General features: G+C 69.4%; 55 protein-coding genes (1 of these 55 running past the window's edge). 40 read left to right on the top strand and 15 right to left on the bottom strand.

What is annotated here, in order from left to right:
- The 8 genes from BLR91_RS00820 to BLR91_RS00785 form a co-directional block, all read left to right on the top strand.
- On the top strand, nucleotides 1-888 hold the 3' portion of the coding sequence (locus tag BLR91_RS00820; RefSeq protein WP_089878205.1) for an ABC transporter substrate-binding protein. The gene continues 789 nt to the left of window position 1, outside the view; the window shows 888 of its 1,677 coding nt (coding positions 790-1,677); the start codon falls outside the window, past its left edge; its stop codon occupies nucleotides 886-888.
- Between the two features lie 10 nt (nucleotides 889-898).
- Entirely contained in the window at nucleotides 899-1,891 is a 993-nt protein-coding gene (locus tag BLR91_RS00815) for an ABC transporter permease (RefSeq protein ID WP_018192371.1), read from the top strand.
- Nucleotides 1,888-2,796, top strand: coding sequence for an ABC transporter permease (locus BLR91_RS00810; RefSeq protein WP_089878210.1), 909 nt, complete (start codon nucleotides 1,888-1,890; stop codon nucleotides 2,794-2,796). Before BLR91_RS00815 ends, BLR91_RS00810 begins: the two co-directional genes overlap by 4 nt.
- 2 nt (nucleotides 2,797-2,798) lie before the next feature.
- Nucleotides 2,799-4,415 (top strand): ABC transporter ATP-binding protein, encoded by a 1,617-nt coding sequence (locus BLR91_RS00805; protein WP_231918774.1) that lies wholly within the window; start codon nucleotides 2,799-2,801, stop codon nucleotides 4,413-4,415.
- A gap of 225 nt (nucleotides 4,416-4,640) precedes the next feature.
- On the top strand, nucleotides 4,641-5,204 hold the full coding sequence (locus tag BLR91_RS00800) for an RNA polymerase sigma factor (RefSeq protein WP_231918773.1): 564 nt from the start codon (nucleotides 4,641-4,643) through the stop codon (nucleotides 5,202-5,204).
- Nucleotides 5,201-5,803 (top strand): hypothetical protein, encoded by a 603-nt coding sequence (locus BLR91_RS00795; RefSeq protein ID WP_089878219.1) that lies wholly within the window; start codon nucleotides 5,201-5,203, stop codon nucleotides 5,801-5,803. The genes BLR91_RS00800 and BLR91_RS00795 overlap by 4 nt, the downstream gene beginning before the upstream one ends.
- Before the next feature lie 124 nt (nucleotides 5,804-5,927).
- A complete protein-coding gene (gene purL / locus BLR91_RS00790; RefSeq protein WP_089878223.1) occupies nucleotides 5,928-8,246 on the top strand; it encodes a phosphoribosylformylglycinamidine synthase subunit PurL in 2,319 nt (772 codons plus the stop codon).
- Nucleotides 8,247-8,363: 117 nt separating this feature from the next.
- On the top strand, nucleotides 8,364-9,410 hold the full coding sequence (locus BLR91_RS00785) for an alpha/beta hydrolase (protein WP_089878227.1): 1,047 nt from the start codon (nucleotides 8,364-8,366) through the stop codon (nucleotides 9,408-9,410).
- Between the two features lie 12 nt (nucleotides 9,411-9,422).
- On the opposite strand, the gene BLR91_RS00780 is transcribed toward BLR91_RS00785, so the two are convergent.
- The 3 genes from BLR91_RS00780 to BLR91_RS00770 all read right to left on the bottom strand — a co-directional run bounded on the left by BLR91_RS00780 (nucleotide 9,423) and on the right by BLR91_RS00770 (nucleotide 13,543).
- On the bottom strand, nucleotides 9,423-11,186 hold the full coding sequence (locus BLR91_RS00780; RefSeq protein WP_172823178.1) for a DUF4434 domain-containing protein: 1,764 nt from the start codon (nucleotides 11,184-11,186) through the stop codon (nucleotides 9,423-9,425).
- Nucleotides 11,187-11,313: 127 nt separating this feature from the next.
- The gene (locus tag BLR91_RS00775) at nucleotides 11,314-12,816 is read right to left on the bottom strand and encodes a DUF4127 family protein (protein ID WP_157694695.1); all 1,503 of its coding nucleotides are present in this window, start codon (nucleotides 12,814-12,816) and stop codon (nucleotides 11,314-11,316) included.
- Between the two features lie 13 nt (nucleotides 12,817-12,829).
- Nucleotides 12,830-13,543 (bottom strand): GntR family transcriptional regulator, encoded by a 714-nt coding sequence (locus tag BLR91_RS00770; protein ID WP_172823177.1) that lies wholly within the window; start codon nucleotides 13,541-13,543, stop codon nucleotides 12,830-12,832.
- A 181-nt stretch (nucleotides 13,544-13,724) separates the two neighbouring features.
- Here BLR91_RS00770 and BLR91_RS00765 point away from each other — a divergent pair, with 181 nt between their 5' ends.
- From BLR91_RS00765 to BLR91_RS00745, 5 genes are read left to right on the top strand one after another with little or no spacing between them, the layout of a single operon-like run.
- Nucleotides 13,725-15,011 carry an ABC transporter substrate-binding protein gene (locus BLR91_RS00765; protein ID WP_089878239.1) on the top strand — a complete coding sequence of 429 codons (1,287 nt, stop codon included), beginning with the start codon at nucleotides 13,725-13,727 and terminating at the stop codon, nucleotides 15,009-15,011.
- Complete coding sequence (locus BLR91_RS00760; RefSeq protein ID WP_089878242.1) at nucleotides 15,011-15,934, top strand: carbohydrate ABC transporter permease; 924 nt, start codon at nucleotides 15,011-15,013, stop codon at nucleotides 15,932-15,934. Before BLR91_RS00765 ends, BLR91_RS00760 begins: the two co-directional genes overlap by 1 nt.
- Nucleotides 15,915-16,817: a carbohydrate ABC transporter permease gene (locus BLR91_RS00755; RefSeq protein ID WP_020076604.1), complete on the top strand. Its 903-nt coding sequence runs from the start codon at nucleotides 15,915-15,917 to the stop codon at nucleotides 16,815-16,817. Before BLR91_RS00760 ends, BLR91_RS00755 begins: the two co-directional genes overlap by 20 nt.
- Nucleotides 16,798-17,523 carry an N-acetylmannosamine-6-phosphate 2-epimerase gene (locus BLR91_RS00750; RefSeq protein ID WP_197674305.1) on the top strand — a complete coding sequence of 242 codons (726 nt, stop codon included), beginning with the start codon at nucleotides 16,798-16,800 and terminating at the stop codon, nucleotides 17,521-17,523. The genes BLR91_RS00755 and BLR91_RS00750 overlap by 20 nt, the downstream gene beginning before the upstream one ends.
- On the top strand, nucleotides 17,523-18,440 hold the full coding sequence (locus BLR91_RS00745; RefSeq protein WP_089878246.1) for an ROK family protein: 918 nt from the start codon (nucleotides 17,523-17,525) through the stop codon (nucleotides 18,438-18,440). The genes BLR91_RS00750 and BLR91_RS00745 overlap by 1 nt, the downstream gene beginning before the upstream one ends.
- Nucleotides 18,441-18,460: 20 nt before the next feature.
- Here the strand turns inward: BLR91_RS00745 and BLR91_RS00740 are convergent, their stop codons facing one another.
- Nucleotides 18,461-19,384 (bottom strand): DMT family transporter, encoded by a 924-nt coding sequence (locus BLR91_RS00740; protein WP_089878249.1) that lies wholly within the window; start codon nucleotides 19,382-19,384, stop codon nucleotides 18,461-18,463.
- A gap of 107 nt (nucleotides 19,385-19,491) precedes the next feature.
- Here BLR91_RS00740 and BLR91_RS00735 point away from each other — a divergent pair, with 107 nt between their 5' ends.
- From BLR91_RS00735 to BLR91_RS00725, 3 genes are all read left to right on the top strand, one after another.
- Nucleotides 19,492-20,373 (top strand): LysM peptidoglycan-binding domain-containing protein, encoded by an 882-nt coding sequence (locus BLR91_RS00735; protein ID WP_231918772.1) that lies wholly within the window; start codon nucleotides 19,492-19,494, stop codon nucleotides 20,371-20,373.
- Nucleotides 20,374-20,498: 125 nt separating this feature from the next.
- Nucleotides 20,499-21,686, top strand: coding sequence for an LLM class flavin-dependent oxidoreductase (locus BLR91_RS00730; protein WP_018192380.1), 1,188 nt, complete (start codon nucleotides 20,499-20,501; stop codon nucleotides 21,684-21,686).
- Between the two features lie 45 nt (nucleotides 21,687-21,731).
- Nucleotides 21,732-22,424, top strand: a complete 693-nt coding sequence (locus BLR91_RS00725) for a CE1759 family FMN reductase (RefSeq protein WP_089878255.1) — start codon at nucleotides 21,732-21,734, stop codon at nucleotides 22,422-22,424.
- A 66-nt stretch (nucleotides 22,425-22,490) separates the two neighbouring features.
- Here BLR91_RS00725 and BLR91_RS00720 read toward each other — a convergent pair whose 3' ends face one another.
- Entirely contained in the window at nucleotides 22,491-23,207 is a 717-nt protein-coding gene (locus BLR91_RS00720) for a hypothetical protein (RefSeq protein WP_089878258.1), read from the bottom strand.
- 240 nt (nucleotides 23,208-23,447) lie between these two features.
- Here BLR91_RS00720 and BLR91_RS00715 point away from each other — a divergent pair, with 240 nt between their 5' ends.
- From BLR91_RS00715 to BLR91_RS00695, 5 genes are all read left to right on the top strand, one after another.
- Entirely contained in the window at nucleotides 23,448-24,926 is a 1,479-nt protein-coding gene (locus tag BLR91_RS00715; RefSeq protein ID WP_089881647.1) for a glycosyltransferase family 2 protein, read from the top strand.
- Between the two features lie 98 nt (nucleotides 24,927-25,024).
- Nucleotides 25,025-25,735, top strand: coding sequence for an ABC transporter ATP-binding protein (locus BLR91_RS00710; RefSeq protein WP_089878262.1), 711 nt, complete (start codon nucleotides 25,025-25,027; stop codon nucleotides 25,733-25,735).
- Nucleotides 25,732-27,063: a permease gene (locus BLR91_RS00705; RefSeq protein ID WP_089878265.1), complete on the top strand. Its 1,332-nt coding sequence runs from the start codon at nucleotides 25,732-25,734 to the stop codon at nucleotides 27,061-27,063. Before BLR91_RS00710 ends, BLR91_RS00705 begins: the two co-directional genes overlap by 4 nt.
- A gap of 17 nt (nucleotides 27,064-27,080) precedes the next feature.
- Nucleotides 27,081-27,395 carry a chorismate mutase gene (locus BLR91_RS00700; RefSeq protein WP_018192386.1) on the top strand — a complete coding sequence of 105 codons (315 nt, stop codon included), beginning with the start codon at nucleotides 27,081-27,083 and terminating at the stop codon, nucleotides 27,393-27,395.
- Between the two features lie 3 nt (nucleotides 27,396-27,398).
- A complete protein-coding gene (locus BLR91_RS00695) occupies nucleotides 27,399-28,319 on the top strand; it encodes an SDR family NAD(P)-dependent oxidoreductase (protein WP_089878268.1) in 921 nt (306 codons plus the stop codon).
- A 101-nt stretch (nucleotides 28,320-28,420) separates the two neighbouring features.
- Here the strand turns inward: BLR91_RS00695 and BLR91_RS00690 are convergent, their stop codons facing one another.
- Nucleotides 28,421-28,714 (bottom strand): hypothetical protein, encoded by a 294-nt coding sequence (locus BLR91_RS00690; protein ID WP_018192388.1) that lies wholly within the window; start codon nucleotides 28,712-28,714, stop codon nucleotides 28,421-28,423.
- Nucleotides 28,715-28,775: 61 nt separating this feature from the next.
- Here BLR91_RS00690 and BLR91_RS00685 point away from each other — a divergent pair, with 61 nt between their 5' ends.
- Nucleotides 28,776-30,056 carry a GNAT family N-acetyltransferase gene (locus BLR91_RS00685; protein WP_089878271.1) on the top strand — a complete coding sequence of 427 codons (1,281 nt, stop codon included), beginning with the start codon at nucleotides 28,776-28,778 and terminating at the stop codon, nucleotides 30,054-30,056.
- A gap of 24 nt (nucleotides 30,057-30,080) precedes the next feature.
- Here BLR91_RS00685 and BLR91_RS00680 read toward each other — a convergent pair whose 3' ends face one another.
- Nucleotides 30,081-31,367, bottom strand: coding sequence for an adenylosuccinate synthase (locus BLR91_RS00680; protein WP_089878275.1), 1,287 nt, complete (start codon nucleotides 31,365-31,367; stop codon nucleotides 30,081-30,083).
- Nucleotides 31,368-31,486: 119 nt separating this feature from the next.
- Here BLR91_RS00680 and BLR91_RS00675 point away from each other — a divergent pair, with 119 nt between their 5' ends.
- The 6 genes from BLR91_RS00675 (at nucleotide 31,487) to BLR91_RS00655 (ending at nucleotide 36,254) form a co-directional block, all read left to right on the top strand.
- Nucleotides 31,487-32,146, top strand: coding sequence for a TetR/AcrR family transcriptional regulator (locus BLR91_RS00675; protein WP_018192392.1), 660 nt, complete (start codon nucleotides 31,487-31,489; stop codon nucleotides 32,144-32,146).
- Nucleotides 32,143-32,841 carry a hypothetical protein gene (locus tag BLR91_RS00670; RefSeq protein WP_089878278.1) on the top strand — a complete coding sequence of 233 codons (699 nt, stop codon included), beginning with the start codon at nucleotides 32,143-32,145 and terminating at the stop codon, nucleotides 32,839-32,841. The genes BLR91_RS00675 and BLR91_RS00670 overlap by 4 nt, the downstream gene beginning before the upstream one ends.
- A complete protein-coding gene (locus BLR91_RS00665) occupies nucleotides 32,838-34,691 on the top strand; it encodes a YhgE/Pip domain-containing protein (RefSeq protein WP_089878280.1) in 1,854 nt (617 codons plus the stop codon). The genes BLR91_RS00670 and BLR91_RS00665 overlap by 4 nt, the downstream gene beginning before the upstream one ends.
- A 91-nt stretch (nucleotides 34,692-34,782) precedes the next feature.
- Nucleotides 34,783-34,947 carry a hypothetical protein gene (locus BLR91_RS20090; RefSeq protein ID WP_018192395.1) on the top strand — a complete coding sequence of 55 codons (165 nt, stop codon included), beginning with the start codon at nucleotides 34,783-34,785 and terminating at the stop codon, nucleotides 34,945-34,947.
- 69 nt (nucleotides 34,948-35,016) lie between these two features.
- A complete protein-coding gene (locus BLR91_RS00660; protein WP_089878282.1) occupies nucleotides 35,017-35,856 on the top strand; it encodes a metallophosphoesterase family protein in 840 nt (279 codons plus the stop codon).
- Entirely contained in the window at nucleotides 35,844-36,254 is a 411-nt protein-coding gene (locus tag BLR91_RS00655; protein WP_089878285.1) for a DUF3052 family protein, read from the top strand. The genes BLR91_RS00660 and BLR91_RS00655 overlap by 13 nt, the downstream gene beginning before the upstream one ends.
- Here the strand turns inward: BLR91_RS00655 and BLR91_RS00650 are convergent.
- Nucleotides 36,251-36,886, bottom strand: a complete 636-nt coding sequence (locus BLR91_RS00650; RefSeq protein WP_089878288.1) for a TrmH family RNA methyltransferase — start codon at nucleotides 36,884-36,886, stop codon at nucleotides 36,251-36,253. The two genes, BLR91_RS00655 and BLR91_RS00650, sit on opposite strands and share 4 nt — an antisense overlap.
- Nucleotides 36,887-36,981: 95 nt before the next feature.
- On the opposite strand from BLR91_RS00650, the gene BLR91_RS00645 reads away from it, so the two are divergent.
- Together BLR91_RS00645 and BLR91_RS00640 are read left to right on the top strand one after the other, a co-directional pair.
- Nucleotides 36,982-37,779, top strand: coding sequence for an HAD-IIA family hydrolase (locus BLR91_RS00645; protein ID WP_018192399.1), 798 nt, complete (start codon nucleotides 36,982-36,984; stop codon nucleotides 37,777-37,779).
- Nucleotides 37,780-37,810: 31 nt separating this feature from the next.
- Complete coding sequence (locus tag BLR91_RS00640) at nucleotides 37,811-38,365, top strand: DUF4303 domain-containing protein (RefSeq protein WP_089878292.1); 555 nt, start codon at nucleotides 37,811-37,813, stop codon at nucleotides 38,363-38,365.
- A 10-nt stretch (nucleotides 38,366-38,375) separates the two neighbouring features.
- On the opposite strand, the gene BLR91_RS00635 is transcribed toward BLR91_RS00640, so the two are convergent.
- Together BLR91_RS00635 and pyrE are read right to left on the bottom strand one after the other, a co-directional pair.
- On the bottom strand, nucleotides 38,376-41,063 hold the full coding sequence (locus tag BLR91_RS00635; protein WP_089878294.1) for a hypothetical protein: 2,688 nt from the start codon (nucleotides 41,061-41,063) through the stop codon (nucleotides 38,376-38,378).
- Nucleotides 41,063-41,617, bottom strand: a complete 555-nt coding sequence (gene pyrE, locus BLR91_RS00630; protein ID WP_089878297.1) for an orotate phosphoribosyltransferase — start codon at nucleotides 41,615-41,617, stop codon at nucleotides 41,063-41,065. The genes BLR91_RS00635 and pyrE overlap by 1 nt, the downstream gene beginning before the upstream one ends.
- A 109-nt stretch (nucleotides 41,618-41,726) precedes the next feature.
- Between pyrE and BLR91_RS00625 the strand changes: the two genes are divergently transcribed.
- The 6 genes from BLR91_RS00625 to BLR91_RS00600 all read left to right on the top strand — a co-directional run bounded on the left by BLR91_RS00625 (nucleotide 41,727) and on the right by BLR91_RS00600 (nucleotide 46,488).
- A complete protein-coding gene (locus BLR91_RS00625; RefSeq protein ID WP_089878301.1) occupies nucleotides 41,727-42,575 on the top strand; it encodes an exodeoxyribonuclease III in 849 nt (282 codons plus the stop codon).
- Nucleotides 42,576-42,585: 10 nt separating this feature from the next.
- On the top strand, nucleotides 42,586-43,002 hold the full coding sequence (locus BLR91_RS00620; protein ID WP_231918771.1) for a hypothetical protein: 417 nt from the start codon (nucleotides 42,586-42,588) through the stop codon (nucleotides 43,000-43,002).
- A 103-nt stretch (nucleotides 43,003-43,105) separates the two neighbouring features.
- Nucleotides 43,106-43,987 (top strand): ABC transporter ATP-binding protein, encoded by an 882-nt coding sequence (locus BLR91_RS00615; protein ID WP_089878308.1) that lies wholly within the window; start codon nucleotides 43,106-43,108, stop codon nucleotides 43,985-43,987.
- Between the two features lie 73 nt (nucleotides 43,988-44,060).
- Nucleotides 44,061-45,098 (top strand): aliphatic sulfonate ABC transporter substrate-binding protein, encoded by a 1,038-nt coding sequence (locus tag BLR91_RS00610; RefSeq protein ID WP_089878311.1) that lies wholly within the window; start codon nucleotides 44,061-44,063, stop codon nucleotides 45,096-45,098.
- A gap of 8 nt (nucleotides 45,099-45,106) precedes the next feature.
- Nucleotides 45,107-45,919 carry an ABC transporter permease gene (locus tag BLR91_RS00605; protein WP_089878315.1) on the top strand — a complete coding sequence of 271 codons (813 nt, stop codon included), beginning with the start codon at nucleotides 45,107-45,109 and terminating at the stop codon, nucleotides 45,917-45,919.
- Nucleotides 45,920-46,020: 101 nt separating this feature from the next.
- Entirely contained in the window at nucleotides 46,021-46,488 is a 468-nt protein-coding gene (locus BLR91_RS00600) for an SRPBCC family protein (RefSeq protein WP_018192407.1), read from the top strand.
- 77 nt (nucleotides 46,489-46,565) lie between these two features.
- On the opposite strand, the gene BLR91_RS00595 is transcribed toward BLR91_RS00600, so the two are convergent.
- Nucleotides 46,566-47,405 (bottom strand): SDR family oxidoreductase, encoded by an 840-nt coding sequence (locus tag BLR91_RS00595; RefSeq protein ID WP_089878320.1) that lies wholly within the window; start codon nucleotides 47,403-47,405, stop codon nucleotides 46,566-46,568.
- Nucleotides 47,406-47,500: 95 nt separating this feature from the next.
- On the opposite strand from BLR91_RS00595, the gene BLR91_RS00590 reads away from it, so the two are divergent.
- Complete coding sequence (locus BLR91_RS00590; protein ID WP_089878323.1) at nucleotides 47,501-47,752, top strand: hypothetical protein; 252 nt, start codon at nucleotides 47,501-47,503, stop codon at nucleotides 47,750-47,752.
- A gap of 30 nt (nucleotides 47,753-47,782) precedes the next feature.
- On the opposite strand, the gene BLR91_RS00585 is transcribed toward BLR91_RS00590, so the two are convergent.
- The 4 genes from BLR91_RS00585 to BLR91_RS00570 form a co-directional block, all read right to left on the bottom strand.
- The gene (locus tag BLR91_RS00585) at nucleotides 47,783-49,210 is read right to left on the bottom strand and encodes an APC family permease (protein ID WP_089878326.1); all 1,428 of its coding nucleotides are present in this window, start codon (nucleotides 49,208-49,210) and stop codon (nucleotides 47,783-47,785) included.
- Between the two features lie 130 nt (nucleotides 49,211-49,340).
- Nucleotides 49,341-50,618: an MFS transporter gene (locus BLR91_RS00580; protein WP_157694696.1), complete on the bottom strand. Its 1,278-nt coding sequence runs from the start codon at nucleotides 50,616-50,618 to the stop codon at nucleotides 49,341-49,343.
- Nucleotides 50,619-50,831: 213 nt separating this feature from the next.
- Nucleotides 50,832-51,728, bottom strand: a complete 897-nt coding sequence (locus BLR91_RS00575) for an SDR family NAD(P)-dependent oxidoreductase (RefSeq protein WP_018192410.1) — start codon at nucleotides 51,726-51,728, stop codon at nucleotides 50,832-50,834.
- A gap of 156 nt (nucleotides 51,729-51,884) precedes the next feature.
- On the bottom strand, nucleotides 51,885-52,346 hold the full coding sequence (locus tag BLR91_RS00570) for a GNAT family N-acetyltransferase (RefSeq protein WP_172823176.1): 462 nt from the start codon (nucleotides 52,344-52,346) through the stop codon (nucleotides 51,885-51,887).
- Nucleotides 52,347-52,510: 164 nt separating this feature from the next.
- On the opposite strand from BLR91_RS00570, the gene BLR91_RS00565 reads away from it, so the two are divergent.
- Genes BLR91_RS00565 through BLR91_RS00555 form a run of 3 tightly spaced genes read left to right on the top strand, consistent with a single transcriptional unit; the run spans nucleotide 52,511 to nucleotide 55,751 of the window.
- The gene (locus BLR91_RS00565; protein WP_018192411.1) at nucleotides 52,511-53,956 is read left to right on the top strand and encodes a DUF6421 family protein; all 1,446 of its coding nucleotides are present in this window, start codon (nucleotides 52,511-52,513) and stop codon (nucleotides 53,954-53,956) included.
- Nucleotides 53,953-54,684, top strand: coding sequence for an SDR family oxidoreductase (locus tag BLR91_RS00560; RefSeq protein ID WP_089878334.1), 732 nt, complete (start codon nucleotides 53,953-53,955; stop codon nucleotides 54,682-54,684). Before BLR91_RS00565 ends, BLR91_RS00560 begins: the two co-directional genes overlap by 4 nt.
- Complete coding sequence (locus tag BLR91_RS00555; RefSeq protein ID WP_089878338.1) at nucleotides 54,681-55,751, top strand: threonine aldolase family protein; 1,071 nt, start codon at nucleotides 54,681-54,683, stop codon at nucleotides 55,749-55,751. Before BLR91_RS00560 ends, BLR91_RS00555 begins: the two co-directional genes overlap by 4 nt.
- The last annotated feature ends 34 nt before the right edge of the window (nucleotides 55,752-55,785 follow it).

The raw sequence follows: 55,785 nt of genomic DNA, 5'->3' as shown, positions 1-55,785 counted from the left end.
ATCCCCGACATCGACAAGTCGTACGTGGCCAAGGACCCGAAGCACAACAAGTACTGGTTCCCGGCCGGGTCGCCGATCAGCCTGTACATGAACCTCGACAAAAAGCCGTTCGACGACGAGGCGTTCCGCGACGCCGTCGCCCAGGCGATGGACAAGGACTCGATCGTCGAGGACGCCCAGCAGGGCTACGTGAAGGCGGCCAGCCAGACCAGCCTGGTGCTGCCCAACGCGAAGGACTGGCTGCCGGCCGGCATCCCGGACGACGGATACATCTCCTACGACGTGAAGGCGGCGAAGGCGACCCTCGACAAGGCCGGTTACACGCTCGACTCCGACGGCAAGCGCCTCGGCAAGGACGGCAAGCCGCTGAGCTTCTCCATCCAGATCCCCGGCGGGTGGAACGACTGGATCCAGGCGGCGAAGATCGTGCAGAAGGACTTCGCGGCGCTCGGCATCACGGTCGACATGCAGAACCCGACCCCCGAGGTGCACGGCCAGAACCGCCTCACCGGGCAGTACGACCTGACGTTCGGAGTGCGCGGCGGCAGCTGCGACATGTACCGCAACTTCCTCGAGCCGCTCGCCAGCAGCGAGACCGCGCCGATCGGCGAGGCCGCGAAGACCAACGAGGTGCGCTGGCGGGACGGCACCACCGACTCCCTGATCGACCAGCTGCGGCAGGAGTCCGACCCTGCGGCCCAGAAGAAGACCGTCGGCGAGCTCGCGACGATCATGTACGACAAGAAGCCGTACATCCCCCTCTGGTACGGCGCGAGCTGGTTCGAGTACTCGACCAAGCGCGCTGTCGGCTGGCCGAGCGCGAGCGACCCGTACGCGAAGCCGAGCAACATGCCGATCATCCTCACCCACCTGAAGCCGGCGAAGTAGGAGCCCGGCCATGCGGTACTTCCTCCGGAGAGCGGGGTTCTTCGTCGCCACCCTGTGGGCGGCGATCACCCTCAACTTCCTGATCCCCCGGCTCCAGCCGGGGGATCCGGCGGAGGCCATCGTGCGCAAGCTGGTCGGCCGGAACGCCTCCATCGACCCGGCGCAGCTGCAATCGGTGCGTCTCATGCTCGGCGTGAGCGACAAGAACCTGTTCCAGCAGTACCTCGACTACCTGGGGGCGATCGTCCGCGGCGACTTCGGCGTCTCGTTCACCTACTTCCCCTACAAGGTGACGGATGTGATCGCCCAGGCCATGCCCTGGACGATCGTGCTGGTCGGCGTGACGACCATCGTGTCCTTCGTCGTCGGAACACTGCTCGGGTCCTGGGCCGCCTATCGGCGCGGGTCGCGGGTCGACTCGGTCCTCACGCTCGGCTCGACGTTCCTCGGCACGCTGCCGTTCTTCTGGATCGCCCTGATGCTGATCTTCCTGTTCTGCTTCACCTGGCAGGTCTTCCCGGAGTCGGGCGGCTACGGCGACACCGTCCCGGGATGGAACTGGCCGTTCATCGGCGACGCGATCTCCCATGCGGCGCTGCCGATGATCGCGCTGCTCATCACCGGCCCGCTCGGCTGGATCCTCGCGATGCGCAACAACATGGTCCAGACGCTGGGCGAGGACTACTCGCGACTGGCCAAGGCGAAAGGCCTCGGCGAGCGCAAGATCGCGCTGAACTACGGAGCGCGGATCGCCATCCTGCCCTCGGTGACCGGCTTCGCACTGGCGCTGGGCGGACTGCTCGGCGGCACCATCCTGGTCGAGACGATCTTCAACTATCCGGGCCTCGGACGCCTGCTGTTCGAAGCGGTCGGCAACAGCGACTACCCGCTGCTGCAGGCGATCTTCCTCCTGACGACCGTCGGCGTGCTCGTCGCGAACCTCGCGGCGGACGTGCTGTACGGCGTCCTCGACCCCCGAGTCCGAAAGGCGGCAACCGCATGAGCGCGGCGACGAGCCTCCCGGCCGCAACGACGGCCACCCGACCCGCCGGGACGGAGCGCGGGCGAGGACCGCGCTGGTACGTCCTCCTCTGGCGCGACCCCAAGTGCCGGATCGGCCTCATCCTGCTCGCCGCGTTCCTCCTGACGGCGATCCTGGCCCCGTGGATCGCACCCTACGACCCGCGTGCGGCCGTCGGCGGCCCGAGCGAAGGACCGAGCGCGCAGCACTGGCTGGGCACGACGGACAGCGGAGAGGACGTGTTCAGCCAGCTGATCTGGGGCGCACGGACCTCGCTGCTCGTCGGACTCGTCGCCGGACTGATCTCCACGGTGATCGGGCTGATCATCGGACTGGTCTCGGGCTACAGCCAGGGCGTCGTCGACGAGATCCTCTCGTTCCTGACCAACCTGGCCCTGGTCGTGCCGGTGCTCCCGCTCATCGTGACGCTCGCGTCCTACTCGCCGGTCCGCGGCATCGGGATGATCATCTTCGTCATCAGCATCACCGGCTGGGCGTACGGGGCGAGGATCAAGCGCTCGCAGGTCATCTCCCTCCGCACCCGCGACTATGTGGCGGCCGCCAAACTGGCCGGCGACAGCACGCCCCGCGTCATCGTGCGGGAGATCATGCCCAACATGACCTCGCTCATCGTGGTCGGCTTCATGGGCGCCGCCCTCGGCGCGATCGGCGGGGAGGCGGGGCTCTCGTTCCTCGGCCTCGGCGACCCGCAGACCGTCAGCTGGGGCGGGATGCTCAACCAGGCCAACATCGGCGGCGCCCTGCTGACCGGACAGTTCGCCTGGCTCGTAGCGCCCGGTCTCGCCCTCGCTCTGCTCATCACGAGCTTCACCCTGATCAATTTCGGCATCGACACGCTCAGCAGTCCGCAGTTGAGGGAGGGATGACCATGGCGCTCCTCGAAGTCACCGACCTGTCCGTCGTCTACCGTCCGCGCGACCATGCAGCGCACCAGGCGGTCAAGAACGTCGGCTTCACCATCGACGACGGCGAGTTCGTCGGGCTGGTGGGCGAGTCCGGTTCGGGCAAGTCCACGCTCGGAAACGCCGTGCTTCAGCTGCTCAGCCGGCCGGCCCACCAGGAGGGCGGATCCATCGTCTTCGACGGCCGCCGCCTCGACGGCCTGAGCGACGACCAGCTGCGCGGGATCCGCTGGGTCTCGCTCTCGACCGTGTTCCAGTCGTCGATGAACTCCCTCAACCCCGTGCTGACCGTCGCCGCGCAGTTCAAGGACACGTTCACGGCACACCGGGTGCCGGCATCGCGGGAGCGGGCCGCCGAGCTGCTGCGCATGGTAGACCTCGACGCCGATGTGCTGGACGCCTACCCGCACGAGCTCTCCGGCGGCATGAAGCAGCGCGTGGCTCTCGCACTCGCTCTGGCGCTCGACCCGAAGCTGGTCGTGCTCGACGAGCCGACGACCGGGTTGGATGTGCTGGTGCAGCGCCGCATCCTGGACCGGTTGCGCGAACTGCAGTCGAGGCTCGGGTTCGCCGTCCTCTTCATCAGCCACGACATCGGGACCGTCCTGGAGCTGAGCGACCGCGTCATGGTGATGCTCGACGGCGAGCTGGTGGAGCAGGGAACCCCGCGCGATCTGCTCGCCGGAGCACGGCATCCCTATACCGAACTGCTGCTCGACGCGTACCGCGTCAGCTCGGGCAGCGTCGCCAAGGCGGAATCCGAGCGACTGGAGGAGCCCATCCTGACGATGGAGGGGGTGGGCAAGAGCTACCGCGTCGGACGCGGCAAGACCCGCCGCACGGTCACCGCCCTGCAGGACGTCTCGCTGACGCTGCGCCGCCGGAGCGTCTCGGCGCTCGTCGGGCAGTCAGGTTCGGGCAAGTCGACGATCGCGCGCCTCCTGCTCGGGATGGAGCGACCGGACACCGGTTCGGTCACCCTCACCGCACCGGGGGCCGCGCCGGTCTCGGTCGGAGAACTCCACGGCGCACGCCTCCGTGCGTACCGCGCGACGGCCCAGCTGGTCTTCCAGGACCCGTTCTCGTCCCTCAACCCCGCCAACACGGTCGCCTACACGCTGTCGCGGCCACTGCGGAACTACGGCGGCGTCGCCCGGTCGGAGGTGCGAGCGCGGACGCTGGAACTGCTCGAGCAGGTGGGTCTGACCCCGGCCGAGCGGTTCGTCGACAAGCTGCCGCACCAACTGTCCGGCGGTCAGCGCCAGCGCGTGGTCATCGCGCGCGCCCTCGCCGCCGACCCGGTCGTCCTCATCGCCGACGAGCCGGTCTCGATGCTCGATGTGTCGATCCGCGCCGAGATCCTCGAACTCCTCAAGCACCTGGTGGCCGAACGCGGCATCGCCATGCTCTACATCACGCACGACCTGCTCTCCGCACGCGCACTCGCCGACGACGTCACAGTGCTCGAAGGCGGGCGGGTGATGGAGCAGGGAACGGCCTCTCAGGTGATCGACCGGGCCACGCATCCCTACACGAAGGAGCTGCTGGCGGCGATCCCGGACCCGTTCACGCGCGTCGGCTGACGGGATTCGGGAGGGGTCGCTACTGCTTTCTAAGGCTTTCTAACCGAAACCCGTTAGAAAGCCTTAGACAGTCATATATTCCAAGGCGGGCTCTGGGCGACCCGATATCTCGCCGTGAGACGCAGCCGCATCGATGCCGCGCACATCTTCGTCCGGAACGCGGGTTGGACGCTTTCATCGTCCCGGGAATGGAACCGCGACCTCCGTCGTGGACACTTCATAGATGTGAGGGGTATCCGAATCGACGAGCCGGACGTGCTCGAACGTGTGAACGCCGGTGATCCGGATGCGTTCGGGGCACTGTTCGACCTGCATCACGACCGCGTGTTCCGTCAGGCCGTTCGGTTGACCGCGTCCATCCACGACGCGGAGGACGTGACCGCTGTCGTGTTCCTCGAGGCGTGGCGCCGGCGGGATTCGATGCGGGTCGTGAACGGCTCCGTCATCGGCTGGCTGCTGGTGATGACGAACTTCGTCTTCCGCAACTACGCTCGCGCCTCACGCCGCTACCGGGACGGCCTGCAACAGCTGCCACCCCCGGAGCACTCGCCCGATCACGCGGCCGCCGTCGACGACCGCATCGACCGGGATGCGCGCCGAGCCGCGTTGCGTACGGCGCTCGCGACGCTGCCGAGACGCGACCAGGACATCCTGACCCTCTGCGTGCTCGAAGAACTCAGCACCGCCGAGGCGGCAGAGGCGCTGGGGATCGCGCCCGGAACCGTGAAGTCGCGCCTGTCCCGCGCCAAGTCCCGACTCGCAGAACTGATGAACGGAGGCGAGCGATGAGCGACGAGCCGACCTTCGACCCGCGACGCAAGGCGGCGATCCGCGAACTGGTGGTCGACAACGCGGCCGCCCACCCCGGACGCGCCGGCGGCCGCAGACGCACCGCACTCGTGGCGATCCTCGTGGTGCTCGCCCTGACCATCTCCGGCGGATCGGTCGCCTACGCGCTCGGCACCGGCCTCATCGACCTGACGCCCGCGGCCGCGCCCAGCCCGACGCCGACCGTGACGCCGACGCCCACGCCGACGCCCACGCCGACACCCACGCCCGTGGTTCGTGATCCCGCCGGCAGCGATCACGCGATCAATGCATGTACGGAACTCAATCGAATGTTCCAAGTGGATGGCGCTTCCGAAAGTGAGACCAAGGAAAACGCTCGAGCGCGTGGAGCGGCGGTGGTCGCCGAAGCGACGGCGGCACGTGACGCTGACCCGCAATGGAACGAGATGGCGGACGCCGTGACAGCCGCTCAGGCGCGCCTTATCGAGTACTTGGACGACAACACACCGGAGGGAGTCCACGCGATGGAGGCCGCTGCTGCGGAAGCACGGGACGTCTGCGCGCCGCTGGGAGTGACCGTCGAATTGCAACAGGGATGATCGCGGCGGCGCGGGCCGCTGTATCGGCCGGACGGACCCTCTGGCTCACCGGGCCGGAGTCCATGTGACGCCCGGTAGACTGGAGGACATCCCCGCCCAGCCCCGCCCAGCCTGGAGTGCCCGCGTGACCGACACCGCCACCGCCCACGTCGTCGACACTGTCGCGAACGCGATCGAGACCCCGGAGCGGGAGCAGCCGTTCGCGGCGCTCGGGCTCAAGGAGGACGAGTACGCCCGCATCCGCGAGATCCTCGGCCGCCGCCCCACCAGCGGCGAGCTGGCGATGTACTCGGTGATGTGGTCGGAGCACTGCTCCTACAAGTCGTCGAAGATCTACCTGCGGCAGTTCGGCCAGAAGGTCAGCCCGGCGATGAAGAAGAACCTCATGGTCGGCATGGGCGAGAACGCCGGCGTCGTGGATGTCGGCGAGGGCTGGGCGGTCACCTTCAAGGTGGAGTCGCACAACCACCCCTCCTACATCGAGCCGTTCCAGGGCGCCGCGACCGGCGTCGGCGGCATCGTGCGCGACATCATCTCGATGGGCGCGCGCCCGGTCGCCGTGATGGACCAGCTGCGCTTCGGCGCCATCGACAACCCGGACACCGCGCGCGTCGTGCACGGCGTCGTCTCCGGCATCTCCTTCTACGGCAACTGCCTCGGCCTGCCGAACATCGGCGGCGAGACCTACTTCGACCCGGTGTACCAGGGCAACCCGTTGGTCAACGCCCTCTCGGTCGGCGTGCTCCGCCACGAGGACCTGCACCTGGCGAACGCGTCCGGCGCGGGCAACAAGGTCGTGCTGTTCGGTGCGCGCACCGGCGGCGACGGGATCGGCGGGGCCAGCATCCTCGCGTCCGACACGTTCTCCGCGGGCGGCCCGACCAAGCGCCCGGCCGTGCAGGTCGGCGACCCGTTCGCCGAGAAGGTGCTCATCGAGTGCTGCCTGGAGCTGTTCCGCGACAAGCTGGTCGAGGGCATCCAGGATCTGGGCGCCGCCGGCATCTCCTGCGCGACCAGCGAGCTCGCCTCCAACGGCGACGGCGGGATGTTCATCGAGCTCGACAAGGTGCTCCTGCGCGACCCGAGCCTCACCGCTGAGGAGATCCTCATGTCGGAGAGCCAGGAGCGCATGATGGCCGTCGTCAAGCCGGAGCTGCTCGACGCCTTCCTCGCCGTCACCGCCAAGTGGGATGTCGAGACCAGCGTGCTGGGCGAGGTCACCGAGACCGGCCGCCTCGTCATCAACTGGAACGGCGAGGAGATCGTCAACGTCGACCCGCGCACCGTCGCGGTCGACGGCCCGGTGTACGAGCGTCCTGTCGCCTACCCGACCTGGATCGACGCCCTGCAAGACGACTCGGCCTCTGTGCTCGCCCGCCCGACGACCGGCGACGAGCTGCGCGAGCAGACGCTCGCCCTCCTCGGCAGCGCCAACCTCGCCGACAAGGGCTGGGTCACCGACCAGTACGACTACTTCGTCGGCGGCAACACCGCGCTCGCCTTCCCGGACGACGCGGGCATGATCCGCGTCGACGAGGAGTCGGGCCTCGGCTTCGCCATCGCGACCGACGCCAACGGCCGCTACTGCCAGCTCGACCCGAAGCAGGGCGCCAAGCTGGCGCTGGCCGAGGCGTACCGCAACGTCGCCGCCTCCGGCGCGGTGCCGGTCGCGGTGACCGACTGCCTCAACTTCGGCAGCCCGGAGAACCCCGAGGTCATGTGGCAGTTCTCACAGGCCGTCGAAGGACTCTCGGACGCCTGCCTGGAGCTCGAGATCCCGGTCACCGGCGGCAACGTCTCCTTCTACAACCAGACCGGTGACACCCCGATCTTCCCGACCCCGGTGGTCGGAGTGCTCGGCGTGATCGACGACGTCGCCCGCCGCATCCCGAGCGGCTGGCAGGACGAGGGCGAGAACATCTACCTCCTCGGCGTCACCCGCGAGGAGCTGGACGGCTCGGCCTGGGCCGGCACCATCCACGGCCACCTCGGCGGACACCCGCCGGCGGTCGACCTCGACGCCGAGCGCTCGCTCGCCGAGGCGCTGCACGCGGCCTCGCTGGAGGGTCTGGTCTCGTACGCGCACGACCTCGCCGACGGCGGCCTGGCACAAGCCCTCGCCGAGAGCGTCATCCGCTTCGGCGTCGGCGCCCGCGTCTGGCTCACCGAGATCGAGGAGCGCGACGGAGTGGATGCGGCGACCGCGCTCTTCTCGGAGTCGACCGCGCGCGTCCTGGTCACCGTCCCACGCGAGGACGACGTGAAGTTCCGCGGCCTGTGCGCCGGCCGCGGCATCCCCGCACTCCGCATCGGCGTGACGGACGCCGAGGTCGGCGCCCAGCCCGTGCTCGAGGTGCAGGACCTCTTCACGATCGGCCTGGAGGAGCTCCGCGGCGTCCACCGCTCCACGCTCCCCGAGCACTTCGGCCCGACGGTCGCATAACTCCCCCGCCTCCCGCGCCACCTCCCCAGCCATCCGCTCCGGAGTTTTTCGCCCCCGACACGCGGTCGGAGGCCGAAAAACTCAGGAGCCGGCGGTGGGGGTCGCTACGGTGAGGGCATGACCCGTGCCCGCGCCGACGAGCTGCCGACGCCTCCACTGCTCTCGCGGCGCGCCCGCCGCGTCGTGTCCGTCACCGCCATCGTGCTGCTGTGCCTGCTCATCCTCGCCAGCCTCGCGTCGTCGTCCCCATGGCCGTCCGCCCTGGTGATCCGCAGCGTCTTCGAGAAGGGCGCCGCCGAGACGGTCGCCGAGATGAAGCCGTTCGTGCCGACCACCGGTGTGACGGCACAGACCGGGCTCCGCTACGCGCCGGGATCGCCCGACACGACGTTCGACATCTTCCGCCCTGACAGCGCGACGGACCCGCTTCCGACCGTCGTGTGGATCCACGGCGGCGCCTGGATCTCGGGCGTCAGCTCCGACGTCGACCCCTACCTACGCATCCTGGCCGACCAGGGGTTCACGACCGTCGGCCTCAACTACACGGTCGGACCCGAGGCGACCTACCCGACCGCCGTGCGCCAGCTCAACGACGCGCTCGCGTACCTGGACGCGCACGCCGAGACGCTCGGCATCGACCCCAGCCGCATCATCCTCGCCGGCGACTCCGCCGGGTCACAGCTCGCCAGCCAGCTCGCCGTCCTGACCACCAGCCCCGAGTACGCGAACCTGATGGGGATCGCACCCGCACTCCAGCCGGACCAGCTATCGGCCGTCGTCCTCAACTGCGGCGTCTACGACCTCGACGCGCTCGCCAGCCTCACCGGGATCGACGGCTGGGGCTTCAAGACCGCCCTGTGGTCGTACAGCGGAACGAAGGACTGGTCGCAGACCTACGTCGGATCGACCATGTCGACCATCCAGCACGTCACCGCCGCCTTCCCGCCGACCTACATCTCCGGCGGGAACGGCGACGGACTCACCTGGACGCAGTCCGTCCCGATGGCCGCCGCCCTCCGCGCGAAGGGTGTGGACGTGACCGAGCTGTTCTGGCCCGCCGACCACGAGCCCGCGCTGCCGCACGAGTACCAGTTCCACCTGAAGTTCGCGGAGGCGCACACGGCGCTGGATGCAACGATCGCCTTCCTCCGCGCCCACAGCTAACGCGCCGCGCCCTCACAGCCCCCGGACGGTCGCTTCGTCCACGAACGACCAGGCGCTGCTCGCGGGGGTGACGGTGAATCGGACGTAACGCCCCGAGCCGGAGAGCCCGTATGCCGCGTAGGTGTACCGCTGGTCGGCATCGCTCACATTCGGCGCGGGCATGGTCACCAGAGGCGTGAAGGTCGATCCGGTGGTCGACACCGAGACCTGGATGCTGGACGGAAGGAAGATGTACACGGACTTCGTCTGCAGCCACGACGTTCCCACCTGGGTGATGGTCTTGGTCGAGCCGAGGTCGATCGTGAAGCTGTAGGCGCTCCCCGTGTTCCGGCCCTGCCAGGCAGCGTCGGAGTAGCTCGTCGTGCCCGTGACGCCGTTCGTCAGTTCCGCCGCGCCCGCGTCAGGGTAGCCCGGGTCTGCGCCCACGGACGTCGTGTACGGGCGGCCCGAGGAGATCAGCGGATTGGCTGCGGGCGCCGAGGACGTCGTCGCCGTCGCCGTGGTGCTCTGGGCGGAGGCGTTGCCGGCGGCATCGAAAGCGGCCAGCTTGTAGCTGTAGGTGGTCGAGGGGCTGAGGCCCGCATCCGTGAAGCTGGTCACTGCGCCCTGGATCACCTTGACCAGTGCCCCTCCGCGGTAGACGCGGTATCCGGCGATGCCGATGTTGTCGGTGGATGCCGTCCAGGTCAAGTTCACCGAAGTGATGCCGCCCGACGTCGCTGCAAGACCTGTCGGCGTGGTCGGGGCCGACGACTCCACCGCACCGGAAGACAGGTAGTTCCGGTAGGTGGTGTCATACACGGAGGGGACCGTCAGCGGACTGTCGTAGTGGTCGTACGAGAACGACAGGGTCTTGGTCACGTACGGGGCGACGGCGTTGAGGTCGGCGATCAACTGGGAGATCGACATCGGCGTGAAGTCCGGGTTGAATGTCTCGCTGTCGGCCCAGAGCTGCGTGGCCGGCCGGGAGCTGGTGATCGCGCTCTTGGTCGCGGAGAACCAGGTGGCCAGCTGCGCGGTCGTCGCGTGACCGGCGCCGACCCCGTCCTGCAGGGCGATCACATCGATCGGAGCGGAGGCGAGGATGCTCGACCACATGCTCGTCCACTGGGTGCTCGTCTGGCCCCCGGACGTGTTGTAGAACGGGCTGATGATCACGGGCTTGCCCGGGGTGAGCGCATGCAGGTGGTTCGCGATCGTCGTGTAGAACGTCGCCATGGCGCTCCAGGACGAGGTGGAGGTGAAGTTCCAGTTGTCGACCTCGAACGGAAGGTACCAGCCGGCGAAGGACGTGTGCGTCCCGTACCGGGCGTAGAGATCGTCGGCCAGGGCGTTCGCTGCGGTCGCCTGACCGTTCAGCCACGTGACGTCGTTGGCATAGGTGTTCCACCAGTCATCGTTCGTCTGCAACCCCAGGTACTCGGCGACCCCGGCGCTGTCCGCCGCAGTCAGAACACGGGAGACCACATCCGTCGACGTGCTCTGCGTGTACCCGCTGAGCCCACTCGGGTAGACGGTGGTCGACCCTTTGGTGTCGGCCGTCCACTGGATCACCTGGCTGGTGATGCACGCATTGGTCAGGGTGCTGAGCTCGGAGGAGAGCTGGGTGCCGTTCCAGCCGTCGACGAGCGCCGGCTGGATGAAGCTGCCGTCGATGCGCGGGGTGGTGGTGCAGGTCGGCGTGGCGGCGGCCGGCGTCGCTGGAACGACCAGGGCCGCGGCGATGGCCGCCCCGGCGATCAGGGCCGAGAGACGAGACCCGGTGCGGTGACTCATACCTACTCCTTCGAGTGAGCGGTCCCGACGACGGTGCCGAGACTCGTAAATGGTATAGCCCATTTAAGACGGATTCGGCAACAGAATTGTTTAATTATCAATGGTCGCCACCCAATGGATGACACCATTACGCGCGTCGAAGGGCGATTTCGATCTCGAAGCTCCTCGCCCACGGCAGGGTCACCCCGTCGATCCGCCACGCCTCACCCTCAGGGAGGAGGCCGCTCAAGTACTCACCCAGCTCGCGGGTGATCCTGGCCAGAACGGCCCGCTGCCGATCGGCGTCGACCGGGCCGATACTGCCCCCGAACTCGGCCGCATGCATCGCGAGTCGCGTCCCGCTCTGGTAGGCCCGATCGTCCAGGACCCGGGTGAGCAGCGCCTCCCTCAGGGCGGTCTCGTCCGCGTTGCCGTTCGCGCGTCCGGCCCACAGCGCGGTCGCCTGTGCGACGGCTCCTCCGATCGAGTTGCCCGCGGTGTTCCATCCGCCGTAGGACGCGAGCTGGAGCAGCAGGCCTTCCGCCGCCAGCCGATCGACCAGGTCGGGATCGCCTCCGTTGCTGAACCGCACATCGGCGAGCGCGACGATAGAGCCGCCCGCCAGAGCCTTTCGCACGGCGATCACCGTGGCCTCGGTGGCAGCCGGATCGGAGGCCGGTCGTGTTCCGAAGAAGTCCCCCCGGGAGGGATCCGGCGCATGCGCCACCACGACCAGGTCGGCGGATTCCTCCGGCGCGGCGACGCGTCCTCCTGCGGCGACGATCTGCCGGGCCAGGCTCTCGCGCAGCGGCGCGTTCTCGAAGTTCGGAACCCGGTCGAGGCCGTCCGGCTCACCGCAGACGATCCGCCAGGACGGGACGCCCACACCGGATGCGAGGGCACGAGCAACCAGAACCGCTCCGACCTCGTCGGCACCCGGATACATCAGCACATCCCCGCCGCCGGGCAACGCGCGCGACCAGTGCCGGAGCCACACCTGTTCGGCCGAGCCGGCCGAATGCGGGGCGGTGTCGTCCGCCGTCAGGGTCAGCGTGTCGACCGTCCCCTCCTCGTGGAGTGCGAGCGCCGCCAGATTGATCGTGTGGTTTCGGAGGCGGCGTCGCTCGAAATCGCTGCGGACGTCGTCGGGGACAGTCGTCGCGAGCGGCTCGACGGCGCCTTCGCCGCGCGCGACGTCCACTTCGAACGCTCGATGGAGGTCTCCGCCCAGCGCGTGCAGCTCGCGGCCCCAGTCTGCCCAGTACTCGGGCTCCTCAACCGGCGAGTAGGAGTCGCTCGCCCGCATGATCAGGGAGGCTGCCGTGATGCGCAATGTCGGGGCGACGGCTTTGAGTTCCCGGAGCAGGTCGAGGCGCGCCAACGCCGTGGTCGTGGTGTCGGACGTGATGCGCGCGGGGATGATGCCGCCGTGCACGAGCGTGTCGACGCACACCACGAGGCGGTCGACCCCGTCCGACAGCACGAGCTCACGCAGCCACCCGTGCAGGGCCGCGATATCGGCCGGCCTGCGGAAGTCGGGCATCGCCTCCGCGGGCGGCAGGATCAGCTCGGCTCCGGCGATCGCCGCAACCTGGCTGGGCAGCTGGACGTTCACGGGCCGTTCGTCCAACGGGACGAGTGCGATGCGCATGGCTCTCCTCGGTTCAGCGCGTGCGGTGGATCTGGAGCTCGTAGTGATACCGGTCGCCCCGATACGTCGACTCGGCATATTCGACCGGTCGGTCCTGGGCGTCGAAACTGATGCGGGTCACGTAGAAAGCCGGGGAGAAGGGCGGAGCGCTCAGCAGTTGCGCCTCCTCCGGCTCGAGCACACTGGCATGGATGCTCTGCTCGGCCCATTCGATCTTCATCCCGTACTCGGTCTCGAGGATCTGGTAGAGCGATTCGCTCCCGATGTTGTCGATCAGGCCGGGAAACAGCCGCGGATTGAGGTAGGTGTCCTCGAGGGCCATCGGCTCACCGTCCGCGGTGCGCGCCCGCCGGATGTGAAACACATCGTCCGACGGGCTGACCCTCAGCTTGGCGCCGAGCCGGGCCCCGGCGGAGATGGTCTCGGTGACCAGCACCGAGGAGCCGGGGACGAGACCGCGGGCGCGCATGTCCTCACTGAACGAGGTCAGCTCGACGGACTTGGTGATCCGCGGGGCGGCGACGAACGTGCCGGCGCCTTGCACCCGGTAGACGAGACCCTCGTGCTCGAGACGGTCGAGCGCCCGTCGTACGGTCAGCCGGCTGACGTCGAACTCCGAGGCGAGATCCCGCTCGGTCGGCAGCTTGGAGTGCGGTTCGAGCCCCTGGTCGATGACGTCGACAAGGTGCTGACGCAGTCGCTCGGACTTCGTGTGCTGCTCCGCCATGATCTCCTCCGCGATGCATCCGACCCGGTGTCGGATTGGTGAGAACCATTTTAGGGAGACTGGGACCATCCACCGCAACTATTCCGCAATTTCCTCGAATCTGTTGACACCACTCGAAAGAATGGAGTACACCAATTGACAAGCACTCCCATTCCGAACCCTGACACCCGTAAGGAAGCCCATGGAAACCAGGATCACCAGACGGCGGCCCCTGCTGCGCACCGTCGCGCTCACCGGCGTCGCCGCCGTCGCCGTCGCCTTGAGCGGATGCTCCGGGGCCGCGTCCTCCGGCCCCACCACCATCACCTTCTCCTACCTCTGGGGAGGCGAAGAGGCGAAGGCGCTCGAGAAGGTCATCGCCGACTTCAACAAGAGCCAGTCCGCGATCAAGGTGGTCGGCGTCTCCAGCCCGGACGCGCAGAAGCAGCTCACCTCGATGTCGTCCAGCAACGGCAGCTTCGACATCTCCGACAACTTCGGGAACACTGTCGGCTCGTGGGCGTCGAAGGGGATCCTGGCGCCGCTCGACGACTACCTCAAGACCGAGAAGGTCGACCTCGACGGGTTCGCCCCCGCCGCGCTGGACCAGATGAAGTACGAGGGCAAGACGTACGCCCTGCCCATCGCCGTGCACACCCAGCAGCTCATGTACAACAAGGACCTGCTCGACAAGGCGGGCGTGCAGCCGCCGACGACCATGGACGAGCTGGCGGACGCGGTCAAGAAGCTCACCGTCACCGACGCGAACGGCGCGATCACGCAGATCGGCCTCGGCAATCCCTCTGCGTCGACGCTCTTCACCACCCTCGGCTACGCGTTCGGCGGCACCTGGGACGGCGAGAACGGGAAGACTCCGACGCCGGACGACCCCAAGAACGTCGAGGCGCTCGACTGGTACGCCAAGACCCTCACCGACACGTACGGCGCGGACAAGATCGCGACGTTCACCTCGGGACTCGGGCAGTACATGTCCGCGCAGGACCCCTTCTACACCGGGAAGGAGGCCATGGTGATCGACGGCGAGTGGCAGGCCGTGAACATCCCGAAGGTGGCGCCGAACCTCAACTGGGGCGTCGTCGACATCCCCGCGGCGAGCCCGGAGCTCGCCGGCACGACCCAGGTGACGACGAGCACGCTGTTCATCCCCAGCAACTCGAAGCACAAGGCCGAAGCGGCGAAGTTCCTCGCCTACATCGTCGGGGACAAGCCGATGACGGACTTCACGCTGGCTCTGGGCAACCTGCCGTCCAAGACATCCCTGCTGACGGCTTCCGCGTACGGCGACATTCCGCACTTCGACTCCTGGCTGAAGGCTCTGACGAGCAAGAACGCGAAGTCGCTGGCGTCCCAGCCCTACAGCGCGCAGTACTCGACCGACCTCGCCACCGCCTTCGACGACGTCGTGCGCGGGGTTGCCTCGCCCGAGAAGGCGCTCTCCTCGGTCGCGGACAAGGCGCGCTCGTACTGATGTCCCTGATGACTGCCAAGCGCGGTGCGCGACGCCAGACCCTGCTGGGTCTGGCGTTCGCGTCGCCGTTCATCATCGGGGCGGCGGTGTTCATCGTCTGGCCGGTGCTCGCATCGGCCGGCTACAGCTTCACCGACTTCAACCTCTTCCAGGCGCCGTCCTGGGTCGGGCTCGACAACTACGCCCATATGCTCCAGGACTCGACATTCTGGAAGGCGTTGGCGAACACGCTGTTCCTCACGGTCACCGGGGTGCCTCTGACGATCGCCATCTCGATCCTCGGAGCGCACTTCCTTAATCTGCCGGTCCGCGGTCAGCCGCTCTACCGGGCCCTGGTGTACCTCCCGACCATCGTCCCGATCGTCGTCGGCGGCTACCTCTGGCGGTGGCTGCTGAACACCCAGTACGGGTTCGTGAACTACTTCCTCGGCCTCCTCCACCTCCCGCAGCCGGAGTGGCTCGAGCAGCCCGCGTGGGGCAAGCCGGCCATCCTGCTGATGTGCCTCTGGACCATCGGCGGCACCATGATCATCTATCTCGCCGCGATCAAAGACGTCCCGACGGAGCTCTACGAGGCGGCCGAGCTCGACGGCGCCGGCTGGTGGGGCCGCTTCCGCTTCATCACCTGGCCGACGATCTCGCCCGTGACCCTGTTCCAGGTGATCGTGACGGTGATCGCCTACCTCCAGATCTTCACCCAGCCCTACCTGCTCACCCAGACACGGCTCAATGAGGCGAGCGGAGGGCCGGGGCAATCGATGATCAGCTACGCGATGTACCTGTACCAGAACGCGTTCGTCTTCCTGAAGATGGGCTACGCCTCGGCGATGGCCTGGGTGCTCTTCCTGATCACCCTGGTGATCACGCTGCTGCTGCTCTGGTCGTCCAAGAAATGGGTTCACTATGGTTCTGAACGCAGTTGAGAAGCCGCAGGCGCCGACCCGTGCGCCGTGGACGGACGGCGAGGACGAACCACGCCGACGCCGGCGCCGCCCGGCGCGCACCGCGGGCCGTTACGCGCTCGTGTGGGGGCTGACGCTGCTCTTCGTCTTCCCCTTCCTCGCGATGCTCAGCACCGCGTTCAAGCTCCCGGCGGACATCTTCAGCTCGCCGCCGGCGCTCTGGCCGAAGGAGTGGACGCTCGACAACTTCGTGGCGGTGTTCGAGGAGATCCCGTTCTGGCAGTACCTGTGGAACACGGTCGTCATCGCAGCCCTCTCGGTGCTCGGGATGCTGATCGCGTCGCCGCTCGTCGCGTACTCCCTCTCGAAGATCGGGTGGCGCGGGCAGCGCCCCCTCCTCGTGATCGTGATGGCGACGATGATGCTGCCGCCGCAGGTGACGATGATCCCGCTCTTCCTGATGTGGAACGGGCTGCAAGCGACGAACACGATCATCCCGCTCGTCGCCCCGGCGTTCTTCGGAACCCCGTTCCTGATCTTCATGCTGCGCCAGTTCCTGATGTCGGTGCCCGATGAGCTGCTCCAGGCCGCTCGGATCGACGGCGCCTCCGAGTTCCGCATCTACTGGTCGATCGTGCTCCCGCAGGCGCGGCCCGCCCTGATCACGGCGGTGATCTTCCAGTTCGTCTGGGCGTGGACCGACTTCCTGAATCCGTTGATCTACCTCAACGATGCCTCCAAGTACACGCTGTCGATCGGCCTGTACTCCTTCTTCGGCGAGCACAACGTCGAATGGGGTCCGCTGATGGCGGCATCCGTCTTGTTCACCATTCCGGCGCTGGCGCTCTTCGTCGTCTTCCAGCGTTACTTCGTAGGGGGTATCAGTGCAGGCGCACTCAAGTAGCAGTGAGGGATCGCTCGCCGGCACCGCGAACGGTCGGCTCGGCGCGCTCGCGGCGATCGAAGGAGGCCTCGTCGTCTCGTGTCAGGCCCAGCAGGGCTCGCCGATGCGCGACACGGCGACCATCGCGAGACTCGCGGCGAGCGCGCTGCAGGGCGGTGCGGTCGCCCTGCGCGTCAACGGACCGGACGACGTGTCGGCCGTGCGACCCTTGACGGATGTCCCGGTCATCGGCCTCGACAAGCGGATGGGCCGCCGGCGCAACATCATCACCCACACCGATGAGCAGGTCCTCGCGCTCGCTGCGGCGGGGGCGGATGTCGTCGCGGTCGACGCCACCGCCGAGGTCGCCGGGGATGTCGCGTCCCGGATACGGTCCGCCGTCCTGGCGGTGCCGCTGCCCATCATGGCCGACGCGTCGACCCTCGACGAGGGTCTGGCGGCCTGGGACGCGGGAGCGACGTTCGTGGGGACCACCCTCTCCGGTTACACTCCGTACTCGCGGATGGACCCTGGTCCGGACATCGAGCTCGTGGCCGAGCTCGCCTCACGCGGAGTTCGCGTGCTGGCGGAAGGACGCTTCCAGACCCCGGAGCAGGTCGCGGGGGCCTTCGACGCGGGCGCGTTCGCCGTCGTCGTCGGCGGGGCCATCACCGACCCCATCGCCATCACCCGGCGATTCGCGGCCGCGACGCCGCGCAGCACGTGATGTCGCTACGTGAACCCGCCGTCGTCGGCATCGACATCGGCGGGACGAAGACGGCCGCCGCGGTGGTGCGGCCGGATGGGAGCCTGACGCACCGCGCTGAGACACCGACGCCGGCGCAGACGGGCGCGCAGGATGTGCTGGATGCCGCCGCCGCTCTGGCAGCGGCCGTCGCCGAACGAGCGGGGATCACCCCGGATGCATTCGGCGTCGGCAGCGCGGGCGCCTTCGACGAGCACGGTGTCGTCGTCCATGCCACCGACCATCTGGCCGGCTGGAGCGGCGCTGACGTGGCCGGCGGCCTCCGCTCGCGGCTCGGCGCACCCGTGGTGGTCGTGAACGATGTCCACGCGGCGGCGATCGGCGAGCAGACGATGGCCGGCCTGGAGCGCTTCCTGTTCGTCGCGGTCGGAACGGGCATCGGCGGCGCCGTCGTCGCCGACGGCCGAGTGCTGCTCGGAGCGTCGGGGATGGCGGGCTCGGTGGGGCACGTCCACATCCCCTCGGCCCGGCACCGCGTGTGCTCCTGCGGCGGCGCCGATCACATCGAGGCCTTCGCCAGCGGTCCGGGCATCGAGCTCACCTACGCCGAGTTCACCGGCCGCGCGCGCGATCTGCGTTCGATCGGACGGCTGGCGGCGGACGGCGACGTCATCGCGGCGCAGGTGATCCGGGTCGCGGCCGAGGACCTGGGCGAGTCGCTCGCCTCCGCGGTCGTGACGGTCGATCCCGGCACCGTGCTGCTCGGCGGAGGAGTGTCGGGGCTCGGTGCCCTGTTCATCGATCCGCTCGCTGAGCGCCTCCGCGCGTCGTTGCGGCCGCCCTTCGCGGGTGTGCGCGTCGAGGCGGCCCGATCGGGATCCGACGCCGCTCTCATCGGTGCCGGCCGACTCGCATTCCAGTCCCTTCCGGCCGGGTAGGCAGCACGGGTGGCCGGGACTCAGCTCCGCGCCGCGGCCTCCTGGGCGGCCAGCTCGGCCTGACGCCGGGTGAACAGCCGGACGCGCTGCTGGGTGAGCAGGATGCCCGCGAACACGATCACGGCGCCCACCGGTTCGTTCCACGTCAGGTGCTCGCCGAGCACGAGGATGCCGAGGGCCACCCCGACCACCGGCGTCACGTAGGTGACACCCGACGTCGCGGTCGGACCCCACGCGCGCAGCACGTTCATGTTCCAGATGTAGACGACGCCCGTCCCGAGGGCGCCGAGCGCCAGGAGGGAGAGCAGCACCGGCCAGCTGAATGTGATCGGGTGCCACGCCACCACGGGCGTCAGAAGGATCATGATGACCGCCGCCAACCCGATGTTCATGAACGCGCTCGTCGTCGCGGACACCGCTCGCGGGCTGATGAACTTACGGATGTAGCCGAAGCTGAACCCGTAGCACGTGACCGCCCCGAGGCAGGCGAACTGGCCCCAGAGGCTGCCGGCCAGCGCGTCCACCGCCCAGGGCCCGACCACCACGACGACACCGACGACACCGATCAGCACGCCGAGCACCTGGTCGCGGTTGAGCTTCTCGACCCGGAACGCGGCGGTGACGAGGATCGCCGTCGTGATCGGCGTGACGGCGTTGTAGATGCTCGCGAGGCTCGAGGAGACGTACTGCTCGGCCCAGGCGAACAGGAGGAACGGGATGACGCAGTAGGTGACCGCGACGACCGCGAAGTGAACCCAGACGATCGGCTCGCGCGGCAACCGCACGCGCATGATCAGCGCGATGACGCCCAGAGTCAGTGCCCCGAACACGAGCCGCGCCCACGCGACCTGCCCGAAGCTCACGCCCTCGAGCGCCACCTTCATGAAGAGGAAGCTGGCGCCCCACACGAGACCCATGGCGACGAACTGCAGAGCGACCTTCACCCTGTCGACGCTAGCGGGTGCCGCCGACCCGGCGCGCGCGGGAATCGGACACGGATGGATGAGATCCGGCCAGCCGGTATTTGGTAGCGTTCCCCGAGGGGGGAACCATGTACAGAACGAACAGGCGCGTCCGCACCGCTGCGGCCGCGGGGATGCTCGTCGCGCTCGCCATCGCACTGTCCGGCTGCGCGCTCTTTGACGGAGGCGCGCAGGCGAAGCCGGTGGCGCGGCACACGACGGCGAAGCCGAAGCCGACGCACTCCGCGTCGCCGACGCCGACGCCCAGCGCGACGCCGACGCCGACGACACCGCCGCCTCCGCCACCGACACTCACTCCGGTCCCGTCGGGCACCACCGTCGCCGAGGCGAGTGTCGCGTCGCCTAAGGGCAGCATCCACTTCCACTACCGGATCGTGTCGAACGGCGACAACACGTACTCGATCCAATACAGCGGCTTCACCTCGAGCGTCCCGGTACCTGTCTCTGTCACGTTGATCGACGTTCCGCCGCAGGTCGGGGACGGCCTCACCTGGCATGGCGTCGCCGACCACGCCCTCGGCGGACCCACGGCCGGCGCGGCCGCCGCCTCGACGGTCCCGCTGGGCTACATCGGCAACCCGTCGTACCTCGGCGCCCTGGTGACCTACTCGTCCGTCGCGTCGCCCGACGGCGTGCCCGTCGAGCTCGGCCCGGACAAGGTGCTCGCGGTGAACACGGTCCGCTGGTCGATCCCCGAGCGGGCGACCAACGTCCATCCCGTCGACGGCGGTGCGCGTGCGGGTGCGGCAGGCAGCGTCCCGGAGACGACCCCCTCCGGCGCTCCCGCGCGCTATGTCGTTGCGGCCGGGGACACGTTCGACGGCGTCGCGCAGCGGTTCGGCATCACGTCGCAGGACCTGCTCTGGCTGAACCCGAGCGGTCGCGCGTACGACGGCAGCCTCAACCTGCTCGAGAATCAGTCGCTCAACCTCGATCCGCAAGCCCTCTGACCTGCGGTTTCACACCGCCGGCCTACCCCCATGCGACCGCGCGCGCCAGGATGGGAATACCTCGCCCCCTGTCGCGTTGTATGCGTTTGCATAGAAACGGCGAGAACAAACCTGAGGAGCCAGTCATGCAGTACGGAATCTTCTCCGTCAGCGACATCACCCGCGACCCCGTGTCCGGTGAGACGCCGAGCGAGGCGGAGCGCATCGACGCGATCGTGAAGATCGCGAAGCACGCGGAGGAGGTCGGGCTGGACGTCTTCGCCATCGGCGAGCACCACAACCCGCCGTTCTTCTCCTCGTCGCCCACCACCCTGCTGGCCCACATCGCCGCTCTCACCGAGCGGCTCACGGTCACCACATCCACCACCCTGATCACCACCAACGACCCGGTGCGCATCGCCGAGGAGTACGCGATGCTCCAGCACCTGTCGAAGGGCCGCATGGACCTCATGGTCGGGCGTGGGAACACCGGCCCGGTGTACCCGTGGTTCGGCCAGGACATCCGCCAGAGCCTGCCGCTCGCGCTCGAGAACTACAACCTCCTGCACCGCCTGTGGCGCGAGGACGTCGTCGACTGGGAGGGACGCTTCCGCACGCCGCTGCAGGGCTTCACCTCCACGCCGCGCCCCCTCGACGACGTGCCGCCGTTCGTCTGGCACGCCAGCATCCGCACCCCCGAGATCGCCGAGCAGGCCGCGTTCTACGGCAACGGGTTCTTCGCCAACAACATCTTCTGGCCGAAGGAGCACTTCCAGCGTCTGATCGCGTTCTACCGTGAGCGCTTCGAGCACTACGGCCACGGCACCGCGAAGGAGGCGATCGTCGGACTCGGCGGCCAGGCCTTCATCGCGAAGAACTCGCAGGACGCGAAGAACCAGTTCCGCCCCTACTTCAACGAGGCCCCGGTCTACGGCAACGGGCCGACGATGGAGGAGTTCACGGATGCGACCCCGCTGACCGTCGGCAGCCCACAGGAGGTCATCGACAAGACGCTGACGTTCCGCGAGTGGGCGGGCGACTACCAGCGCCAGCTGTTCCTGATGGACCACGCCGGCCTGCCGCTCAAGACGGTCCTCGAGCAGCTGGACCTGCTCGGCGAGCACGTCATCCCCGTCCTCCGCAAGGAGACCGAGGCGCGCAAGGACCCGGAGACGCCGGACGCCCCCACCCACGCGTCCCTCGTGAAGGCGAAGTACGGCGACGCGGACCCGCGCCAGCCGCGCCCGAACGCGAACCGCGGCGACAACGTCACCGGCGCGTCCCCCTACCAGGACACCGACGAGCAGGTCGAGGTGAGCTACCCGGCGCTCTGACGCCCGGCGGCATCCACCGACCATCGATCGAGACAAGGACAGACCATGAACACATCAGACCTGCGGCCGTTCCGCGTCGTCGTGGTGAACGCGGGCGTCAGCGACCCGTCGTCCACCAAGATGCTCGCCGACCGCCTCGCCCTGCGCGTGGAGGCGGCCGCCCAGCGCGACGGCCGCACGGTCGAGACGCTCAACCTCGACCTGCGCGAACTCCTGCCGGAGCTGGGCGCCGCCCTGGCGTCCGGGCACCTGGGGCCGAAGTTCACCAAGGCGATCGAGGCGCTGAAGTCGGCCGACGGCATCATCGCGACCGCCCCGGTGTACAAGGCGGGACCGAGCGGGCTGTTCACCTCGTTCTTCCAGGTGCTCGACAACGACCTGCTGATCGCCAAGCCTGTCGTGCTCGGCGCGACCGCGGGCACCGCCCGCCACGCGCTCGTCGTCGACGGCGAGATGCGATCGCTGTTCGCGTTCCTCCGGACCATGACGACGCCGACCTCGGTGTTCGCATCGACCGAGGACTGGCAGGACAAGGCCCTCGGCAAGCGCATCGACCGCGCCGCCCGCGAACTGGTCGTGCTCATGGAGTCCGAGGTCGAGTCCAAGATCACGGACACGTCGTGGGACAGCTACCAGCACGAGTTCGGCTCGGCCGGCGGAAACGAGCTGGGCATCGACCTCGGCTCCGACCTCATGCGCCTCGCCGCGGGCGGGACGTTGCCGGGCACGCGCAAGTAGCGCAGCATGACGGAACGACGGGCCCCGGGCGACCGGGGCCCGTCGTCGTGTGCGGCCAGGCAAGGCTCAGATCGCGACAGCCGACCAGTCGATGACGGCGACGGGTACGCCGGTGCGTTCCAGGTCGTCCTTCAGCGACGTCCGGAACTGCTCGTGCCGACCCCACCAATTTCCGCCCCACACCAGCGATAGCGCACCGCCGACGCGCCCGGAGGTCGCCAGCGGGAGAAATCGACCGTCCACCGCCATCACCATCACGGCTCCGGACATGCGGAAATCCAGCCCGACCACCGAGATGTCGCTCCACGGGAGTTGGGAGATGCGACCGTCTTCCGAGATCAGGAAGAGGCAACGCCGACCGAGCACGAGCCGGCGGCGGGAGTAGGGCGAACCGCCCGCGAAGTAGACCGGACGCGCGATGCTCGCCCCCCGCATCCGTGCCCGCTTGTTGCGGTAGCCCGGATACTCCAGGCGGACTAGTTCAATACCCGCCGCCAGCACGAAAACGGCGACGATGATCGGCCGTTTCGCTGGGTTCGGAACGGCCGAAATGCCGACGATGATGCAGGCGGCCAACGCCATGAGAATGACCGCCGCGTCGCCGAGGCGCGCGGTAATCGATGCGCGACGCAACGGCGAGCGCGCCCGCTCGACGGCGACGTCGAGTTCGTCGACCAGCTTCCAGTCGTCCGTCAGAAGACGCACCGGGCGGTCGCTCTCGTCGAGCGTCGTGACGCGGAGCAGGGCTTCGTCCGTCGGCCGAAGCGTCGTCGCACCGCTCATGACTGGATGACGCCCCCCTGAGGCCGGCCCTCTGCACCCGAAACCCGGACCGACTCGACTCGACTCGACTCGACTCACCCTAACGAGCGACCGGAGCCCGATCAACGTCCCGCACGGCCGCGTGCCTTTCCCATCGCGAACACGCCGCCGCGCCACCCGCTCTGCGGCTCGCGGCCGCGCGAGGCAGGGGCGATAGGGTCTGGGTAGAACAGGGAGGTCTTGGGGTTGGACATTCTCAGCGTGCTGCACACGATCGGCGTCGTCGTGTGCCTCATCCTCGCGCTCACCGGGCTCATCCCGGTCGTCGCCGCGGCAGCGACCTTCGTCGTCATCCCCTTCCACGCCTGGATCAACCACTACAAGAAGGCCGCCCCCTACCTCCCGCGCGTGGCGATCGTCGTGCCGGCGTGGAACGAGGGAGCGGTCATCGGCGCATCCATCGACCGGCTGATGAAACTGGACTACCCGCGCGACGCCCTGCGCATCTACGTGGTCGACGACGCGAGCACCGACGACACCCCCGAGGTCGTCCGGGGGCGCGCAGAGCTGTACCCGGGCAACGTCCACCTGCTCCGCCGGGAGCAGGGCGGCCAGGGCAAGGCGCACACGCTCAACCACGGCATCGCGAAGGTGCTGGAGGACGACTGGATGGAGGCGCTCCTCATCATGGACGCCGACGTCATCTACACCCCCGAGTCGCTGCGGCGCATGACCCGGCACCTGGCCGACCCCGATGTGGGCGCCGTGTCGGCGTACATCAGCGAGGGCAGCAGCGACCGCAACTACCTGACCAAGTTCATCAGCGTCGAGTACGTGCTCTCGCAGCCGGCGGCCCGCCGGGCGCAGAACGTGCTGGGCGCACAGGCGTGCCTCGCCGGCGGCGCGCAGCTGCACACCCGCGAGAACCTGCTCGCGATCGGCGGCCGCATCGACACGTCGTCGCTGGCGGAGGACACGATCACGACGTTCGAGACGCAGCTGCTCGGCAAGAAGGTCGTCTTCGAACCGCACGCGCACGTGCTCGCCGAGGAGCCCCGCGCTGTCGACGCCCTGTGGAAGCAGCGTCTCCGCTGGGCGCGCGGCAACGTCACCGTCACCGCGCGGTACTCCAAGGTGTGGTTCCGCCCGTCCCGCCTCCACCACCTGGGCGGCATCAGCTTCGGCATCGTCTGGTTCAGCCTCTGGCTGCTCCCCCTCATCATGATCCTGTCGTCGATCGGGCTCGCCGGTCTGCTGTTCCTCCAGGACGGCGTCGCCACGACGGTGTTCCGCATCCTGTGGATCTCGGCCGCGCTCGCCTACCTCTTCGTGCTCATCCTGGGAGCACAGACCGACGGGAGGTCGACCAGGCACGAGCTGGGCCACGTCCTGCTGTTCCCCGGCATCATCAACATGCTCGTGATGATCACCGCGCTCTTCCCGCCGGTCATGCTGGTGTGGCTGCCCGGGCTGTTCGGCGTGACGCTGAGCGAGCCGGCCCTGTTCACCATCACACTCGCGATCTACATCTGGATCCCGTTCTCCATGGTCGTCGCCTGGCTCGCTCGCAAGGCGGAGAAGGTCCGCGCCGGCCGCTGGCTGTCGCCCGCGCTGATCTACCTGGCCGGATACGGCTCCCTGCTGTGCGCGATCACGTTCGACTCGTACCTCAAGGAGCTCGCGGGCGCGGAGGCACGCTGGGACAAGACGGAGAAGGTCGGCCGGGTCGCCGCAGGCTGACGTGGTACCGCGGGATGACATCCTCCGGATGACCCGCCCGTGCAGCGATGGGCCTCCCGGCCGATGCCTGCTTTCCGTCCCGCGGCCAGGCTGGAGGCATGACCTCAGTTCCCGCTGCAGCACCCCCGGCCATCGTCGCCACCGCGCTCACCAAGTCCTACGGCCCCTCCGTCGCGCTCGCCGGCGTCGACTTCCGAGTCACTCCCGGCGAGTCGGTCGCCATCATGGGCGCGTCCGGATCGGGTAAGACCACGCTGCTGCACTGCCTGGCCGGCATCATCACGCCCGACAGCGGATCGGTGTCGCTGGCGACCGCGACCGGCCCGCTCGAGATCACGACGCTGGATGAGGCCGGTCGTTCGCGACTGCGGCGCGAAGCGTTCGGTTTCGTGTTCCAGCAGGGGCTGCTCCTGCCCGAGCTCACGGCGATCGAAAACGTCGCCCTTCCCCTGATGCTGACCGGGACGGATCGCCGCGCCGCAGAGCAGACGGCCGCGATGTGGCTCGCGGCCATCGGCCTCGCCGGGTACGAGACGCGCCGCATCGGCCAGCTCTCGGGCGGTCAGGCGCAGCGCGTGGCGATCGCCCGCGCACAGACCACCGGAGCCGCCGTCGTGTTCGCCGACGAGCCGACCGGCGCCCTCGACTCACAGACGTCCGCCGAGGTGATGGATGCGCTCATCCGCTCGACGACGGACCGCGGCCGGTCGCTCGTCGTCGTCACGCACGACGAGACCGTCGCCGCACGGTGCTCGCGCGTCCTCCGCCTCGCCGACGGGCGCATCGTGGACGAGGTGAACGCCCGATGACGACCCTGCGGCTCGCGTGGCTCTTCGGCCGACGCAGTGTCTCCGCCCGCTCCACCGTGATCCTGCCGGTCGTAGCCTTCGCCGTCGTGACGGCGCTGCTGCTGATCGTCGCGGGTGGAGCGCAGGCGTTCTTCTCCTGGACGGACGACATCGCCGGCCTCTACCAGGTGCTCGCGGTCATCGCCCTCTCCCTGCTGGTGGTGCCGCTCGTCGCGCTCGGCGGCTCCGCAGCACGGCTCTCGGCCCGACGGAGGGACGACCGGCTGGCCAGCCTTCGGCTGCTCGGCGCGACGCCCGCGCTGGTGACCGCACTGACGGTCATCGAGTCGACCGTGCTCGCGCTCGTCGGGGCGATCGCCGGTGCCCTGATGGCGCTGCTCGTGTCGCCCCTGGTGGCGCTCATCCCGTTCCGCGGCGAGCCGCTCGGGATGTCCATCCTGCTGTCCCCGCTGTGGGTGGCGGTCGCGGTTGCCGGTATCGGGGCTCTGGCCGCGGTGAGCGCCGTCGTCGGGCTGCGCGGCGTCATCCTGTCTCCCCTCGGCGTGCGCACGCGGCAACAGGCGCCGCGAGTGCACTGGGTGCGCGTCCTGATCACGGTCGGAGTGGTGGCCGTCGTCGCCGTCGCCATGACCGCGCTGCGGGCCGTGGCCGATATAGGGATCGTGATGGTCGTCCTCGCCGTCGGGTTCGGCGGGAGCATCGCCGTTCTGAACCTCATCGGCCCGTGGGTGCTGCGGCTGGTCGCCTCCGGGCAGGCCCGTCGGGCGCGGACCGCCCGGCGCCTGCTGGCTGCTCGGGCGGTGCTCGAATCGCCCAAGGCCGCGTGGCGACAGGTATCCGGTGTCGCGATGACCAGCTTCATGGCCGTGTTCGCCGGCGTCGGCGTCGCCCTGATGGATGCGGCGGGCGACTCGGGCGACCCGCAGTCGCGGCTGCTGGTCGCGGACATCCGCACCGGCGTGCTCATCACCGTCATCGCGTCGTTCCTGATGGTCGCGTGCTCGGCCGGCGTGAACCAGGCGGCCGCCATCCTCGACCGCCGCGACCTCTACGTGAGCCTCGACCGGATCGGGATGCCCGTCGCCGAGATGAACGCCGCGCGCAGCCGCGCCATCCTGTCGCCCCTACGGGTGACCGCGATCGGGTCGGCGGTCACGGCGGCCGTCGTGGTGCTGCCGCTCACCGGGATGAGCCTCCTGCTGTCCCCGCTCACGCTGGTGACGGTGGCGGCGTGCCTCGCCGCCGGTGTGCTGCTCGTGTGGGCGGCCCTGCGGGCCACGCGGCCGGTTCTCACGCGGGTGCTCGCGGAGCCATCCGCCAGTCTGTGACCCAGTAGGGTCGAAGCATGCCCGAAAACAGCGACGTGGCGGCTGCGCTTGAGCAGCTGCACAGCATCCGGCAGAGCATCGACAACATCGACGCCGCGGTCATCCACATGCTCGCGGAGCGATTCAAGTTCACGCAACAGGTGGGTGCGCTGAAGGCCGAGCACGGGCTCCCGGCGGCCGACCCGGAGCGCGAGAAGGAGCAGATCCAGCGTCTCCGTGCGCTGGCCGAGGAGAGTCACCTCGACCCCGCCTTCGCGGAGAAGTTCCTCACATTCATCATCGCGGAGGTCATCCACCACCACGAGCGCATCGCCGGCGAGAACGGCAGATAGCGCATGGGCTGGGACGCATCCGCCCTGCCGGACGCCCACGGACGCACGGTCGTCATCACCGGTGCGAACGCGGGCGTCGGCTACTTCACCGCGGAGCAGCTGGCGACGGCCGGCGCCCGGGTGGTGCTCGGCTGCCGCGACCCGGAACGCGCGGAAGCGGCGGTGTCGGCCATCCGCCGCCGCGTGCCCGGTGCCCGCGTCGAGGCGCTGCCGCTGGATGTGACGGACCGGCGGTCGATCGACGCAGCGGCGGACGCCCTCCTCGCCTACGAGCGGGTGGATGCGCTGGTGCTGAACGCGGGGATCGTCCACCCGCCGCGTACCCGGCAGACCGACGAGTACGGCAACGAGCTGGTGCTGGCCACGAATGTGCTCGGACACTTCCGCCTGGTCGCACGTAGCATCCCGGCTCTGCAGCGGACCCCCGGATCGCGCATCGTCACGCTGGGTTCGCTGGCATCGCGGCTCGGCCGCGTGCGTGTCGACGACCTCCAGCTGGAGCGCTCGTACACCGCGTGGCGGGCCTACGCGGGCTCGAAGATCGCGGCGCAGGTGTTCGGGTTCGAGCTCGATCGCCGGCTGCGCGCGGCAGGATCGGACGTGCAGAGCATCGTGGTGCATCCCGGCTACTCGACCTCGGGGCGGACGCCCGGAATCCGCGGCGTCAATCAGCCGTCACGGCTGAAGCGGTTCGCCGACAACCTGCAGGCGGCGTGGACGCAGGGCAAGGACGAGGGCGCGCACGCGCCCGTCCGCGCGGTGCTCGACCCGTCGATCGGCGGCGGCGACTACCTGGGGCCCGCGCTGTGGACGAAGGGCGCACCGGTGCACGCGCCGGCGACGCGCGCATCCCGTTCGCCGCGCCTCGGCGCCGCCCTCTGGCCGCTCTTCGAGCGAGCCGCCGAGCAGCCCTTCCCCCTCTGAGCCGCTACCGCCCCCGTCGAGTCCGCAAACTTTGCACGCTTCGGAGCCCGCGAGCGTGCAAAATTCGCGGACTCGACGGTGGGGCTGAGGGGGCGAGGGCGTCAGTCGAAGGGGACGATCGAGAGGAGGCGGTGCGTGGACGGCACTCGGGCGCGCAGCGCGTCCCGAGCGGCGGCGTAATCGGCGCCCTCCGCCTCGATCTCCTCGATGGCGGCCTCGCGGATGATCGCCTTCGCGATCACACGACCGCCGCGGGGCATGGCGTTGTGCACCTGCAGCAGGTCGAACCCCTCGGGGACCTGCTCCTCGATGAGCGCACGGGCCGACTGCGCGTCGTCCGCCTCCGCCGTCAGCTCCTGCGTCTCGCTGCTCTGGATGAGACCGCGCACCTTCATGCCTCAACGCTAGCCGACCGCAGACCTGCCGATGTCACGGCCGGCCCGATACGGTGAAGGGATGGACTACCTCACCCAGCCCATCGATCCGACCTCCGAGAACGACCTCGCGGCGGGCGGACTCCGCCTGACCCTCGTCGACACCTCCGACCCCGCCGCGTTCGACGGCTGGATCCGCGCCGACTTCCGCGGCTTCCACAGCGAACGTCCGAAGGACGAGGTGCTGGAGGAGGCGCGCGGCTACCTGGGCCGCCGCCGCACCACCGGCGTCTACGACGACGCCATCCCCTCCCGCGAGCCGGTCGGCACCGTGAACTCCTGGGTCGCACCGCTCACCGTCCCGGGCGGCCAGCGCGTCGGCGCCTGGGCGATCAGCTCGGTCACCGTCGCGCCCACCCACCGCCGGCGCGGCATCGCCCGTGCGCTGCTGGGCGGGGAGCTGCGCGCGGCACATGCTCTCGGCGTGCCGCTTGCCATCCTCACCGTTTCCGAGTCGGTCATCTACGGGCGATGGGGATTCGGCCCCGCGACGTTCGCTACCGCCTGGAACGTGGACACCAAGCGCGTGCGCTGGGCGGGCGGCGAGACGCCGGGCCGCCTTTCGTTCACCGACCCGGAGGAGTATCGCGAGACCGGCGAGCGCGTGCTCGACGCCGTGATGGCCGGCCGACCCGGCGAGATCGGGCTGGAGCCGTACCTGGCCCACCGCCTGATCGGTCCGCTCAAGGGCAGCCCCGACGCCGACAAGTACCGCCTCGTGCGCTACGACTCCCCGTCGGGCGAGCCCGAGGGCTTCGTCTCGTACGTGGTCAAGGGCGACGACGACTTCACGCGCCACACCGTCGAGGTGAATCACCTGGCGGCCGCGACGGATGAGGCACTCACCGCCCTCTGGCGCTACCTGCTCGACCTCGACCTGGTCGCCACGGTGAAGGTGTGGACCCGCGGGGTCGACGAGCCCCTTCCTACCCTGGTCTCCGACATCCGCGGCGCGCGGGTCACCGACCTCGAGGACCACCTCTGGGTGCGCATCCTCGACGTCCCCGCAGCCCTGCAGGCGCGGACGTACGAACGCGACGGCTCCCTCGTCCTCGACGTGACGGACGACCTGGGCCTCGCCGCCGGCCGCTTCCGGCTCACCGTGACGGACGGACGCGCCGAGGTCTCCCCGACCGACGACGCTGCCGAAGTCACCCTGCCGGTCGCATCCCTCGGCAGCGTCTACCTCGGGCACAGCCTGGCGCGCGGGCTCGGCCTGGCCGGCCGCATCCAGGGCGACGTGGATGCGCTGGACCGCGTCTTCCGCACGGCCGTCCCGCCGCGGTTGAGCACCTGGTTCTGACGGGCGTCGCGGCCCGCGCCTGACTCAGTCGATCAGGTCGTGGCGCACCACGATCTGGTCGCGGGCCGGGCCGACGCCGATCGCGGAGATGCGGGCGCCCGAGAGGCGCTCCAGGGCGAGCACGTAGTCCTGCGCGTTCTTCGGGAGATCCTCGAACGTGCGGGCGCCGCTGATGTCCTCGGTCCAGCCGGGGAACTCCTCGTAGATCGGCTTCGCGTGGTGGAAGTCGCTCTGCGAGGCGGGCACCTCGTCGTGGCGCACGCCGTCGACGTCGTAGGCGACCGCGACCGGGATGCGGTCGATGCCGGTGAGCGTGTCCAGCTTGGTGAGCACGAAGTCGGTCACCCCGTTGACGCGCGCGGTGTAGCGGGCGACAGGGGCGTCGTACCAGCCGGTGCGGCGCGGACGGCCCGTGGTGGTGCCGAACTCGAAGCCGCGCTCGCGCAGGAACTCGCCCCACTCGTCGAACAGCTCGGTCGGGAACGGACCGGCGCCGACGCGCGTGGTGTACGCCTTGACGATGCCGATGACGCGGTCGATCCGGTTGGGGCCGATTCCCGAGCCGGTCGCAGCGCCGCCGGCGGTGGAGTTGGAGGAGGTGACGAACGGGTAGGTGCCGTGGTCGACATCCAGCATCGTCGCCTGGCCGCCCTCGAAGAGCACGTACTTGCCCTCGTCCAGCGCCTGGTTGAGCAGGAGGGAGCTGTCGACGACCATCGAGCGCAGGCGCTCGGCGTACTCGAGCAGCTGCTCGACGACCTCGTCGACCGTGATCGCGCGGCGGTTGTAGACCTTCACCAGCAGGTGGTTCTTCTGGTCGAGGGCGCCCTCGACCTTCTGCCGCAGGATGTTCTCGTCGAAGATGTCCTGGATGCGGATGCCGACGCGGTTGATCTTGTCCGCGTACGTCGGGCCGATGCCGCGACCGGTGGTGCCGATCTGCCGCTTGCCGAGGAAGCGCTCCGTCACCTTGTCGATGGTGCGGTGGTACGAGGTGATCACGTGCGCGTTCGAGCTGACCTTGAGGCGGGAGACGTCGACGCCGCGGGCAATCAGGGCGTCGAGCTCCTCGAACAGCACCTCGATGTCGACGACGACACCGTTCGCGATGACAGGCGTGACACCCTCGGTCAGGATGCCGGAGGGGAGGAGGTGCAGGGCGTACTTCTCGTCGCCGACGACGACCGTGTGCCCGGCGTTGTTGCCGCCGTTGAACTTGACGACGTAGTCGATCCGGCTGCCGAGGACGTCGGTCGCCTTGCCTTTGCCTTCGTCACCCCACTGGGCGCCGATGATCACGATCGCGGGCACGTTTCACGTCCTCTCGGTGGTTGGAACACGTCGGCGCCACGCGGACGACCGTCGCACTCGATCCTATCGCGACCCGTAAAGTTGCACACAACTGTGCAAGAAGGGCGTACACTGGATGCATGCCCACCCCCTCCACCCGCGCACCGCGACGCGACGCCACGGCGAACCGCGAGGCCATCCTCGGAGCCGCCGCCATCGCCCTCAATGAGGACATCGACGCGTCGCTCGAGAACATCGCCGCACGCGCCGGCCTCAGCCGCCGCGCCGTCTACGGGCACTTCGCCACCCGCGACGAACTGCTGGTCGAGGTGTTCACCCGCGGCGCACGTCGGCTCGCCGCCCTGCTCGACCCGGTGTCGCATCCCGACCCCCTCGTCGAGATCGCGCTGTTCGGCGCGACCCTCTGGGCCGAGGTCGAACATGTCCGCGTCAGCGCGGCACTCGCCGTCCGCGGCCCGCACCGCGAGATGGTCGGCACCGCCCTCGACCCCGCGCGCGAGCGCCTCCGCGACACCGTCCGGCGCGGGATGGAGTCGGGCCGCATCCGCACAGACCTCGACCGCGAGACCACGACGCGCCTCATCGAGAACGCCGCCGTCTCGGTGCTCGACGAGGCCACCCGCGCCCGCCTCAGCCCCGAAGCCGGCCATCGCCTGGTCATGCTGGCGGGGCTCGGCGCAGCAGGGATGAGCTGGCGCGAGGCCGGCGAGCTGATCGCCTCCACCCCCGAGCTGGCGTTCACGCCCGCCGAGACGAACGACGGAGGTGCGCAGCGATGAAGGTCGTGCTCGATCAGGTCACCAAGGGAGCGGCCCTCCCGCCGACGTCCGCGACGTTCGAGACCGGTCGCGCGTCCCTCGCCCGCGCCGAGACGGAACAGCGGCCGACCGTCCTGGGGCTGATCGCCTCCGGGCGGATGCGGCCGGACGCCGGCAGCATCACCATCGACGGCAGCACCGACTACGCGGCGATGCGCCGGCGGATCGCGCTCATCGACGCCCCCGACGTCTCCGAGCCGGCCTCCGACGTGACCGTCGCCGGCATCGTCGCCGAGGAGCTGATGTTCGCCGGGCGCGCGTCGCATCCTGTGGCGGTGTCCCGCTGCCTGAAGGAGCTCGGCGCCTCCGAGTGGGCGCGCTCCTCGATCGGCACCGTGCCGCCGACCGTGCGCATCCGGCTGATGGCCGAGCTCGCACTGCTCCGGAAGGGTGTGGATGCGCTGGTCATCGTCTCCCCCGACCGGCACGGAGGCGACCCGGTCGAATGGTGGCGGTTCGCCCGCGAGCTGGCCGGCCGCGACATCGCCGTGCTCATCGTCGCCGGCGACGCCTCCGCCGCGGCCATCGCCGCCGCTTCGTTGGTCTCCCGAATGGACGAGACCGGACCGAACACCTTTGACGAAGACCCCGGCCGGGATGACACCGACGATCTCCCGGACCTGATCGTGACCCAGCCGAATGAAGAAGGCGCATGAAGATCCCGCAGATGATCGCGGCGGAGTTCCGCCGTCTCACCGCCAGCCCGATGTCGATCGTGGCGCTCATCGCACTGATGTGCGTCCCCGTCCTGTACGGAGGCCTCTACCTGTGGGCCAACCAGAACCCGTACGCGAACCTGGACCGCATCCCGGCGGCCATCGTGGTGGATGACGCGGGCACGACCGTCGACGGTAAGACCGTCAATTACGGCGACGACGTGGCCGACCAGCTCATCGAGGACGGCTCGTTCCAGTGGCACCGCGTGGAGAAGAGCTCCGCCGCGAGCGGGGTCGACGACTCGAAGTACGACTTCAGCATCACCTTCCCGAAGGACTTCTCGTCCGCACTGGCCTCCGCCTCCGGCACCAGCCCGCATCGCGCGGTCGTCACGCTGACGACCAATGACACGAACAGCTACCTCGCCTCCACGATCGGCACGCAGGCGGCGGAGAAGATCCGCACGTCGATCGTCAAGCAGGTGAACGAGCAGGCGGCCAAGCAGTTCCTCGTCGGGCTCGCCGACATCCGCTCCAACCTGGTCACGGCCGTCGACGGCGCGAACCAGCTGGTCGACGGCAGCGCCACGGCGCAGTCGGGGGCCTCGCAGCTCGCCGACGGCACGTCGCAGCTCGCCTCCGGCTCTCAGGAGCTGGCGAGCAAGCTCGGAGAGCTGGCGTCCGGCGCCCAGCAGGTGAGCGACGGCGCGGCCCAAGTGGCCGCGGGCAACCAGCAGCTCGCCGCGAAGGCGAACGAGGCGGGCGCCGCGGCAGCCCAGATCGCCGCGGAAGCGCCCGCCGCCCAGCAGGACCTCCTGAACCGGCTGACCGCAGCAGGGGCCACCGAGGCGCAGCTCGCCGAGGTGAAGGCGGTGCTCGGCGACCTCGACACGAAGGTGCAATCCGGCAACGCGCAGATCCAGGGCGCCGTCGGTCAGATCAACCAGCTCTCCGCGGGCGCCGACCAGGTCGCCGGCGGGGCGTCGCAGGTCGCGTCCGGCTCGCAGCAGGCCGCCTCCGGCGCCTCCCAGCTGGCCTCCGGCGCCTCGACCGCCGCGAGCGGGGCCGCCCAGCTGCGCGACGGGCTGACGACCCTGCACGACGGCACAACGCAGCTGCGCGACGGGCTGAAGCAGGGAGTCGACCGCATCCCGGACAACTCCCCGAGCCTGCAGAAGAAGCAGGCGTCCACCATCGCCGACCCGGTGAACCTGAAGAACGACTCGATCACCTCCGCGGGCACGTACGGTGCCGGCCTCGCTCCGTTCTTCGTCGCCCTGGCCGCGTGGATCGGCATCTACGCGCTGTTCCTCATCGTCAAGCCCGTGTCGCGACGGGCGATCACCGCGCTGCACTCGCCCGTCAAGATCACCCTCGCGGGCTGGCTCACCCCTGGCCTCCTCGGGGCGATCCAGATGATCGGGCTGTTCGCGATCGTCTCCGGCGCGCTCGGGTTCCGCATCGACAACCCGGTCGGGATGTACGGGCTGATGGGTCTGGCATCCGTCACGTTCGCGGCGATCATCCTCGCGCTCAATGTCTGGCTCGGCAGCGTCGGGCAGTTCCTCGGCCTCGTGCTGATGGTGCTCCAGCTCGTCACCGCGGGCGGCACGTTCCCCTGGCAGACCCTCCCCGGCCCGCTGGCGTCGCTGCACCACGTGCTGCCGATGTCGTACGCGGTCGACGGCATCCGCCAGCTGATGTACGGCGGCAATCCGGCGACGGCCTGGGCGGACGCGGGAGTGCTCGCGCTGTGGATGCTGATCGCGCTGCTCATCGCGGCGATCGGCGTGACGAGGATGACGCACTTCCGGACGCTGCGCGACCTGCGCCCGTCGCTCATCGGGTAGGCGGACCGGGAGGGGCAGCGCACCTCTGGTGGTCGGGCCGCCGCCCGCACTAGGGTGGCGGCAGACAGCACCCGCAACCGAGGAGGACGACATGGCCGATCTCGAAGTCCAGGCAGCGATCGCGCAAGCCCGGCAGGCGGCGAGCGCCGCCAGCTACGACATCCAGAAGCTGCCGGAGGACTCGATCGAGCGCCAGGCGCTGCACAACCTGGTGACGGCGGTCGACTCCATCATCGAAGCGCTCGACACCGAGTGACGTGACGGTGCCCGCGCGGCGGCGCAGGCGACGGCGTCCGGCGACGGTGGCCGGCGCTAGGGTGGCGGCGTGACCGATACGCTGCGCATCCTCCACCTCTCCGACACGCATCTGTACGGCGACGGCCGGCTGCACTACGGCATCGTGGACACACTGGCCGCGCTCGATCGCGTGCTGGCGCGTGCGTCGTCGCTCGAGGCGGTCGACCTCATCGTCGCGTCGGGAGACCTGTCCGACGACGGCTCGGCGGCGTCGTACCGGAAGCTGAAGGCGACGCTCGAGCCGTGGGCGGCCGAGCGCGGTGCGGCTGTCGTCTACGCGATGGGCAACCACGACCTCCCCGACGGGTTCGAGGAGGTGCTCGGCGCGCGCGAGACCGAGACGACCGTGCGCGGCTTCCGTGTGGTGACGGTCGACACGAGCGTGCCGCTCGCCGGGTACGGCCGCGTCGAGGAGGCACAGCTCGACCGCCTCCGCGACCTGCTCGCCACGCCGTCCGAGAGCGGGACCATCGTCGTCCTCCATCACCCGCCCGTGACGCCGACGACCGTGCTGTTCGAGTCGCTTCGGCTCGTCGACTCCCAGCCGCTGCTGGACACGCTCAGCGAGGGGGATGTGCGGCTCATCCTTGCGGGGCACTACCACCACGGCCTCCTCACGGAGGCGGGGCCGGCGGGCATCCCCGTCGTCGTCGCGCCCGCGGTCGCGAACACGACCGATGTGCTCTGGCCGGCACCGCGGGAGCGTGCCGTACGGGGCGCGGGCTTCGCGTGGGTGCAGCTGCCCGACGACGGCCCGATCCGAGCGCATCTGGTGTCTGCCCCCGCGCCGGACGACGGCGAGACGGTGTACGACCTGGATGCGGCCGCAATCAAGCGCATCTCAGACGACGCCGGATGGCGACGGTGACGCCCGCCGGCTACTCGGGCACACCGCTCTGGAAGAAGCTCGGGTTGAAAGCCGGGATGCGCGTGAGCGTGCTCCACGCCGATCCCGGCTGGAGCATCCCGCTCGACGGCGCACCCGAGGTCGACTGGACCGACGAGGCGCCGAGTGGACTCATCCTCGCGTTCTACCGGGAGGCGGCGGTGTTCCTCAACGAGCTCGACGAGCTGGGGGAACGCATCCGCCCCGACGGGATGGTGTGGGCGGCCTGGCCGCGCAAAGCGGCCGGGCATGTCAGCGACATCACGGAGAACCTCATCCGCGACGCCGCACTCGAGCGCGGACTCGTCGATGTGAAAGTGGCGGCGGTGGACGAGGACTGGTCGGGGCTCAAGCTCGTCTGGCGGCGGATCAACCGCTAGTCGAAAGCGACGTGCTGGCGGATCCACCCGTGCATGGCGACGGCCGCGGCCGCCGACGCGTTGATGGAGCGCGTCGAGCCGAACTGAGATATCTCGACCACCGCATCCGCCGCGGCCAGGGCGTCCGGCGACAGACCCGGACCCTCCTGTCCGAACAGCAGGACGCACTCCCGCGGAAACGCGAACGTCTCGATCCGGACCGACCCCGGAACGTTGTCGATCGCGATCACGGGAAGGCCTTCACCGCGCGCCCACTCCACCAAAGCGGCGACATCGTCGTGGTGCACGACGTGCTGGTAGCGGTCGGTGACCATGGCGCCTCGCTTGTTCCAGCGGCGGCGGCCGATGATGTGGACGGTGTCAGCGGCGAAGGCGTTGGCACTGCGGACGATCGACCCGATGTTCATGTCGTGCTGCCAGTTCTCGATGGCCACATGGAACGGGTGGCGGTGCTCGTCGAGGTCGGCGACGATCGCCTCCATCGTCCAGTACCGGTAGCGGTCGATCACGTTGCGGGTGTCGCCGTGGCGCAGCAGTTCGGCGTCGAATCGCGGGTCGTCCGGCCATTCGCCCTGCCACGGACCGACACCGTTGGTCGTCAGCTCGTGCGTCGGGTTCGCCGTTTCATCCACAGGTTCAGCGTATCCACCGCGGCCGCCCGCCTCACCGCGAGAGAGGCGCGGCCCCTAAGCTGGACGCATCCGCTTCCCGGTGAAAGGGGTCCCACGTGACGCGTCGCGACGAGATCGAATGCTGGCTCACCGACATGGACGGCGTCCTCGTCCACGAGAACCAGGCCCTGCCCGGAGCGTCCGACCTCATCCAACAGTGGCGCGACCAGGGCACCCCGTTCCTCGTGCTCACCAACAACTCCATCTTCACGCCGCGCGACCTGGCGGCACGGCTGCGCACCTCCGGCCTCGACGTGCCCGAGGAGTCGATCTGGACGTCGGCGCTGGCGACGGCCGACTTCCTCAAGTCGCAGATGCCCGGCGGCACCGCCTATGTGATCGGCGAGGCCGGGCTCACCACGGCCCTTCACGAGGCCGGCTTCATCATGACCGATACGAACCCGGACTACGTCGTCGTCGGCGAGACGCGCAGCTACTCCTTCGACGCGATCACCAAGGCGATCCGCCTCATCGGCAAGGGCGCGCGGTTCATCTCCACGAACCCCGACGCCACCGGACCCAGCGCGGAGGGTCCGCTGCCCGCCACAGGCGCGGTGACGGCGATGATCACCAAGGCGACCGGCCGCGACCCGTACGTGGTCGGCAAGCCGAACCCGATGATGTTCCGCTCGGCGATGAACCGCATCGGCGCGCACTCCGAGAACACGGCCATGATCGGCGACCGGATGGACACGGATGTCGTGGCCGGCATCGAGGCCGGGCTGCACACCATCCTCGTGCTCACCGGCATCAGCGACCGCAGCGAGATCGAGCGGTACCCGTTCCGGCCGGACGAGGTGCTCCGGGGCGTCGACGAGCTCGTCGTGCGGGAACCCATCGAGACCGAGCTCTGAGCCGCCCGGCGCACGGACTCTGAGCTCCACCGTGGACGACGTCGCGCACATCCGCTCCGCCCTCCGCGCGGCGGCCCGCTCGGCGTGGACCGCGCTCCGTGCCGAACGCCCCTCGGAGACCTTCTACTACTTCGGCCTCTGGACGACGCCGCTCGCCCACAGACCGGCTCCGACGGCGTGCTCGCTCGAGGGTCTGGAGCGCGCGGTCGAACGGTGTCGCGCCGAGGGCGTGGAGCTGGATGCGGACGAGCTGCGCTGGGCGGTCAACGACTCCCCCTACGACCTGTTCGGCGACCGGCTGTTCGCCGAGGTCGAGCCGCTCTTCGACGCGCTCGGAGGCCCGTACGAGCGTTCTTCCGAGCTCAACGCGGAACTGCTGGATGCCATGGTCGGAGCGCTCGCGGATCTCGACGCGGAGGGGTTCTTCGGTGTGGGAGCCTCCCGTGACGCGGTGGTGCTGAACGTGACGACCCCCGGTCACGACACGGAGGCGGAGCTGCTCGCGTCAGCGCGACGGATCAACCCGCCGGGCGCGCTCGTGCGGTATGAGGCCGACCTGGCGGCGCCCGGAGGCGCGGAGGGCTGACCGGTGCGGGTCAGGCGGCGGGGCCGGGACCGGCGACCGACGAGGTGAGCGGCTCGCCGCTCGACCGGGTGGCGAAGCAGTAGTACGAGCGCTGGCCGTCCTTCCACTGCTGCTCCGTGGCCGGGAACGAGCCCGTGACCTGGAGGTCCGGGTAGGCGCCTGCGGCACCCAGATCGACAACGCCACCCGCCGTGCAGAGGCCGGGGATCTGCTGCGCGAGGGCGTCTGCGCCGGGATACGGCGCAGCGGGGTCGGCGGAGAGCAGGTTGGTGTAGACGAGCTGCGCGGTGTGCGGTGCGGCGCAGTCGACGACGGTGAACTCCTCCGCCCACACGGTCGTGAACGGCTGGATGCACTCGCCGCCGCCCAGCGCATCCCACGGGTGCGTGCCGGCGCCGACGGCGGCGGCGGGCTTGGGCGTCACGGTGGGCACCGGGGTGGGCGTCGGGGTCGGAGTCGCGCTGGGCTTCGCGGAGGCCGACGCGGTGGCCGCCACCGGCGCGGGTTTGGCGGCACCGAGCCACGACGGGATGCGTGTCCCGATCGCGAAGAGGCCGATGAGCACCAGCACGACGGCCAGGGCGCCCCCGACCATGAGCAGGATGCGGTTGTTGCGCGAGTTCCAGAAGTCGCCACCGGTCGGAGACGCGGGTGCGGCGGTGGCGCCTGCTGCGCCGTCGGCCGTGGTCGCGGAAACGGTAGCGGCACTGCCGGTGCCGACCGTCGCAGCGGAGGCGGCTGCGGCCGAGGCGCCCGCGGCGGCGGGAAGCTCCCACGCCGGGGCAGCGGACGGTTCAGGTGCAGTGGGCGGGGCTGCGGTGGTGTCGACAGGGACGGTCTGCGTGAACGCGAAGGGTGTCGTCGCAGTGAGCTGCGGACCCTCGACTCCGGCCGCGGGTTCCGGCGCTTCGTCGATCGATTCGTCCGTGCTCTCGTCGCCCGGCTCCGAGAGCGGTTCGCCAACGATCGGCGATGCGGGGCCTGTCTCGGGTTCCACTTCCACGTCGCCGAACAGCTCGGCCAGTCCGTCGGACTCCTCCGCCTCGACGTCGTCGGCTGCAGTTTCGTCTGCGGCTTCAGGGGCCGACGGCTCAGTGGCGAACGGCTCCGGCGCGAACGGGTCCGTGGCGAACGGCTCCGGCTCTGAGGCGCTCGCGATGCTCTCGGCGTCGATCGGGCTGGTGGCGGGCGACGGCAGGCCACCCATCGCCAGTTCGGCCTCCGCGGCGGGGAAGGCCGGAGCAGACGGAAGGGATTCGACGGGCTCGTCGCGCAGCAGCGCGGCGATCTCGGACGTGTCGAGCTGCTGCGTCGGGGTGTCGACGACGTCCGGGGCGTCGAACACTGCGGGCGGCTCGTATGCCGACGGCGACGCGGGCGGTGCGGCGAGTTCCGGCTCCTCGTGAGACGCGCGCAGGAGGTCGGCGATCTCCGCCGCATCCTGCTGCTGCTCCGGCGTCTCGACCGGCGGCTCGAAGAGCGCTGCCGCGTCGATCGGGGGAAGGACCGGCTGGTACAACGACGACGAGGCCGTGAGCGGCTCCTCGGCCGGGGGGAGGATCGCATCGGCGATGGGCGTGGCGGGCGGCTCGGTCGGCGCGGGCGGCCGGGTGAACGCGGACGGGTCGATCGGGATGACGCTCGTCGTGTCACCGATGACGGATCGGCCGGACGGAACATCGGACTCGGGCGCTCCGAAGCCGAGCAGCGCGGCAAGGCCGTGGCCCTCCTGCTCGCCCGACTCGTCCTCGTCGTCGGCGGGGATCTCGGGCGCGTCGAAGATGGTCCGCGGCTTCTCCGGTTCGGGCGCGGGCGTCGGCAACGCCGGTTCGATCACCCAGGAACGGACGGCGGCGGGCGGCTCCTCGTCGTCCGACGACTCGGCCGGCGACGGCTCGGTCGCCGACGGCTCCTGGGGCGTGGCGAACGGGGCGAAGATGCCGGCCGAGCTGGGTGCCTTCGGCTCTACGAACGTCGACCGGAACACCGGCGGTACGAGTGGAGGCGCGGCATCGGCTTCCGGCTCGGGCTCGGGCTCGGCGGCCGCAGCGGACTCCGCAGACGCAACCGGCTCCGCAGGTGCGGCCGGTTCGTCGGACGGCGTCTCGACTCCGAGCGGTTCGAAGAGTGTGGTCGGCGTCGGGTCGGTCGGCGCCGGCTCGCTCGCCGTCGCTACCGGCTCGCTCGGCGCCGCAGCGAACGGAGCCGTCTCTTCCTCCGCCGGACGGGACGCCTCCTCCTGCTCGACCAGGGGGTCGCCGCCGACTCCCGGAGTCAGGTTCCAGTTGAACGCGACCGGGAACTCCGTCGGCTGCTCCTCGACGACCTCGGGCTCCTCGATGACACTGCCCAGTAGTTCATCGAATGGCGACGGCTCGTCCGACGTCGGCACCTCCGCTTCCCGCGAGGACGTCGGAGTCGCGGGCACGGCATCCACCTCGATCGGAGGAGGAGAAGCGACACCTTCCGGCACCGCCGCCGTGTCTGCTTCCGCGTCGCCTGCCGGAACATCGGACGCCTCGGGCGCATCGGCGGGACGATCGACGTGGCGCCCGCCGGTCAGCTGCTGCAGCAGCCAGTCGGCGCTGCCGAACTCGGGCTCCTCCGCCTCCGGCTGTTCGGCCGGGACCTCGGGCGCATCCCGTCGTTCGTACGGACGTTCGTCGTCCGCAGCGCCCCGCCCGCGCTCGTCGGACACTATGCCAGCCCCAGGTCCTTCAGGCCGATGGCGGCGTAGTAGGGGTAGCCGGCGGCCTCGATGGCCTCACGGGCGCCGGTGTCGCGGTCGACCACGACGGCGACGGCGGCGATCTCGGCGCCGACCTTGCGCAGCGCCTCCGCGGCCTTGAGCGGGGAACCGCCGGTCGTTGAGGTGTCCTCGAGCACGATCACGCGCTTGCCCTCGAGGTCGGGGCCCTCGACCTGCTTGCCGCGGCCGTGGTCCTTCGGCTCCTTGCGCACGACGAACGCGTCGTAGGTGAGACCCTGAGCGGCGCCCTGGTGGAGGATCGCCGCGGCGACGGGGTCGGCGCCCATGGTCATGCCGCCGACGGCGAAGACGTCCGGGATGTCGCGGATGAGGTCGATCATGACGCGGCCGATGAGCGGCGCGACGCGGTGGTCGAGGCTCACCTTGCGCAGGTCGACGTAGTAGCTCGCCTTCTTGCCGCTGGTGAGCGTGAAGTCGCCGTGGAACACGGCCTCGGCGGCGATGTAGTCGATGAGCTGCTGTCGTGCGTCGGTCACATCCATGATTCTAGAGGGGAACCCGCCGGACCCCGGGAGTTCTCCACAGGGCGTCCCTGTTCCACGGACGCCTCCGGACTCGGGCGACGTCGGCGGCGGCCGATACGATCGGAGCATGCGCGTCGCGACCTGGAATGTGAACTCGATCCGCACCCGCGTGGGCCGCGTCGTCGACTGGATGGTCCGCGAAGACGTGGATGTGCTCGCCATGCAGGAGATCAAGTGCAAGCCCGAGCAGTTCCCGTACCAGCCGTTCGAAGACGCGGGTTACGAGGTCGTACTGCACGGTCTGAACCAGTGGAACGGCGTCGCCATCGCCAGCCGCCTGCCGCTGGAGGACGTGACCATCGGGTTCCCCGACATGCCGGGATTCCTCAAAGACCATGACGGGCCGGACCTCCCGAAAGAGGCGCGCGCGATCGGCGCGACGGTCGAGGGCATCCGGCTGTGGAGTTTGTACGTGCCCAACGGCCGATCGCTCGCCGACCCGCACTACGTCTACAAGCTCGACTGGCTGGCCGCCTTGGCCGCCGACACGCAGCGCTGGCTCGCCGACGATCCCACCCTCCAGCTGGCGCTCATGGGCGACTGGAACGTCGCGCCGCTCGATTCCGACGTCGGCGACCCGAGCCTGGTGCCCGGCATCTCGACGCACATCTCGCCGCCGGAGCGTACCGCCTTCGCGGCCTTCGAGAAGGCCGGGCTGACCGATGTCGTCCGGCCGATCGTGCCGGACGGCTACACGTACTGGGACTACAAGCAGCTGCGGTTCCCACGCAATGAGGGGCTCCGCATCGACTTCATCCTCGGCTCCCGCGCGTTCGCCGACCGGGTGGTGGATGCGAGCATCCACCGCAACGAGCGCAAGGGCGACGCCCCCAGCGACCACGTGCCCGTGCTCGTCGAACTGGCGCCCATCGCCGCGGCCGACGACGACGACGACCGACCGATGATCTTCGGCTGACGAACGCACGATGAGCACGCCGCCTCCGCCCGGTTATTCCGGATACCCGGTTCAGCCGGGTTACCCGCCGCCCGCTCCTGCACGCCGGCCGGTGGTCGTCTGGGATCTGGTGACCTCGATCATCCTGCTGGTGTTCGCGGTCGTCGTCGCCGCCATCCTCACGTTCGCCGCGTTCTTCCTCGCGTTCGCGAGCGACCCCTGCGGGGCGTCGACGGTGTGCGACACCGATCGCATGGGCATCGGCTTCGTCATCGCGCTCTTCGGACCCGGCGTCGTCACCCTGATCACGGTGGTCGTCACCGTGGTGCTGCTGATCGTCCGGCGCATCAGCTTCTGGGTTCCGATCGCGGGCATCCTGCTCGCCGTCGGCGCGTGGGTCGGCGGCGCGGCGCTCGTCATCTCCGGTGTGCCTGGCGCCTCCCTCTAGTCGCGTTCCTCCACCGCATCCGGACCGGCCGCGCCAACTTTCGTTACGAAGCGTTGCGCCGGGCCAGCGGGCGCAGCGCCCGCGTCGGTAGCGTCAGAGCACCATGACCGCCTCGTCCTCCGCCTACCCCGTCGAGTTCTCCGGCGTCGCGCGCTCGTTTCCGGCGCCGAACCGGCGCTCCGGGAAGCGCACCCAGGGCGATCGCGGGCGCGAGGCGTCGGCCCCCACCACGCGCACGGTGCTTCGGGATGTGTCCCTCCGGATCCGCGCGGGCGAGGTCGTCGCGATCCTCGGCCCGAGTGGATGCGGCAAGTCGACCCTCCTGCGCATCGCCGGCGGCCTCGATGCGCCCACCGGCGGAGCCGCCCTCATCGACGGAACCGCGGTCACCGGATTCGACGCCCGCTGCGCCGTCGGATTCCAGGAGCCGCGGCTGCTGCCGTGGCGTTCGCTCGCCGACAACGTCGCGCTCGGTCTGCCGCGCGGCCTCGAACGCGCCGCCGGGCAGCAGCGGGTCGCGCAGCTGCTCGAGCTCGTCGGACTGACCGGTTCCGCGACGCTCCGGCCCCGTGAGGTCTCCGGAGGCATGGCGCAGCGTGCGTCGCTCGCCCGTGCCCTGGCCCGCAACCCGGGCGTCCTCCTGCTCGACGAGCCGTTCGGCGCTCTCGACGCCCTCACCCGCCTGAAGATGCAGGACCTCCTGCTCGACATCCACGCTGCGGCGCCCGCCACCATCCTGCTGGTCACGCACGACGTCGACGAAGCTCTGCAGCTCGCGGACCGCGTCGTGCTGCTCGGCGCAGAGGACGGCCGGCCGGGCTCGACGATCCGCAGCGTCACGACCGTGCCCGGCACCCGACCGCGCGACCGCGGCTCCGCCGAGCTCGCCCAGCTGCGGGCCGAGCTGCTCGACGGGCTCGGCATCGACCGCCACGGCCGCGCCCGCGACGAGCAGCGGGCGACCGTCCCCGTCTTCCCGTACTGAACCGCACCACCCGCACCACAGCACCACCACAGCCGCACCACCCGCTCCCCCACACACCCCCGAGAGAGGCATCATGCGCCGCAGACCCACCATCCTGACCGCCGCCGCCGGTATCGTCGCGGCCGCCAGCCTGCTGCTGACCGGCTGCGTCGCCGGCGAGGGCTCCGCCTCCGGCGCCACCAACTCCGCCGGAGTGACGAAGGGCGGAACGCTCAACATCGACTTCGCGACCTACAACCCGCTCAGCCTCGTCATCAAGAAGGAGGGCTGGCTGGAGAAGGCCCTGAAGAAGCAGGACATCACGGTCAACTGGGTGCAGTCCGCCGGCTCCAACAAGGCGAACGAGGCGCTCCGCTCGGGCGCGATCGACGTCGGCTCGACCGCGGGCTCGGCCGCGCTGCTGGCCCGCTCGAACGGATCGCAGATCAAGACCATCGACATCTTCTCGCAGCCCGAGTGGTCGGCCATCGTCGTCGGCCCGAACTCGACCATCACGTCGGTGAAGGACCTCAAGGGCAAGCAGGTCGCGGCCACGAAGGGCACCGACCCGTACTTCTTCCTGCTGCAGGCGCTCGAGGCGAACGGTCTCTCGGCCAAGGATGTCACCATCCAGAACCTCCAGCACGCCGACGGCTGGGCGGCCCTGCAGAACGGCTCGGTCGACGCATGGAGCGGCCTCGACCCGATCATGGCCAACGCCGAGAAGTCGGGCGCGAAGCTCATCTACCGCAACGTGAAGTTCAACACCTACGGCTTCCTCAACGCCACGGAGTCGTTCCTCGACTCGAAGCCGGATGTCGCGCAGACCGTCGTGAACACCTACGAGTACGCCCGGGCCTGGGCCGAGAAGCACCCGGACGAGACGGCCAAGATCCTGTCCGACGTCGCCGGCATCGATCCCGCCGTCGCCACCACGGTGATCACCGAGCGCACCAACCTCGACGTGTCGAACATCCCCGGCAAGGCGCAGCTGGCCGTGCTGAAGAAGGTCGGCCCGATCTTCGTCGAGTCCGGCGACGTGAAGTCCCAGACCGACATCGACAAGGCGCTCGACTCGCTGCTCGACCCGACCTTCGCGAAGAAGGCCGACCCGAGCGCCATCGGAGGCTGACGCATCCCATGACCGTCCAGAGCGCACCGGAGGTCGTCACGACGGCGGCCGCACGCACGTCCGTGCTGTCGCGCCGCGGGGTGAGGATCGCCGCGGGGTTCGTCATCCCCGTCGTGCTGCTCGCCGTGTGGCAGGTGGCGTCGACCTCCGGTGCGTTCACGTCGTCGCAGCTGCCGTCGCCGGCGATGGTGTGGGAGGCCGCGGTCGACCTCGCCCAGCGTGGATTGCTGGGGCAGTTCGTGGCGATCTCGACCCAGCGGGTGCTCATCGGCTTCGCTTTCGGCGCGGGCCTCGGCCTCCTGCTCGGGGCTCTGGTGGGTCTGTCGCGCTGGTCGGATGTGCTGTTCAGCCCGACGCTCGCCGCCATCCGGGCGGTTCCGTCGCTCGCCTGGGTGCCCCTGCTGATCCTGTGGTTCAAGATCGGCGAGGACTCGAAGATCATCCTGATCGCGATCGGCGCGTTCTTCCCCGTCTACACGACGGTCGGCGCTGCGCTCAAGCACGTCGACCGTCAGCTGGTGGAGGCGGGACGCGCGTTCGGGCTGAACGGCGTCCGGCTCTTGACGACCGTCCAACTCCCCGCCGTGCTGCCGTCGGTGATCTCCGGTCTCCGACTCGCCATGGCGCAGGCGTGGTTGTTCCTCGTCGCCGCCGAGCTGATCGCGTCGTCGATGGGACTCGGCTTCCTGCTCATCGACTCGCAGAACAACGGCCGGACCGACCGCCTCTTCCTGGCGATCATCCTGCTGGCGATCCTGGGCATCATCACCGACTCGCTGCTCGGTCTGTTCGAACGGTGGACGGCCCGCCGCTGGGGCTGAGCGCTCGTCGCACGATCCACCTGTGAAGTCCAGGGTCTATACCCATTCGCTGCCGGGCCTACCGTCGTCCCGGAACCCAGATGACAGCGAAAGGAGCCGTAATGGCTGCAGTGACCAAGTCCATCGACGTCAACGTGCCGGTCTCGACGGCGTACAACCAGTGGACCCAGTTCGAGTCCTTCCCGCACTTCCTCGACGAGGTCGAGGAGATCCGCCAGGTCGACGACACCACCAACCACTGGCGCGTGAAGATCGGCGGCGCGGAGCGGCAGTTCGACACGGTCATCACCGAGCAGCTTCCGGACGAGCGGGTGGCGTGGAAGTCCGTCGCCGGTGACACGGAGCACGCGGGCGTCGTGACTTTCCACCGGCTCTCCGACACCGAGACCAAGGTGACGGTGCAGCTGGAGTGGGCGCCGTCCGACGCGCTCGAGAAGATCGGGTCCGTGTTCGGCCTCGACGACCACGCCGTGAAGAAGGACCTGGAGAACTTCAAGAAGTTCATCGAGTCGCAGGGCACCGAGACGGGTGCCTGGCGCGGCGAGGTGGACCGCGGCGACACGGTCTGATCCGTCCGCTCCTCCCCTGGAGCGACGAGAACGGCGCCGGTGCGATCTGCACCGGCGCCGTTCTCCGTATCCGCCGACTACAGGATGGGACGCCCGCCGGTGACGGCGATCCGCGCGCCCGAGATGTACGAGCCCTCGTCGGACGCCAGCAGCACGTAGACCGACGCCAGCTCGGCCGGCTGGCCCGCCCGCCCGAACGGGGTGTCGCTCCCGAACTGGCTCACCTTCTCCACCGGCATGGTGGAGGGGATGAGCGGCGTCCAGATGGGACCCGGCGCGACGCTGTTGGCCCGGATGCCCTTCTCACCGAGCAGCTGCGCGAGCGATGCCGTCATGTTGGCGATGGCCGCCTTCGTCGCCGCGTACGGAAGCAGTGTCGGAGAGGGCATGTCGGAGTTCACCGACGACGAGCCGATGATGCTCGCGCCCGGCTTCATGTGCGGCACGGATGCCTTCGCCAGGTGGAAGAAGGCGGAGACGTTCGTCGCGATGGTGTGATCCCACTCCTCGTCCGGGATCTCCTCCAGCGACTCGTGCGTCATCTGGTACGCCGCGTTGCTGACGAGAACGTCGATGCCGCCGAGCTCCTCCACGGTCTTCGCGACGATGTCCCGGCAGTGCTGCGGGTCGGAGACGTCGCCGGGCAGCAGCAGGGCCTTCCGTCCGGCCTCGCGCACCCACTTCGCGGTGTCCTCGGCGTCGTCGTCCTCGCTCAGGTACGAGATGGCGACATCGGCTCCCTCGCGGGCGTAGGCGATGGCGACCGCCTTGCCGATGCCGCTGTCCGCGCCGGTGATGAGCGCGACCTTGCCGGTCAGTTTGCCGCTGCCGCGGTAGCTCTGCTCGCCGTGGTCAGGGCGCGGGTCCATCGCGTCGGTGGTACCGGGCGGCTGCTGCTGCTGTTCAGGGAAAGACATCCATCGACCTCCATTCGTGTACCTCCACGGAACACCCGCTTCCGCACCACGTCAGGGGCTTGGGCGGCTCGGGATGTGCGCGTACCGTCCCTCCAATGAACGCGACACCGGATGCCCCCGACGAGCACCAGAGCGACGCCGACCAGACCGCGAAGGACCGCTCGTACAGCCCAGCGAGCGAGCGCGAGACGGAGGTCAAGCAGGAGGAGTCGGACGGCGCCGCCGTGCGCCCGGGCACCGGCGGCCCCGACGACGTGGGAGACATCCCCGTGCCGCCGGAGGACGACCTCGACCCCGCCGCGATCGTCGAGCGCGGCGACCCGGGTCACCGCGCCGGCGACGCCTGACCGCGCAGGCGATCAGGCGTCGCACGCGGGTCAGCGGGCCGAGTCGACCTTCTCTTGTGTCGAGCGCCGGCGGGCGACCGCGGAGTAGATCCGCTCGACGATCCACAGCAGGATGCCGATGCCGAGGAGCCCGAGCGCGATCGTGTACTGGCCGACCGGGCGGCCGGAGGTCCATGGGAACACCAGATACAGGCAGGTGATCGCGCCGATGATCGGCAGCACGGTCGGCGACCGGAAGTGCTTGTGGTCCACCGGCTGCTTGCGCAGCACCAGCACGGCCACGTTGACGACCGCGAACACCGCCAGCAGAAGCAGGGATGTCGTGCCTCCGAGCAGCGCGACGATCGAGCCCTTCGGGTCGAGCGACACGTAGATGATCAGGGCGACGGCGAGCGCCGTGGTGAACAGGATGGCCGTCCACGGCGTCCGGCGCTTCGGCGACACCTTCGCCAAGAACGGCGGAAGCACGTTCTGGCGGCTCATGCCGTAGAGCAGGCGGCTCGCCATCATCATGTTGATGAGAGCGGTGTTTGCCACGGCGAACATCGAGATGAACGGCAGCAGGTCGTTGATCGGGAAGCCCGGCGCCGCCGCCTCGACGGCCAGCACCAGCGGCGTCTCGCTCCCGGCCAGCTGGCCGATCGGGACCAGCGCGACGACGGTGATCGACACCAGCACGTAGATGACCGCCGCGATGCCGAGCCCGCTCAACATCATCTTCGGGAAGATCCGGCTCGGTTCCTTCGTCTCCTCGGCCATGTTGACCGAATCCTCGAAGCCGACCATGGCGAAGAACGCCAGCGAGGTCGCCGTGCTCACGGCCAGCAGAACGCCCTTGTCCTCCGGCGTCTCGAACGCCACCACCTGCGACCAGTCCGCGTTGCCGCCGCCGATCGCCCAGAGCCCGATGAAGATCACCAGCAGCAGACCGGAGAGCTCCACGAGGGTGAGCACGACGTTGAGCCACACGCTCTCGGAGACGCCGCGAAGGTTCACCAGCATGATGAGCACGATGAAGGCGAGGGCGATGAGCAGGGTCGTCACGTTGTCATCCGGGATGCCGAAGCCGACGGTGAGGTTCACCGCGAATGCGCGCGACGCCGTCGATGCCGACGTGATGCCGGACGTCATGACGATGAAGCACACGATGAACGTGAAGAAGTGGATGCCGAACGCTTTATGCGTATACAGAGCGGCGCCCGCGGCTTGCGGATACTTGGTGACCAGCTCCAGGTAGGAGAAGGCGGTCACGGTCGCCACGGCGAACGCCAGCAGGAACGGCAGCCACGCCGCGCCTCCCACCTCCGCGGCGACCTGACCGGTCAGGGCGTACACGCCCGTGCCGAGAATGTCGCCGACGATGAACAGCAGCAGCAGACCCGGCCCGAGGGCTCGTTTCAGCTCCGGCTGTTCCGGCTCGACGGTCTTGACCACCTGGGTCCACGACGGATCGCTCACGGTCGGCTCCCTTCGACGTTCGCTCGGGGAGCCACTGTATGTGAGTTCTCACAGAAATGGGAGTACCGACGCGGGCTATTGGCGGCCCGATGCCCCGAAGTGCAAAGCCTTATCGCGGCCCTCACGCCGGTCACCCTGCCGCGTCAGACGCCGAAATGCTGGCCAGGCGAGGCAAACGGCGAACGGCTCGTGAGGCGAGCACCCATGCTGCGGAGGTGAGGATCCCCAGACTGGCCAGAGCGAGGACAACGCCGGTCGGAAACACCAGGGTCAGGACCGCCGCAAGAGCGGCCCCCAGCGGGTCGATCCCCCAGGTGACGATGCGGCTGGCCGCGGAATAAGAGCCCAACGCACGCTCCGGCACCAGTACCTGTTTCAGTGTCTCCGTGCCGGTCACGTTCGTCATGACGCTCGCTGCCCACAGACCCAGCGAGAGCGCAAGAAGGGCCACGTTGAGGACGGTGCGACCTGGAACGAGCGCGAGCATCCCGATACCCGCCACAGCGGGAAGAGCGAAGGTCAGGGCCAGCGCAGTGATCGGTCGCAGGCGATCCCAGATACGCGGAGCGGCCGCCATCGAAAGGAGCCCGAGCACCCCGCCCAGAGCGCCTGCAACTCCGACTTCCGCCGGGCTCATCGATCCCGACCGAAGTGCATGAGTGATGTAGATCGCCTGAATCGCTGCGGTGAAGAGATTGAAGTGCGCGATGGCCAGGGTCAGCGGCCAGAGCACCGTGCTCCGATAGAGCATCCGAAACCCAGCGACGATGGACGATGCATAGCGCCTCACCGTGAGGCGTTCCTCCGGCTCCGGCTCCGCCTCGCTAACGCGACGCACCGAGAAAGCGGAGATGACGTACGTGACAGCGTCCGCCAGGAACAACGCCAGTGGCGAGAATATCTGCAGGAGAATGCCGGCGGTCGCGCCTGCGCCGATGTCTCCGGCGGAGCGGATGCCCGCGACCCAGGTATTCGCCGCCGGCAACCTGGACCGGTGCACGATGCCCGGCACAAGAGCCGAGAATGCGCTGTCATACAAACCTGTGAGACCGGAGATCAGGCCGGCCGCGAGGGCGAGCACGAGAAGCGAAAGGTGGTCAGCAAAGAACAGGAGCCCGATGACTCCCAGCACGGCGGCCCGGAGCACGGACATCAGGAACAGGAACCGCGTCCTTCGACCCCTGTCGGTCCAGGGTGCTAGAAATCCGAGAAACACGAGCGTCCCGATGCCCGCCGCGGTGGTGATCCATGCGACCTCGGAGGCGGACGCATGCAGGTACTCGAGCGCGACGATCGGAATCGCGAACAGCGTGAGCTGGCTTCCAAAAAACGAGATCGCTTCGCTCCACCAGAGGCGCTTGAAATCACGGTTCCATAGCCCCGGAGGAACCGGGGTTACGTCGGTCACAACCTGTTGCCCCTCCCATGCGAAAGCGCGCGATGCGCGCGCTCGAAAACTAGCCAGCGGCCCGTCCGGGGACAAGTCGACCGACCCCGAAGATCGATGCGAGCTGCGGCCGATTCCGGGGACTCTCGGCTCCAACGGGCAGATTCACGCTGCGCCGATTGCGGCCACCATCACGCCAGTCACACGGATGTGAACGGACCGTACCGACGCGGGCTATTGGCGGCCCGTGAACCCCTCCATCGAGTCGTAGACGCCGAAGACGCGGCCGGCGACGGCGTCCCACGCACGGGTAGGGAGCACGCCGCGGAGGGTCCGGGCCAGCCCGACCGTCCAGGGGAGCATCAGCATCGGACGGCCCGCGAGCATCGCCCGCCAGACCCGGTCGACCACGTACTCGGGGCTCATCACCGGGGTCAGGAGCGGCCCGCGGGCGCCCTCGAACATCCCCGTGTCGATGTAGCTCGGCGCGACCGTCGTGACCTTCACGTGGCCGTAGCCCTGCTGCTGCAGTTCGAGGCGGACGCTGTCGCTCCAGCCGATCACCGCCCACTTGCTTGCGGCGTAGACACTCATGCGCGGGTTGGAGATCGTCCCGGCAGCCGAGGCGATGTTGACGATGCGGGCCTCGCGGGGGCTCTGCTGCATCCCGGGCAGAAACTCCCGCGTCACGTACATCGGGGCGAGAGCGTTGACCTGCATGGTCGGGCGGGTGTCGTCGCCGTTGTCGTGCTCCCAGAAGTACTTCCCCCGCACGATGCCCGCGTTGTTGATGAGCACGTCGATCCCGCCGAGCTCCTTGCGCACCGCCTGCGCACTCTGCGCGATCGCGCCGAGCTCCGCTAGGTCGACGACGTAGGGCAGCACACTGGTGGATGCCTTCCCGGCCGCCGAGCTCGGTGACCGTGGCGGCGCTCCCCAGGCAGCGGCGGTGCGTCCGGCGAGCACTTCGCGCCGCAACCGGTGCGTCAGTTCGGTGAGCGCGGCCTCGTCCCGGTCCCAGAGCACGACCGCTCGCGCGCCTTCGAGCACGGCGCGTTCGGCGTACAGACGCCCCATGCCCGAGGCCGCGCCGGTGATGAGTACACGCGCCCCGCGAACCGTTCTCGCCATCCCCCCATCATCGCAGCGTCGGTCCCTCCCGTCGCCTCCGGCCTCCGCCCACCGTCGAGTCCGCAAACTTTGCACGCCCGTGCGGCGTTTCGTGTGCAATTTGTGCGGACTCGATGGTGGGGGCGGACTCGACGGTGAGGGCAGGAGCGAGGGGGGTCAGGGGCGCGGGGGGAGTCGGCGGGAGAAGAAGACGCGCGGGAAGCCGTTGTCGGTCCGGCGGTGCGTCTCGACGAAGCCGTGGCGAGGGTAGTAGGCCACGTTCTCGGTCATCAACTCGTGCGTGTAGAGGCGGATCTCGTCGAGCCCCTCGGCGCGGGCCTGCTTCTCGGCGATCCCGAGCAGCCGCGCACCTAGACCCGTGCCGCGGACGCTGTCGGCTACGGCGACGTTCTCCACGAGCAGATGGTCCGGGCGAACGGAGGTGATGAGCAGCCCGACGATCCGCCCTCGGTCCCGAGCGACGAGCGCTCGGCCCTGTCCGACGATCGTGGCGTAGTCATCCAGAAGCGGCCCCGGCTTCCGGCCGATGCGCTCGACGTACGGCTCGTACGCCTCGCGGACCAGTTGTTCCACTGCGGGCACGTCCTCCGCGCGCGCCGCTGACACCTCGATTTCCATGGCGTCACGCTAGCCGGGGTGACGGAAGGGTTTGTTGCGCATCGCAGCGGGACGGCGCAGTTTTCCGCCGGAAGAGACAACAAAACGCTCGCGATCCCCGGATAGGCTCGTCACATCCACACCCTGCCGCGTGCGAGCGGCCGACCAACGACGGGAGGTTCGTCATGTCTCAATTCGTCCAGCACTTCACCGCAGACGCCATTGTCGGGGAGCCCGAGGTCGTCGAGGACGGCCGCCCGGTCCGCGAGGTCGCGAACGACCCCGCCTGGCTGCGCCTCAAGGACGCCGCCGTCGCGCTGCAGGCCCTCCAGGTGAAGGACGGCTCGGTCGAGCAGGAGTCCGACCGCCCGGCCGCCGCAGAGCACGTCCGCACCATCGTCGACTCGATCGCCGCACTCGCACCGGCGTTCCCGCACGACGCGTCCTACCTGGCCGCGCTGCAGCGCGACTTCACGCGCTGGGCGGACGAGGGCTTCGGCGTTCCCGACTTCCTCGACGCGCTGAACGAGTTCCAGCCGCAGCAGCACCGCGTGGATGGGCTCGGCCACCTGGTCGTGTTCCCCATGTACACGCAGAACGGCAGCCCCGACCGTCACGTCGAGGCCCTGCTGGTCGAGGTGATCTGGCCGGAGTTCGTGGCGGAGCTGGAGGCCGGCGACTACGGCAACAAGCTGTTCGTCGCCCTGCGGTTCGTGGACTTCACGCCCGGTTACGACACCAACTCGGCGGTGCTGTTCCCCGAGACCGTGGCCATGCGCGAGATCCCCGCGTTCACCTGGGGTGCCATCTTCCAGGACCGCGAGGCCGCCCGGTACCGCCGGGTGGTGCGCGCCGCCGCCGAGATCACCAAGCTGGAGCTGCCGGACGACGCGGCTGCGATGCTGGACGACCAGCACCTCACGGAGGAGACCTTCGTGATGTGGGACATCATCCACGACCGCAGCCACATGCGCGGCGACCTGCCGTTCGACCCGTTCATGATCAAGCAGCGGATGCCGTTCTTCCTCTACTCGCTGGAGGAGCTGCGGTGCGACCTGACCGCCTTCCGCGAGTCGGTGAAGCTGGAGCGCGAGCTCAGCGCCCTGCCCGACGCCGAGCTCTCGGAGGCGCAGCGCGCCATCCGCGACCACGCGCACCTGGTGCAGTACGCGGTGATCTTCGACCGCATCTTCCGGTTCGCGATCACCGGCAGCCGCGTGCGCAACTACGACGGACTCGGCGGCCAGCTGCTGTTCGCGTGGATGCACCAGCACGACGTGCTGCACTGGACGGACACCCAGCTCACCATCGACTGGGAGAACGTCTCCGACGTGGTCATCGCCCTCAGCGACCGGATCAACGACCTGTACTGGCGTTCGATCGACCGGCCGAAGGTGGCGCACTGGCTGGCGGCCTACGAGATGCTCACCGAGACCCTCACCCCGCACCCCGCCTCCAACTGGGCGCGCGGGCTGTCGGACGAGGTCCTGGCCGGACCGCCGAAGGGCTACACCGACCAGGTGCTGGACGACGAGTTCCCGCTCTCGATGTTCTACGAGGCGCTGAACAAGAAGATGGCGACCGTCATCGAGTCGACGGCCGGCATCACCGGGACGACGGACGCGGCATGACGGACGCCCCCTCGGCGGACCAGGCGGCCCGGCCCTCCTCGGAGGCCGGGCCGCTCGGCGCGGACACCGTCCGCGGCCGGCTCGTCCTGATCGCCGGCGCGACCAGCGCGTCGGGCGAAGCGGTCGCCCGCGCGCTGGTCGCGGCCGGCGCGACCGTCCTGGCGGTCGGGACCCGGCAGGAGGCGCTGGATGCGCTGGCCGCGGCGGTCCCGGGCGTCGAGACGCGTCCCTGCGATCTGTCCGACCGGGATGCAGTGGCCGAGCTGGCCATGCGCATCCACCTGAAGTTCGGCCACATCGACGGCCTGATCCACCTCGTGGGCGGCTGGCGCGGCGGCGGCGGGATCGCGGGCCAGAGCGACGAGGACTGGGAGTTCCTGGAGCGGGCCTTCCGCACCCTCCGCAACACCACCCGCATCTTCTTCGACGACCTCGTCACCTCACCCGCCGGCCGGCTGGCGATCGTCTCGTCGACCGCGGTCGAGAAACCGTACCCGGGCGGCGCGAACTACGCTGCAGCGAAGGCGGCAGCCGACGCCTGGGTGCGCGCCATCGCGCAAGGCTTCGCCAAGCAGGCGCCCCAGTCGGCGGCGACCGTCTTCGTCGTGAAGACCCTGGAGGGCCTCGAGCCGCAGCTCGGAGACGAGGTCGTGCGCCTGTGGGAGCAGGATGCGGCGGCGGTCAACGGCCGACGCATCCCCCTCGAGCCTGGGAAGATGGACGAGTGACGCTTCAACTCCACGACCTCACCCTCCGCGGCTTCGCCTCCGACAACTATGCGGGTGTGCACCCCGAGATCCTCGACGCCATCGCGGCCGCGAACAACGGCCACCAGATCGCGTACGGCGAGGACGTCTACACGGCCCGCCTGCACGAGGTGTTCGCCGAGCATTTCGGCGAGGGCGTCGAGGTGTATCCGGTGTTCAACGGGACCGCGGCGAACGTGGTCGGCCTGCAGTCGATGCTGCCGCGCTGGGGCGCGGTCGTGTGCGCGAAGACCGCGCACATCAACACCGACGAGGCCGGTGCGCCCGAGAAGGTGGCCGGCATCAAGCTGCTCCCGGTCGAGACGCCCGACGGCAAGCTGACGCCGGAGCTCATCGACCGCGAGGCGTGGGGCTGGGGCGACGAGCACCGCGCTCAGCCGCTGGTCGTGTCGATCACGCAGACGACCGAACTGGGCACCGCGTACACGGTGGAGGAGGTCCGCGCGATCGCCGACCACGTCCACGCGCTCGGCATGAAGCTGCACATGGACGGCTCCCGCATCGCCAACGCGGCGGCCACCCTCGGCGTTCCGCTGCGGGCCTTCACGACGGATGCCGGCGTGGATGTGCTCAGCTTCGGCGGGACCAAGAACGGCATGCTGTACGGCGAGGCCGTCGTCGTGCTCAACCCGCAGGCGTCTGAGGGGATGATCTACCTCCGCAAGCTGAACATGCAGCTGGCGTCGAAGATGCGGTTCATCTCGGCACAGCTCATCGCGCTGCTCACCGACGACCTGTACCTGCGCTCCGCCTCGCACGCCAACGCGATGGCGACCCGGCTGCGCACGGCGCTGGAGGCGGGCATCGCCGACGGCAGCATCCAGGGCGTCGGCTTCAGCCAGAAGACACAGGCGAACGGAGTCTTCGCGACCCTCCCGAGCGGCGTCGCCGACCGGCTGCGGCAGCACTTCCGGTTCTACGACTGGGATGCGGCCAACAACGAAGTGCGCTGGATGTGCGCATTCGACACCACGGAAGAGGACATCGACGCCTTCGTGGCCGCGCTCGCGCAGGAACTGAAGGCCTGAGCGACGCTTACCCCTCGCACTGGGGCCAGACCGG

Source organism: Leifsonia sp. 466MF, assembly GCF_900100265.1.
Taxonomy (GTDB): Bacteria; Actinomycetota; Actinomycetes; order Actinomycetales; family Microbacteriaceae; genus Leifsonia.
Note: the sequence above shows the minus strand (reverse complement) of the source record. Positions and strands in the feature narration are given on the sequence as shown.

What these genes read in the sequence shown, in the direction of transcription:
- BLR91_RS00815 (WP_018192371.1), top strand. Translation starts at nt 899, where the DNA reads ATGCGGTACTTCCTCCGGAGAGCGGGGTTCTTCGTCGCCACCCTGTGG.
- BLR91_RS00810 (WP_089878210.1), top strand. Translation starts at nt 1,888, where the DNA reads ATGAGCGCGGCGACGAGCCTCCCGGCCGCAACGACGGCCACCCGACCC.
- BLR91_RS00805 (WP_231918774.1), top strand. Translation starts at nt 2,799, where the DNA reads ATGGCGCTCCTCGAAGTCACCGACCTGTCCGTCGTCTACCGTCCGCGC.
- BLR91_RS00795 (WP_089878219.1), top strand. Translation starts at nt 5,201, where the DNA reads ATGAGCGACGAGCCGACCTTCGACCCGCGACGCAAGGCGGCGATCCGC.
- BLR91_RS00785 (WP_089878227.1), top strand. Translation starts at nt 8,364, where the DNA reads ATGACCCGTGCCCGCGCCGACGAGCTGCCGACGCCTCCACTGCTCTCG.
- BLR91_RS00780 (WP_172823178.1), bottom strand. Translation starts at nt 11,186, where the DNA reads ATGAGTCACCGCACCGGGTCTCGTCTCTCGGCCCTGATCGCCGGGGCG.
- BLR91_RS00775 (WP_157694695.1), bottom strand. Translation starts at nt 12,816, where the DNA reads ATGCGCATCGCACTCGTCCCGTTGGACGAACGGCCCGTGAACGTCCAG.
- BLR91_RS00770 (WP_172823177.1), bottom strand. Translation starts at nt 13,543, where the DNA reads ATGGCGGAGCAGCACACGAAGTCCGAGCGACTGCGTCAGCACCTTGTC.
- BLR91_RS00765 (WP_089878239.1), top strand. Translation starts at nt 13,725, where the DNA reads ATGGAAACCAGGATCACCAGACGGCGGCCCCTGCTGCGCACCGTCGCG.
- BLR91_RS00760 (WP_089878242.1), top strand. Translation starts at nt 15,011, where the DNA reads ATGTCCCTGATGACTGCCAAGCGCGGTGCGCGACGCCAGACCCTGCTG.
- BLR91_RS00755 (WP_020076604.1), top strand. Translation starts at nt 15,915, where the DNA reads ATGGTTCTGAACGCAGTTGAGAAGCCGCAGGCGCCGACCCGTGCGCCG.
- BLR91_RS00745 (WP_089878246.1), top strand. Translation starts at nt 17,523, where the DNA reads ATGTCGCTACGTGAACCCGCCGTCGTCGGCATCGACATCGGCGGGACG.
- BLR91_RS00735 (WP_231918772.1), top strand. Translation starts at nt 19,492, where the DNA reads ATGTACAGAACGAACAGGCGCGTCCGCACCGCTGCGGCCGCGGGGATG.
- BLR91_RS00730 (WP_018192380.1), top strand. Translation starts at nt 20,499, where the DNA reads ATGCAGTACGGAATCTTCTCCGTCAGCGACATCACCCGCGACCCCGTG.
- BLR91_RS00725 (WP_089878255.1), top strand. Translation starts at nt 21,732, where the DNA reads ATGAACACATCAGACCTGCGGCCGTTCCGCGTCGTCGTGGTGAACGCG.
- BLR91_RS00720 (WP_089878258.1), bottom strand. Translation starts at nt 23,207, where the DNA reads ATGAGCGGTGCGACGACGCTTCGGCCGACGGACGAAGCCCTGCTCCGC.
- BLR91_RS00710 (WP_089878262.1), top strand. Translation starts at nt 25,025, where the DNA reads ATGACCTCAGTTCCCGCTGCAGCACCCCCGGCCATCGTCGCCACCGCG.
- BLR91_RS00705 (WP_089878265.1), top strand. Translation starts at nt 25,732, where the DNA reads ATGACGACCCTGCGGCTCGCGTGGCTCTTCGGCCGACGCAGTGTCTCC.
- BLR91_RS00700 (WP_018192386.1), top strand. Translation starts at nt 27,081, where the DNA reads ATGCCCGAAAACAGCGACGTGGCGGCTGCGCTTGAGCAGCTGCACAGC.
- BLR91_RS00695 (WP_089878268.1), top strand. Translation starts at nt 27,399, where the DNA reads ATGGGCTGGGACGCATCCGCCCTGCCGGACGCCCACGGACGCACGGTC.
- BLR91_RS00690 (WP_018192388.1), bottom strand. Translation starts at nt 28,714, where the DNA reads ATGAAGGTGCGCGGTCTCATCCAGAGCAGCGAGACGCAGGAGCTGACG.
- BLR91_RS00685 (WP_089878271.1), top strand. Translation starts at nt 28,776, where the DNA reads ATGGACTACCTCACCCAGCCCATCGATCCGACCTCCGAGAACGACCTC.
- BLR91_RS00675 (WP_018192392.1), top strand. Translation starts at nt 31,487, where the DNA reads ATGCCCACCCCCTCCACCCGCGCACCGCGACGCGACGCCACGGCGAAC.
- BLR91_RS00670 (WP_089878278.1), top strand. Translation starts at nt 32,143, where the DNA reads ATGAAGGTCGTGCTCGATCAGGTCACCAAGGGAGCGGCCCTCCCGCCG.
- BLR91_RS00665 (WP_089878280.1), top strand. Translation starts at nt 32,838, where the DNA reads ATGAAGATCCCGCAGATGATCGCGGCGGAGTTCCGCCGTCTCACCGCC.
- BLR91_RS20090 (WP_018192395.1), top strand. Translation starts at nt 34,783, where the DNA reads ATGGCCGATCTCGAAGTCCAGGCAGCGATCGCGCAAGCCCGGCAGGCG.
- BLR91_RS00655 (WP_089878285.1), top strand. Translation starts at nt 35,844, where the DNA reads ATGGCGACGGTGACGCCCGCCGGCTACTCGGGCACACCGCTCTGGAAG.
- pyrE (WP_089878297.1), bottom strand. Translation starts at nt 41,617, where the DNA reads ATGGATGTGACCGACGCACGACAGCAGCTCATCGACTACATCGCCGCC.
- BLR91_RS00625 (WP_089878301.1), top strand. Translation starts at nt 41,727, where the DNA reads ATGCGCGTCGCGACCTGGAATGTGAACTCGATCCGCACCCGCGTGGGC.
- BLR91_RS00620 (WP_231918771.1), top strand. Translation starts at nt 42,586, where the DNA reads ATGAGCACGCCGCCTCCGCCCGGTTATTCCGGATACCCGGTTCAGCCG.
- BLR91_RS00615 (WP_089878308.1), top strand. Translation starts at nt 43,106, where the DNA reads ATGACCGCCTCGTCCTCCGCCTACCCCGTCGAGTTCTCCGGCGTCGCG.
- BLR91_RS00610 (WP_089878311.1), top strand. Translation starts at nt 44,061, where the DNA reads ATGCGCCGCAGACCCACCATCCTGACCGCCGCCGCCGGTATCGTCGCG.
- BLR91_RS00605 (WP_089878315.1), top strand. Translation starts at nt 45,107, where the DNA reads ATGACCGTCCAGAGCGCACCGGAGGTCGTCACGACGGCGGCCGCACGC.
- BLR91_RS00600 (WP_018192407.1), top strand. Translation starts at nt 46,021, where the DNA reads ATGGCTGCAGTGACCAAGTCCATCGACGTCAACGTGCCGGTCTCGACG.
- BLR91_RS00595 (WP_089878320.1), bottom strand. Translation starts at nt 47,405, where the DNA reads ATGTCTTTCCCTGAACAGCAGCAGCAGCCGCCCGGTACCACCGACGCG.
- BLR91_RS00590 (WP_089878323.1), top strand. Translation starts at nt 47,501, where the DNA reads ATGAACGCGACACCGGATGCCCCCGACGAGCACCAGAGCGACGCCGAC.
- BLR91_RS00575 (WP_018192410.1), bottom strand. Translation starts at nt 51,728, where the DNA reads ATGGCGAGAACGGTTCGCGGGGCGCGTGTACTCATCACCGGCGCGGCC.
- BLR91_RS00570 (WP_172823176.1), bottom strand. Translation starts at nt 52,346, where the DNA reads ATGGAAATCGAGGTGTCAGCGGCGCGCGCGGAGGACGTGCCCGCAGTG.
- BLR91_RS00565 (WP_018192411.1), top strand. Translation starts at nt 52,511, where the DNA reads ATGTCTCAATTCGTCCAGCACTTCACCGCAGACGCCATTGTCGGGGAG.
- BLR91_RS00560 (WP_089878334.1), top strand. Translation starts at nt 53,953, where the DNA reads ATGACGGACGCCCCCTCGGCGGACCAGGCGGCCCGGCCCTCCTCGGAG.